The sequence below is a fragment of the Vitiosangium sp. GDMCC 1.1324 genome (assembly GCF_003044305.1).
Lineage (GTDB): Bacteria > Myxococcota > Myxococcia > Myxococcales > Myxococcaceae > Archangium.
In genome coordinates this window covers 115,343-173,013 of sequence record NZ_PZOX01000001.1, presented here as the reverse complement: position 1 = coordinate 173,013, position 57,671 = coordinate 115,343, and the positions used below count along the sequence as shown (strand labels likewise).

Below are 57,671 nucleotides of genomic sequence, written 5' to 3'. Positions count from 1 at the left end.
GCGGCACTGGCCACGGCCCCGCTAGCGGCCCCACAGAAGGAGCTGCTCGCTCAGCTCGCCCCGGCATGCGCTCGGGCAGGACAGCTCCCCGCCAACATCCTGCACGCGGTCGTGGTGCAGGGCGACGTGCCCGCACTGGCACAGCTCGTCCAGGAGAAGCCCGCCGGAGAGAACGCCGTGCTGAAGCCGAGCCGCACCGTGGGCCCCCAGGACGCGGAGAAGGCCTTCGACGGACAGGAGAGCACGGGTGTGGAGCTCACCCTGGCAACGCCCCCCACGGAGCGCTGGGAGAAGGACGGTGCGCTGAGCGCGGTGTTCGAGCCGCCCGTTCACCAACTCACGGCCCTGAGGGTGCGAGCCAAGGGCCCGGGCACCCTGCGCGCCGCCGTCCGCACCTCGGAAGGGCTGGGGATGAACGACCCGGACTCCCAGACGAGCTTCGTGCTGCCGGTGGCCTGCCGCTTCCGAGGCACCGGACAGTGGGAGACGTGCACGCTCCCCGCTTCGCTGCTGGACGTGGAGGCGCTCAGCGTGTTCCCCGACAAGGGCAAGCTCACGCTGAGCGAGGTGGCGGCGCGCGGAGCTCGGTGAGCCTCAGGCGGAGGGCAGCGAGGCCTGCTCCTGCTGCTGCTCCTTGCCCAGCTTGCCGGCGATGTCCTTGAAGGACAGGTGCCCCATCGACATCAGCAGCACGCCGAAACCGATCTGCTGCACCGTCTGGCACAGCCACAACACGTTCGCGTACGCCAGCCCGCTCCCATTCACCACCGAGGCCGGCACGAACAACGACAGCCCCACCTTCACCGCCGCCTGGAACGTCCCCAGCATGCCGGGCGCCGCGGGAATCATCACGCCCACCACCAGCACCGACATCACCACGTACGCCTGGAACAACGTCATGTTCAGGCCGAACGCCCGCGACAGCACCGCCATCCCCGCGCCGTTCAGCCCCCAGTACACCGCCGTGTAGATGAAGAAGCCCACCATCTGGCGCCGATCCGGCAACTGACGCATCGCCCCCACGAAGGTGTCCACCACGTCCGCCACCTTGTCCGCCACGCCCGGCGCCACCCGACCCACCGTGGAGCGCACCAACTGCACCGCGCGCGCCTGGTGCCGCTGCGCGAACAGCAGGAAGGCCAGTCCGCCACCAAACACCGCGAACATCAGGTTCGCGCCCAGCTTCACGTACCGGACCTCGGGCACCTCCGCCGGCACGAAGAAGAGCAGCACCCGCATCAGCACCGCGATCGACATGCCGTCGGTGATCCGCTCCAGCACCACCGACGTCATCGCCGCGCTCCGGCGGATGGAGCTGCGCTGGGCGATGAGGAAGGGCCGCGCGAATTCGCCCAGCCGGAACGGCAGCACCAGCAGCATCATGAAGCCGATGCCCGACGCCTCGTTCAGCTTGCGGAACGGCACCCGCTCCATCCCCGACAGCAAGCACCCCCATCGAAGCGTCCTCGCCACGTGGATGAGCGTCAGGATGACCAGGTACGGCACCACCCACAGGTAGTTGGCCGACTTCAGGCTCGCCATCTGGGAGGCCCAGTCCGCGTTCCGGAAGGCCCACCACGAGAAGACGGCGGTGACAAGCAGGCTGGCAATCAACTTGACGGCACGGTTCACGGGGGCCCCTATATCGTCACCTCTGCCCGGACTCCAGTGGTTCCCCTGCCAGCAAGCGGGCCGGCGAACTGGACATCAGCCGGGTGAACGCTCGCTCGCCCACCCTCGCGCGCAGCTCCCCCAGCGCCTTCCCCACCCACTCCCGCGCCCCCACCGGCCCGTGGAGATCCGTCGCCCCGATGGCGTACAGCCCCTCCTCCAGGAAGGCCCTCGCCAGCTTCTTCGCCGTCCCTCCGTACCGCCCCGTCAGCGCTCCCACATCCAACTGCAGCAGGGCCCCGGTGCGCACCGCCTCCGCCGCCCGGCCCGGACGTTCAAACTCCAGACACCGCTCCGGGTGTGCCAGCACCGGCGTCACCCCCTTGAGTCGGATGCGGAACAGGATGTCCGTCAGCACCGGCACCGGCGACGTGTAGGGCAGCTCCACCAGCACGTATCGCCCCGCCCCGAGCAGCCTCGCCTCCGGCGTGCCCAGCCCTCGCACGAAGGCCTCGTCCAGGAAGTTCTCCGCGTTCGTCCCCAGTGTCAGCGCCACTCTCTCGCGAGCCAGGGCCTCGCGCAGCTCCGCCAGCTTCGCCTCCACCGTCTCCCGCGAATGCGAGGGGTACTCGGGCCGTGCATGGGGGCTGGGCGCCACCGTGGTGAAGCCCAGGTCCACCAGCGCCCGCGCCATCTCCAGCGCGTCCTCCAGCGTGCGCGCCCCGTCATCCACCCCGGGCACCAGGTGGCAATGCAGGTCGCACAGCCCGCTCACGCGTCGCCGCCGCGCTCGGGGTGCTGATCGGCCGGGAGCTCATCCTCCTGCTCGTCCGACTGCCGATCCGGCACCCGGTACTCCTCCCCCAGCCAGCGCCCCAGGTCCACCATGCGGCAGCGCTTGGAGCAGAACGGAAACGCCGGGTTCTCGGCACGCGGGGCGACCGGTTTCCGGCAGATGGAACACTCTCGGACAGTCGTGGGCACGCCGTACTCATAAGCCTTGCGCCCCGCTCGGGCCAGCGCGTTTACAGTCCCCACGTGGCCCCTTCTCCCGGCGAAGAATATTCGTTGCTGCGCAGTGACAGGCTCTCGCGCGACTTCGTCTCCGTGGGCGCCGAGGACACCGTTGCCCAGGCCCTCGAGAAGATCCGCGGCACCCCCGGCACCAATGAGATCTTCTACTGCTACGCCTGCGACCCGGCCGGCCGCCTGGTGGGCGTGGTGCCCATCCGCAAGCTCATCCGCGCCGCCCCCGACGAGCGCATCTCCTCGCTCATGTTCACCCGCGTGGTGAAGCTGCCCGCGAACGCGCCGGACTCGCTGGTGGAGGACTTCTTCGTCACCTACCGCTTCCTCGCCTTCCCCGTGGTGGACACCGAGGGCCTCATCGTCGGCGTGGTGGAGGTGGGCAACTTCTTCGACACCTTCTCCGACACCCTCTACGACGAGGTGGAGGGACGCGTGCGCGACGAGGTGTTCCGCTTCGTCGGCCTCCCCGAGGACGAGATGAAGGAGACGCGCCCGCTCCACATGGCCCTGCGGCGCTTCCCCTGGCTGCTCGTCAACATCGGCGGGGGCTTCCTCGCCGCTACCGTGTCCCGCCTCTTCGAGCAGACCGTGGAGCGGCTCGTCGTCGTCGCCGCCTTCATCCCCATGGTGCTCGTCCTCTCCGAGAGCCTCGGGGTGCAGACCACCGCCGTGGCCTCGTCCATGCTCGCGGACCAGCGCGTGGACGCGCCCCAGATGCGCCGCGAGGTGCTCGGCACCTGTCTGGCCGGGGTGATGGCCGCCGTGGTGGTGGCCTTCCTCGGACGCATCTACTCCCCCCACCTCGCCTTCCCCTTCGTCCTCTTCGTCGCCATCACCGTCTCCACCTCGCTCGCCGCCAGCCTCGGCGCGGTGCTCCCCTTCCTCTTCCACCGCTTCCGCGTGGACCCCCACCTGGCCTCGGCCCCCCTCGTGCTCGCCATCTCCGACAACGTCACCCTCTTCACCTACTTCACCCTCGTCACGTACCTCGTCGCCTGAGTTTCCCCGGGCTTTGACGCGTGCGCGCGTGAGGCGTACCGTCCTCCTTCCACCCTTGACCGGAGGGCCACGCCATGGCCACTGCGATCCAGGCCCCCGCGGCGCCGAACGCGGGGCGCCCGAACAGGTCCCGGCGCCTCGTGGTCGAGGCACTCGGATGTGGACTGCTGGTGGTGGCCCTCGAGGGGGCACACCATGGCGCCGACCATCTGGGCGTGAGCACCACCGACGGCCGGCTCTTCATGTCCCTGGCGGCCGGCGCCGTCCTGGCGTGCCTCACGCTGGTGCTCCAGCCCCTCTCCGGTGCGCACTTCAACCCGGCCCTCACCTTCGCCGATGCGCTCGAGGACGGCACGCCCTGGCGCGACGTGCCCCGCTATGTGCTCGCCCAGCTCTTCGGAGGACTGGCGGGACGCCTGGTGGCGCACCTCATGTGCGGCGAGCCCCTGCTCATCGCCACGCGCGCTCCCGCGGCCAGCTCGGCGCAGTTCCTCACGGAGCTTGTCTCCACCTTCGGGTTGCTCATCGTGGCGCGCGGCTGCGTGCGCACCCGGCCGTCCGCCACGCCGCTCGCCGTCGCCGGCTATGTGGCCGCCACCGTGTGGTTCACCGACTCGCGCTCCCTGGCCAACCCGGCGCTGATCCTCGCTCGCGCGGTCAGCTCCCGCGTGGGCGCCGTGCATCCGCTCGACGTCGAGTCGCTCCTCGCCGCCCAGTTCCTGGGCGCGGCGCTCGCGGTGTGCCTCTTCCGCTGGCTCCTGGTGCCAGAGTCGAAGCCCCCACGGCCCTGGACGGTCGTCTTCCACTGCGCCCAGGAAGGTGTCGCCGAGCAGGCCGCGGCCCTCTTCAACGGCATGGCGTCCGCCGAGCGGGTCCGGGCGATCGCTCAGCCTCCCCCCTCCGACGAAGCGCGCAGCATGGCGGAGCCCTCCGGGGACGAGGCTCACACCCTCGTGCTGCGACTGGTGCCGGAAGGCGCATCACCCGCCGATGCACTGCTCGGTGAGCTCCTGAGCCTGCCCGCGCACGAGACCCACTCCCCGGAGGGGAAACGCCGGCTCCGAGCCGCACTGAGGGGTCCCCTCCAGCGTTTCCTTCGAGACCGTGGCTGGCTGCGACTGTACGCCGTCGGGGATGCCGTCACCGAGGGACCTCGGGAGACGACCTGAGCGCGGGGCTCACACCGCGATGGACTCGGGCGCGGTGACGGGCTCGGCCGGCTCGTCCAGGACGCGCTCCGGCACCTGCGCGAGCGCATCCCGGAGCACCTCCATCCCCGCTCCGGCCCGGCACGCCCGCTCACTCAGCACCCGCCTCCAGCCTCGCGCTCCCGGCTGACCGGCGAAGAGCCCCAGGATGTGGCGCGTGATGCGCGACAGGTGCATGCCGTGCGACAGCATGTCCTCGACATACGGCAGCAGGGCATCCACCACCTGACGCCGGGTGGGCGCCGGGCGCTCCTCGCCGAATACCCGAGCGTCCGCCAGGGCGAGCATGTAGGGGTTCTGGTACGCCTCGCGGCCGATCATGACGCCGTCAGCCCACTCCAGGTGCGCGAGCGTCTCCCCCAGGGACTTCACACCTCCGTTGAGCACGACGGTCAGGTGGGGATAGTCCGTCTTGAGCTGCCGCACGACCTCGTAGCGCAATGGAGGAATCTCGCGGTTCTCCTTGGGGCTGAGCCCCTGCAGCAAGGCCTTGCGCGCGTGCACGATGAAGGTGTCACAGCCCGCCCCGTGGATCGTCCGCACGAAGTGCGTCAGCAGCTCGTACGAGTCGAGATCGTCGATGCCGAGCCGGTGCTTGACCGTGACGGGCAGGCGGGTCGCGCCGCGCATCGCCTCGACACAGCGGGCCACGAGGTCCGGCTTCGCCATCAGGCACGCGCCGAACATGCCGTTCTGCACCCGATCCGAGGGGCAGCCGACGTTCAGGTTCACCTCGTCATATCCCCACTGCTCCGCGATACGGGCGCACTCGGCGAGCTGCTCCGGATCACTCCCCCCGAGCTGCAGCGCGATCGGGTGCTCCTCCTTGGAGAAGTCGAGGTGCCGGGCCTTGTCCCCGTGCAGGATGGCACCGATGGTGACCATCTCGGTGTAGAGCCGCGTGCGCCTGGAGATGAGGCGCAGGAAGTAGCGGTCGTGGCGATCCGTCCAGTCCATCATGGGCGCGACGGAGAGACGGTGGCTCGGCACGGCGGGGGTAGGCAGGCGGGCAATCATCTGAAGCAATCCATGCCGGGGTTCGGGCGTCCGTGCAAGAAGGCACGAGCCGTCCCGGCCCGGCAGGGTGGAGGGCCGGACACGGACACCCAGGCATTCCTCCTGAAACCCGGGTGCCCACCCACCCCCATCCTGGATCCCGGCAGGCCATCGCCAGGCCGTTCAGCGCACGGGCGTTCGAGCTCCTCCCCGAGGAGCCTCCAACGAGGCGAAGAGGATCGTTGCTTGCCGCGCACGGATCCTTATCCTCCGCCGCCACCATGTCTGCCGCCTTCGACCCCAGCGCCGCCGCGGCCCCCGGCTCCGGCATCTTCGGCCTCCCCCACTCCCCCGACGAGGCCCACGTCGTCCTCATCCCTATCCCCTTCGAGGCCACCACCAGCTACGGCGGTGGCACCTCGGAGGGCCCCTCCGCCATCCTCGAAGCCAGCCGGCAGGTCGACCTCTTCGACGTGGAGACCGGCCGCCCCTACGAGCGCGGCATCTCCATGCTCCCCGAGCCCGAGCAGTGGCGCGCCTGGAACACCCGCGCCAAGGAGCGCGCCGCCCCCATCATCGAGGCCGGCGGTGTCGATCCCTCCAACCCCGAGCTCCAGGCCGCCTCCACCGAGGTCAACCAGCTCTGCGAGCAGCTCCATGACGCCGTCTACCGCACGGCCAAGGAGTGGCTCGACAAGGGCAAGCGCGTGGCCGCCGTCGGCGGCGATCACTCCATCTCCTTCGGCATCATCCGCGCCCATGCCGAGAAGTACCCGGGGCTCGGCGTCCTCCATCTGGATGCCCACGCGGACCTGCGCGTCGCCTACGAGGGCTTCACCTGGTCCCACGCCTCCATCATGTACAACGTGGCCGAGCGCATCCCGGGCGTGAAGTCGCTCGTCCAGGTCGCCATCCGCGACATGAGCGAGGACGAGCACCGCTACATCGAGTCCTCCAACGGCCGCGTCCGCGCCTTCTTCGACTCGGACATCAACCACAAGCGCTTCGACGGCATCCCCTGGAACCGCCAGGTGGATGAGATCGTCAAGGGCCTCCCCCAGCACGTCTACCTGTCCTTCGACATCGACGGGTTGGATCCCGTGCTGTGCCCCCACACGGGCACGCCCGTCCCCGGTGGGCTCTCCTTCCCCGAGGCCGTCGCGCTCATCTCCGGCGTCGTCCGCTCCGGCCGCACCATCGTCGGGTTCGACCTCACCGAGGTGGCGCCGGATCCCGAGGGCGGCGAGTGGGATGGGAACGTGGGCGCCCGGCTGCTCTACAAGATGATCGGCTGGATGCTGAAGTCCGAGCAGCGCAAGTAGCGCCTCAGCCCCGGGGCAGGATCACACTGAACGTCGTGCCCTGCCCCTTCTTCGACTCCACCGACAGCCCGCCGCCATGCAGCCGCGACAGCTCCGACGCGATGTAGAGCCCCAGCGCGCCTCCCGGCCCTCCCGCCCGGAAGGGATCGAAGATGTGCTGCTGCTCCTCGTCCGAGAGGCCCGGCCCCCGATCCTTCACCCGTACCGTCACCATCGAGGGCGTGGACTCCATCTCCACCCGCACCTCGCCTCCGTGCTGCCCCGCCTGGCCCAGCAGCTTGTCCAGCACCCGGTGCATCCGCTCCGGATCCAGCCGCAGCTCCACCGGACCGGCCGGCAGCGCCAGCGTCCACTCCACCTCGGGCAGCCGCTGCTTCCACGTGTCCAGCGCCTGGCGCACGTGTGCCCCCAGGTCCTCCACCCCCAGGCGCAGCGTCACCGCCCGCGCCGCCAGGTGTGCCGCCTCCTGGAAGTCCCGCGTCAGGCCCTCCAGCGTCTTCAGGTGCGCCCCGAGCGACTCCAACATCCCCCGGTCCGCCATCCCCTCCATCCGCAGCCGCACCACCTCGGCGCGCGCCGCCGACAGCGGCCCCTCGAAGCCCCGCGCCACCCAGTCGCCCAGCGCCTCCGCCACCGACGCGCCCTCCAGCGGCTTGGGCCGCGGCGCCGCCGTCAGCGCATTGCGGATCAGCGCCTCGAAGTCGGTGATCTCAAAAGGCTTGTGCAGAAAGGCGTGGGCTTCTGGCGCACCATGTGGGAGCACGGCGCTCAACAGGATGATGGGCACGTGGCCGAGAACCTCATCGCCGCGCAGCCTGCGGCACAGGTCCAGCCCGCTCAGGCGCGGCATCATGTGGTCCGTGACCACCAGGTTCGGCCGGCGAGCCCGCGCGAGATTCCACGCTTCCTCGCCATCACGGGCCTGGATCACATCGTGCCCCAGGTCCTCGACCACCTGACTCAGCACCTCGAGCACTGCGGGCTCATCGTCCGCTACGAGGACGAGACTCATGGGCTTATTCCATTCAACCCGGTACGTGAACGTCCAGTGGCATCCACGGGAATGTCGTGGCTGTTGCGGAGTTCCCGACATTCAAGGCGTCACGCACCCGACATTGCAACTGCGCAAACGGAGGACTTGACGTGAAGACCCAGGCACCCAGGTGGGGATTGATGCTCGCGGCGTTGCTGGCGTTCACCAGCGGCACCAGCGCCCGCGCCGACATGGCCAGGCGGCGCAATGAGATCGTCGAGGTGGTCCAGAAGGTCTCCCCCGCCGTCGTCTTCATCGGCACCGAGCAGGAGGCGGAGTCGCCCTTCCGCGGCCGCCGCTCCATCATGGAGGACTTCTTCGGCACGCCCCCCCAGACCCAACGCACGCAGAGCCTGGGCAGTGGCGTCATCGTCGACCCCAGCGGCGTCATCATCACCAATGATCACGTCATTCGCGGTGCCTCGGCCATCCACATCATCCTGGCCGACGGGCGCGAGCTGGAGGCGGACGTCATCGGCAGCGACGCCAACAACGACGTGGCCGTGCTCAAGGTGAGCTCCAAGCAGCCACTGCCGGCGGCGAAGTTGGGGACCAGCTCGGACCTGATGATCGGCGAGACGGTGGTCGCCATCGGCAGCCCCTTCGGCCTGAGCAAGACGGTGACGTCGGGCGTGGTGAGCGCCACCGGCCGCACCTTCAAGGCGGACGGACGCACCTACAACGACTTCATCCAGACGGACGCGGCCATCAACCCGGGCAACTCGGGTGGGCCGCTGCTCAACGTGGACGGCGACGTCATCGGCATCAACACCGCCATCTTCGCCAGCGCCCAGGGCATCGGCTTCGCCATCCCCGCGGACAAGGTGCGCCGCATCATGGAGGAGCTCACCCGCTTCGGAAAGGTGCGCCCGGCCTGGGTGGGCATCGAGGTGCAGGAGCTGTCGTCTCGGCTCGCCCGGCAGCTCGGGTGGGACCGCACCTACGGCGTCGTCGTCAGCGACGTGGAGCCGGGCAGCCCCGCCGAGCAGGCCGGCGTGCGCCGCGGCGACGTGCTGGCCGAGATGGGCGGCTCGCGCATCTCCGACGCCGAGGACTACGTCACCCGCGCCCGCGGCTACCCCGCCCGCGCCGCCTTCCCGCTCGTCATCTTCCGCGAGGGCGGTCAACGCGCCGTCCAGGTGACGCCCGTCGAGTTCCCACCCCAGCTCGTGGAGGCGCTCCTGTGGAACCGGCTGGGACTGAGGGTCAAGCCGACCCGTGGCGCCATGGCCGTCCAATCGGTGCGCCCCGGGTCCGCGGCCGATGAGGTGGGGCTGGAGCCCGGGGACCTCATCCTGCGCCTCAACAACCAGCCCGTGGCCGAGCCCGCCTCCTTCCAGGAAGCGCTCCTGTCCGCCCGAGGGACACGCAGCGTGTTGCTGCTCGTGCGGCGCGGGCGCTACGGGTACCACGTCACCCTTCCTTTCTAAGAAAGGGGCTCTAGCGGTCGTCGGGCCGGGGCCTCTAGCATGGGGCTCCAATGAGTCAGGTTCGTTACCATCCGCTCGGACCCCTCCTGTCGGGTGAGGGCTCTCGCGCCTTCCTCGGGCTGGCGCTCGAGGCGGGTGCCGCTCCCCGTCCGGTGGTGCTGGTGTGGGCGCCTCCCGAGGTCGCCAGGGACTCGGAGCTCTCTGCCCAGCTCGAGCGCGAGACGCAGCGCGCCGCCGTGCTGGAGCACCCCAACATCCTGCGCGTCCACGGGATGGTGTCCCTGGATGCCGGGCTCGCCCGCGTCACCGAGTTCGCCGATGGGGAGTCGCTGCGCCGCGTGCTGGAGGTCCGCCCGCGCATCCCCCCCGCCTTCGCCGCGCTGATCGTCTCGGACGTGGCCATGGGCGTCCACTACGCGCACATGGCTGGCAACGACGACGGCACCCCGCTCGTCCACGGAGACCTGCGCCCGGAGACGGTGATGGTCTCCTTCAACGGCGTGTGCAAGGTGACGGGCTATGGGGCCCTGAACGTCGCCCCGCGCGAGCGCAATGGCCGGCGCGTGCGCAACCGCCGCAACTACAGCGCCCCCGAGCAGCTCATGGGCGGCCGCGAGGCCGTCACCGCCCGCACCGACGTGTTCCTCCTGGGCCTGCTACTGCATGAGTGCCTCACGGGGCGCATGCCCTTCCAGGATGCGCCGGACTCCGACCAGGCCGTCCTCACCCGGCAGCTCCCGCCCCTGCCCGCCGACATCCCGCGCCCGCTCGCCGAGGTAGTGCGCCGCGCCGCCGCCAAGCGCGCCAACGAGCGCTATGCCACCGTCCTCGAGTTCCGCGAGGCCGTGGTGGCCGCCATCGAGGGGCTCCCCTCCGCCGAAACCTTCTCCGAGTTCCTCGCCCAGCTCTTCCCGGTCGACCGCGACGCCCGCGCCACCCGGCGCCAGATGCTGGAGATCGGCCTGGCGGACATGACCCGCCGCGCCTCGCTCTCAGGACTGCCGGCCGCGCAGCCCACCTCCGCGCCCGTCGCCGAGCCTCCACCTCCCGCCACGCCCACGCGTCCCTCGGGCAGTGTCCGCCCCCTCACCCCGCTCGTGGCGATTGACACCATCGAGGAGGAAGTCGCCTTCAAGGACATCCCCTTCGACGAGGATGATGCGAACGCCGTCGACTCGGTCCTGGAGATCACCGGCCGCCATACCCTCCCCGGTGTGGCCCGCCCCCTGGCCGCTCGAGAGGAGCCCCGCGCACCGTCCCTGAGCGAGGAGCCCGTGACACCGCCGCTCGGACCGGAGGCCCGTCCAGCGCCCGTCCGCGAGGAGCCGCCCCGGAAACGCGCCGAGGTGGACGACGACGAGCCCGTGCCTCCGAAGCGACGCTCGCGCGTCCCGCTCCTCGTCGGAACACTGGCCGTGGCGGCCGCCGCCGGTGGCTTCTTCCTGTGGAAGGGGCGCCAGCAGGCCGACCCGGCCACCGCATCCAACGCGGCTCCTCCCGTCGCGCTCTCGGCTCCGGCGAAGACCCAGGGGCCTGCCCTGGCCGCCCCCGGAGACACGGGTGCCACCTCCCCGGCCTCCGCGCAGCCCGTACAGGGAGAGGCGGGGACCACGGCGACGCTCGCCACCGCGCCGTCCACGCTGGCGGGAGACGCGGGCACACCCTCGGCCCAGGGCGCGGCTCCGGCCGTGGCCGTCGCGGGTGGACCCACTCCGTCCGGGCCAGCAGGCTCGGTGGTGCCCGCCTCGGGCTCGGCCCCCGCGGTCCCTTCCGCCTCCGAGAGCACACAGACGCCCGAGCCCCAGAGCGCCGCGGTGACCACCCGGCTCCAGCTCTTCGTCATGCCACCGGTGGAGGTGTCGCTCGATGGCAAGCGGCTCGGACGTACGCCCCTGGCGGTGCCGCTCGCGCCCGGCCCGTACACGCTGGAGCTGAGAAACCCGGCCAAGGGCGTGCGGACCACCCGCGCCATCACCGTCCGCCCCCAGGGGACGACGAAGCAGCGCATCCTCCTGGGTAAGGGCATCGTCCAGGTACGAGCACCGGCGGGCTCCCGCATCTTCCTCAACGGACGCAAGGCGGGACCGAAGCTCTCTCTGTACGAGGGCGAGCACCAGCTCGTCGTCACCACCGGCAAGGCCCGCTGGGAGAAGTCCTTCCGGCTGGAGGCACGCCAGCGGGTGACGTTCGACGTGGCCTACGAGAATCCGTGAAGCAGGAGGGGGGAGAAGATGCACGCAAGACTCGCGATGGTGTGCCTGGGCGCGCTGCTGGCGGCGACGTCCGCGCGGGCCCAGGAGCCGCAAAGGCCCGCGACGGAGAACCAGGAAGAGTCCGCTGCGCCCCCGGGCAGCCGCCTGCAGGGCCCGGGTGACATCGACGCGCGAGTGATGCTCAACGCGGACGTCATCCTGGCGTTCATCAACGTGGGCGTGGGCGTCGACGTGGGGGTGCTGAAGGCCGGCCCTGGCGTGCTCGCGGTCGGCGGTGAGTTCGAGACCGGTGCCTGTGTCAGCCCGTGCATCGCGCTCAACCTGGCCACCGGGTATGCCTTCAGCCACCTGTTCTATTCACCCAACGCCCGCGTCAGCTACCACCTGCTCCCGGGCAACTCGCCTGGTCTCCAGAAGCTGGACCTGTACGGGCTGGTGCTCGGGGGCGTCACCGTCACCACCACCCGCGTAACCGGCACCGACGCCGGCTCCGGCACGGACTTCGACTACCAGGGCAGCGACGTGGGCCCCTCCCTGGGCCTGGGCGCCGGCGGCAAGTACTTCTTCCGGGACAATCTCTTCGTCGGCGCCGAAGGCCGCCTGCGCTATTCGGCCGGCGAGTACACCTACACCGCCCGGGCTGGCCGTGTGACGCTCTCCGACAGCCAGTCCACCTGGAGCCTGAGCGGCTTCAACGTGCAGCTCTTCGTCGGCCTGCGCCTGTGAGCGGCCTCGGGCCGCGGCGGCTCACGCTCCCTTGCGGCGCCGGATCATCGCCTCGTACGAGCGGCCCACGCTCTGCGAGAGGATGAGCAGTTCGCCCACGTCAGGCGGGGTGAGCTGGCCGGGCCCGTTGTCCACGTACAGCATGTGCACCAGCTTCCCGCGCACCAGCAGCGGGAGGATGACGGCCGTCGTCGGGTAGTCCCCGCCCAGCAGCTTGTAGAAGAGGCCCGACGCCGCCTCCCGGCGCACCGGCCCCACGTAGTGCGAGCGCGTGTCGCGCACCAGGCGGAAGGTGCTCGGCCCCTGCAGGCCAATGCCGATGCGCTTCACCGCGGACTCGCGGACCCCCTGCCCCATGCCGCGCCAGCCCGTCACCAGGCTGCCCTGCACGCTCAGCAGCAGGGTGCGCTTCCACTTGCTCATCGCGAAGCGCAGCACCGTGGTGGCCACCTGCTCGCGGTCCGAGCTGCGCGACAGCTCGGCCTGCGCCTCGGCGAAGGTGAGCGGAGTGGACAGTGGCTCCGGCGCCACCCGGACCACCGGTACCTGCGGACGAGGACGTACGGGAGCCACCGCGGGAGGTGGCGCCACGGGAGGAATCCGCGGCGGAGGCGCCGGTGGCACGGCGGGCACCTCGGGCTCGAGGATGATGGGGGCCTCCTCCAGGAGCTGTTCCTCGGGCAGGAGCAGCTCGGCGTGGGACACAGGGGGGGGCGCCACGGGAGGCGGAGCCACGGGAGGCACCGGCACCTCGGGCACGTACCCCTCCACGATCGGGGCCGGAACCTCCTCCTCCGCCACCATCTCCACGAGATCCAGCACCGGCTCCGCGCCCACGGGCGTGCCCCCTCCGGTGAGGGCCTGGGCGTAGAGCGATTGGAACTCCTCCTCGCTCATCAGGTCCTCGCCCTTCGTGGCCGCCTTCTCCGCCTCCTGCTGCGCGCGCGTGGGCCGCACGGCGTTCATGTCGATGGCCCGCATCGCCCGGAATGCCTTGGCGTAGCGCCGCTGGAGCTGGTTCATCCGGAACTCGGGGATGACCACCGGCACCACGCGCTTGCCCGTCTTGAAGGCCAGCGCGTCCAGCGTCTGGATGTCCTCGGGGTTGATGACCGCCACGCTCATCCGCGTGGCATCCACGCGCATCGGCAGGAAGTCCTTCTCATCCGCCTGGCTGAGGTCCACCAGCTCCAGCGCGCGTGGGTCCGGAATCATCTCGCCCGAGGCGGAGGCGACGTTGTGCTGCTTGCCCAGCACCCGCGCCAGGTCCTGCTCGGACAGCAGCCCCAGCTCGACGAGGTTCGTCCCGAGCCGCCCGCCATGGACGACCTGCGATTCGAGCGCTTCCTCCAGCGCCTCGGGGGTAATGAGGTTTTCCTGAAGGAGCAGTTCGCCCAGGCGCATGACGGCTGAGGCTTGTAGCCGTCCCCCGCCGCCTTCCGCAAGGCATGCCTGCCCGCCTCAGGACACCGGGTCCTCCGGATGATGACTGAGCGCCACCCGGTTCCCCTCGGGGTCCCGGACATACACCGTCCACTTCGTCTCGTGCTCCAGGGGTACTCCCGCCCGGGCGAAGGTCTCCACCGCCCGGGCCCGCTCGGCCGGGGAGATGCGCAAGGCCAGCAGGAAGAGGCCCGGCCGCTCGTTCCGGAAGGGGCCTGGCTCCGGCTCGCCCGTCACCTCTTCCAGGGCGAGAAAGCCCCCGCCCGGTACCCCGACCCAGACACTGCGGAGCGAGCCGTCGGGCCGGTAGTGCCTTTTGAGCTCAGACAAGCCGAGCACCTCCCGGTAGAAAGCGGTGACCTTCTCAACATCACGAACCTGGATGGCCAAGTGGTGGAAGCCCTGAACGTCCATGATCGGAATGGTATGGTGCCCACCCCCCATGGCGCGACTGCTCATCGTCGAGGACCACCCTGAACTGGCTTCCCTCATGGTCGCCGCGGCGGAGAGCCGCGGCCATGAGGCCACAGCCGTCCACACCGGCGAGGCCGCGCTCGCCCTCCTGCACCCGGCCGCCTTCCACGCCGCGGTGGTGGACCTGCTGTTGCCCGACATGCGGGGCAGCGCCGTGCTCTCCGCGCTCCGGGACCACGCCATCCCCGCCGTCGCCGTCAGCGGTGTCTTCAAGGGAGACCGCTTCGCCCGCGAGGCCACCGAGGTCCACGGCGCACGCGCCTTCTTCGAGAAGCCCTTCGAGCTGCTGCAGCTCCTGGAGGCTGTCGAGCAGCTCTGCGGCCTGACCCGCCCCCTTCCCACGGCCGGCGACGAGGCCGAGGAGGTGGTGGTCTTCGAGGACGCCGCGCTGCTGGACATGGACGACGAGCCCGTCTTCACCTCGGCCGAGGACGAGCCGGGTTTCACCGCCCATGAGGACGAGCCCGTCTTCAACCCGCCTCCGGAAGAGCACACCCCCGTCGTGCAGGGGCTCGCGGTCGTCGAAGAGGTCGAGGACCCGATGGGGGCCGAGCCCCCGCCCCCCGCCGCGACGATGGCCGAGGCCTCCGAGCAAGCGGCGATCCCGGCCACCCAGGCACCCGCCCCGAGCGAACCGGAGCCCATCGAGCTCCCGCCGGACATGGCCCACCTGGCCCCCCAGCCCAGCGTGGACGAGACCGCGACCCTCCCGCAGGACAGCGTCCCGGCCGACCAGGAGATCACCGCCGCCCGCGGGACCCCCGTCACCCTCAAGACGGAGGACCTCGAGGAGCTCGGAGCGTTGGATGAGCTCGAGTCGGCCGAGGAGGAGCCACCTGCACCGGAGGAGGCCCCCTCCGAAGAGCAGGCGATGCAGGAGGCGCTCGGAGCGCTCGAGGAGACCTCGCTCCCCGCAGCACCTTCCGAGGAGCCCGCGACACCCGAGGAGCATGCGGCATCCGAAGAGCACGCGGCGCTGGAAGCGCTCGGGTCGCTCGAGCAGGCACCCGTCCCCGAGGCCTCTTCCGAGGAGCACGCGGCACAGGATGCGCTCGGGGCGGAGCCAGCACGGACCGACTCCGCCACGGACACTCCCGAGACCCCGGAGCCCGAGCCCGGACTCGCCCTGCCCTTCGGCGAGCGCGAGAAGGTGTGGACCAAGCCGGCCCACTCTGGCGCTGGCCGCCGTCCCCCGCCTGAATGGTCGCTCTCGGGAGACCTGAAGAACACCAGCGTTCCCCGGCTGCTCAACGCCTACTACGAGGCGCGCCACAGCGGAGAGCTCAAGCTCCGGCAGGGCTCTGTCCAGAAGGTCGTCTATTTCGAGGCCGGCCGGCCGGTCTACGCGGCCTCCAACCTCGCCCACGAGCGCTTCGTCCGCTTCTGCGTGCGCCGCGGCGTGCTGCCGGAGGCGAGGCTGCAAGAGGTGGCCACACTCGCCCGCGAGCAGAACCTCCGCTCCAGTGAGGCGATGATGCGCCTGGGCATCCTGGACGCGCGGCGGCACCCGCAGCTCATCGAGGAGCAGGTGAAGGAGCTGCTCTGGTCCACCTTCTCGTGGACCGAGGGCGCCTACGGCTTCAGTCCCAAGCGCCCACCGCAGGCGGGCCTGGTGAAGCTGTCGGTGTTCCCCGGGGATCTCATCCTCGAGGGCATCCTCCGCTCCGAGCCGCTGGAGTCCCTGCGCACACGGATGTCCCGCTCGCGCCGGCTCTTTCCCACCGCGGCGCCGCCCTATGCCCTGCACGAGCTGAAGCTGAAGGGGCCGCAAGCGCTGCTGCTGGCCTACACGGACGGCAGCAAGACGGTGGAGGATCTGCTCACCCTCACGGAGCTCCCCGAGCGCGGCGTGCTCGCCACGCTCCGGGGGCTGGAGCTCATCGGCGTGCTGGAGGAGCGGCGCGACGAACCGGCCAGCCGCAGCCGCATCAGCTTCGGCCTGTAGGACGCGGCCGCCCCACCCTCACCGGCGACGGCGGCGCACGGCCGCCACCAACGCACCGAGAGCAAACAGCACCGGACCCGGACTCGAGCTGGTGCAGCCACACCCGGAATCCGGCACCTGGGGCCCGGCATCGTCGCGGATGGAGATGGGCACGTCCCGCAGCCGGGCCTCGCCCTCCATGCGACGCTCGCCCACCAGGTGCGGGCGCGCCACGTAGGTGAGCGTCCCGCCGCCATCACCCTCCAGGGACAGACCGGTCACGGAGAGAGCGCCGTCTGCCCAGGTGGCTGTCACGGGCTGGCCATTGAACTTCGCGCTGCCCTCCACGTACGTGAGCCCCTCCAGACGCTCCACGTAGCTCACATCGCTCACGCCGCACGCGGTGGTGTTGAGCAGGTCCACGGAAACGCCGACGAACCCCGTCTCCGAGGCGGCCGGTACCTCGGCGCGGCGGCGCACCTTCACGAAGGGCTCCACGGTGATGGGCAGCGTATGCTCGAGCGAGGCCACGTCCCCCGCCCCCGCGTCCGCCGTCACCCGGACCACCACGGCTCTGCCCACCAACGCGTCGAGCCCGGTGTCTTGCGTCACCAGAGACACCGTGCCACCGGACAGCGAAGCCTGCTCCAGCGGCGGACCCTCCACCTGCGACCAGGTGACAGCCGAGGTCGGACAGGCGCCCTGTGGGAAGGTCTGGGTCAGCGTGGCACGCGCGCCCTCGCCGCAGCGAGCCACCAGCACCGACTCCTCCGGCAGCGACTCCAACCCCGCGGACAGCCGCGGCAGCACCACGTCCGTCGTCGTCTCGGGGGTGCGCAGGCCCGAGCCTTCCGCCATCGAGGCCTTCAACTGGAAGTGCCCTCCCTGGCAGCCCACTCCCAACGGGAACCGCCACCCGCCGTTCATGTCCACCGTCGCCGACTGCGACGGCCCACCTCCGCCCACGGGCTCGAGCAACAGGTCGGCATGCAGACCCCGCTCCGCACCGCAGTTGAGATTCGAGGTCACCCCCACGTACAGCTCGTCGAGGGGCGGCGGGCGCGCGTCGAGTTCGAGCGAGAGCACCCCCGCGTCGAACGGCTGCATGTCGGTCTGGATCATCACCTGACGCTCCGAGGGCGGGCCGGCGGGCCCACCGGCGGACCCCAGGTGGTTGACGCTGGTGACGCGCAACTGGGTCTCGAGGCAGTGCTGCGTCTCCACCACGAGCCTCGACGCGGGAGCTGGGAAGCTCTCGATGGGCGGCCCGCCAATCCCATCCCGGAACGTGATGCCACCACCGGGCACGCCCCCGTCCACCTGCGACACGTTCCACATGGGCACCACCCCAGGGAAGGAGGGACTGCCCGCGCAGTCGTGGCTCGGAGTGTTGGGCCCGAGCACCAGCGACTGTCCGGCGCTCACGTGCTCCACACCCGTGTCCGGGCTGAAGACCGCGTTCGGCGAGCCCCAGGGCGCCACGCGCACCGTGAAGTCCTTGAAGCTGGAGAGGCCTCCCTCATCTTCCACCAGGAGCCGGACATCGAAGTCCCCGCCACCCGCCTCACAGAAGACACGCGGAGGTGTGATCACCGCGGTGCCACCATCCCCCTGAACCAGCGACGGCACATTCGCGCCCGAGAACCGGGGCTCCCATCGCTTCTGGATGGCGCAGCCCGCGGCCGTCGTGTCTCCACCGAGCACCCGCAGCGTCAAAGCAGAGGTCCCCGCGGGCACCACGCCCACGACCGTGCCGCTGGGAACCACGCCTCCATCGGGGAACACCACCGGGGGCATGGCCGGAGCCAGCGTATGCTTCACGTACACCTGGATGTCCTTGTGGGCATCGTGCTGGGCCAGACCATCCGAGGCCTGGACACGGAAGGAGCCCGCCTTCTCCTGGCTCTGGCAGACGGAGCCTGGAGTGACCGTCACCACCACGGGGTCCCCTGGTCCTCCATCGGCCGCCCCCACCTTCCACAGCGGTGTGTCCGCGCTCAGGGGAGAGGCTGTCACCAGCACCGGATCGTCATCCAGATCGTTCGCCGCGAGGGTGACCATCACGGGCGGACTGCCTTCATTGAGCACCACCGAGGCATCCATCGGCTCATCCACCACGAGCGCCCCCGGAGCGCTCACCGAGATCTCCGGGCCCGCGTCATTGGTGTAGATGAAGATGTTGCCCCCATTGTTGCGAGCCGCGGTGAAGACGCAGTAGCTCGCGCCCGTGCAAGCGACCAGCTTCAGCGGAGCCGTCGCGACTCCCGCCGGAAGAGGCCTGAATTTCCAGAGAGTCCCCGCCTGTGTGTCGGCGAGCATGGGCACCGGGCTCATCACCGCGAGCCCCGTGCCGTCCGGCCTCGACACGATGGCCATGCCGAACCCGGTTCCCGCATCACTCCCGGCCTCCACGTTCATGGACACGCTGTCCACGCCCAGTCCCGCGGGGAGTCTCTGGACCGATTGGATCGGGTTGCTGCTCCCCTGCGAGCCCTGGAGGAATCCATTCTGTGCTCCCACGACAGCGTAGGGAGACGCCGGACTCCCGGCGGCGAACACATCGATCGCCTGCACGATGCCCAGTGCATCGCTCGGGGCCTGTAGTTCGCTCACCCCGCTGCGGACCCAATAGACGCTGGAGGTGTTGAAGTGGGTACCAAGAAGCGCATGGATCGTGCTGCCCACCCGTCCCAACCCCATGGACCCGGTGATGGTGTCCGAAGTCCCCGTCTCCGAGCCGAAAGGGGCAGCATCGTAGATGCTGGTATTCGACAGATAGACATGGGGTCCGGACGAGTCGTTGGCCAGCACCACGGCTCCACCACCGGCCGTGTGCTTCACCCGCACGATGCTCTGGGCATTGACGATCTGGCCAGGACTGCCCCCACACGTGCCTCCATCTGCCCTGGAGGAGAGACGATACCCGGGCCCGTCCTTGTTGACCGAGATGAAGCAGTCGTCCGCCTGTTGGTAATAGGTACCGGCCGACTCGGCCGAGCCGCCCTGGCTGATCCTGCGCGAGAAGCCTCCATCCAGGAACAGGTAGGCCCCGGCCTCGCTCGTCCCGACGAACCCCAGCGAGAAGTTCCCAGGCGCCCAGATGTCCAGGACATCATTGGGCGTCTCCTTGATGGACAGGTCCGTGCGCCAGTCGGCATGAGCCCTGGCGGCGGCCAGCAGCACGAGGCCCGCCACCGCGCACAGGGCGGCGAGCCGCACACGCGCCCCCCACCTAGTACGCGAGCTCCGCCCGAAGATAGAGCCTGTCGGAACCATTCTGTGCCTCCTCCGGCAAGCCCGGTCCGGTGAATCCCAACAGCGTATAGCCCGCGGCCACACGCATCCTTTCGTCCACCCGGTACGCCACCTCGCCCCGTAGCGAACCCAACGATTCGTTCTCGGGTGCCACCGACCGCCCCACCGCCTCCACCGCCACCTCCAGCCCCCCTACTACTCGCACCGACGGGCGCAACGAGCCGGTGAACACCCATATCGCATCGGCGCCCCCGTTGCTCCGGCCCACATGTAACCCCGCCGCCAACGCGAACCGGTCTCCCAGACGCACGGCCGGCAGCAGTGAAATGATCTGCTGGACCCGCTCGCCGAAGACGGAGCGCTCACCGGGAACCAGTTCGCGGGTGAGGCCGTAGCGCGCCACCACCAGGAAGGGCCCCGGCCTCCACGCGAGTGCGGCATACCCCTCGAGGAGCCGGGCTTCCGCCTCCCTGCTCTGACGCTGGTAGGTGCGGCCGTAGTTCATCCGCCCGGAGATCGACAGGTCCTCGCGCAGCACGGCCTCCGCCGCGAGTGTCATCACCGCCTGGAGGCGATCCACCGGCTCCAGCGAGCCCCGCACCGGAGTGCCGCGATCGAAGCGCATCTCCACGCGACCATCGGCCCGGAAGCGCGCCAGGATGAGCTGCCCGGAGAGGCTCGCCACGTCGCGCCGCAGCGTGGTGGGCGCATCGAGCACGCCGCGCACGCCCCGCTCGTAGCGAGCACCCACGTTGAACGAGCCAAAGAGGGTCTGCTGAAAGCCCACCGCCCGCGACAACCGCACGGAGTTGGCGTCGTGCGAGGCGACATCCTCCACGAAGAGGCTCGTCCCATCCGCCAGCGCCGTGCTCGCCCCGCTCACCGCGCGGCTGGCGCCGAAGTCCGGCCCGTCCACGTCCACCGAGTAGCTGCCATAGTAGACGTCCTGCCCCCGGTGCCACGTGCCCTGCAACCAGGCCAGAGGCCCCAGCCGGGGACCCCAGCCGCCTCGTACGCCCACCACGGCGTCGTCATCGACCCTCACGTCCACGCCCGCCGAGGAGAAGGTGTCGTCCACCCGGCCCGGGCCCTCACCGCGCAGCACCAGCGCCTGCCTGTGGCCGGCCGACACACGCAGCCAGTCATTCACCACGTAGTGGCCCTGGAGGCCCGCGGACGTCCGTCCTCCTTCGAGCAGCGGCCCCTCGCCGGGCACCTCGCTGGCGCGCAGGCTGGCGTCACGCAACTCCACGCCCACGCCCCACCGGTCCCGCTCGTAACCGAACCCCAGCCCCAGCGTGCGCGCTTCCAGCGGCTCGTTCGAAAAGGGCAACCGCGGATCCGCCGAGAGCCGATCATCCCCAAGCAGCGTGAGGCGCCAGGGCCCCAACGGCTGCACGACGCGCAGGGACGCCTGGCGGAAGGACAGGGTGTCCACGTGAGTGCCATCGGAGAAGCCCGCCGTGCGCCGGCGGAAGGCCGCATCCACCGACCCCTTGCCGAAGAGGCCCGGCCCGCGCAAGCGCAACCCCAGGGCATCCCCACCGCGTGCGTCCAGCTCCTCGTTCGGCCTGAGGAAGGAGAGGCCCCCATCGTCCGAGACGCCGAACAGCAGCGCCGACGTCACCGCCAGGCCCCGACTCCTGGCCACCTCGGCCATGAGCGTGTAGCCCGCCAGGGTGGTGCGCGCGTGCCCGGAAAAGAGAAGGTAGGGAGCGCCCTGGCGCTGCTCGCGCACGGCGGACACGGACACCCGCCCCTCCTTCCATTCCGCCCACGCCTCGCCTCCAGCGGAGTCGGCCGGGGAAGCCGATTGCAGCACGGCGTACTGCACGGTGAGGACAGGCTCGGGCGCGGCCGTCAGCGGCTCCGTGCGCAGCAACGGCTCGCCAGCGATGAAGGACAGCGGGCGCGCGAGGAGGACACGGCCCGCCGTGTAGTCAATCTCGTAGTCCCGGCCTCGAATGAGATGGCGCTCGGCGAGCGGTAGCCCGGTGACTCCGTCTCGCAGCTCCACACGCAGCAGCTCCGAGCCCTCCGCCACCGGCGCCGAGCCCAGGTAGTAGAGGCTTCCGCCCGTACCACGCAGCTCCTCGTACGCGGGCAGCGCGGAGAGCGTTCGCGTCGGGTCCGCCAGCCCTCCGGCGAAGGCCTTCACGCCCGCACGCACCCGTCCCAGCTCCGCCGCCAACTCCGCGAAGGGGCCGAACAACGGCCGGTGGTAACGGCCCACCTCGCCCTCCGACTGATAGGCCCGGTACGTCCCCAGGCCTACCCGGCCAAGCTGCTCATGGCGCACCTCCAGCCGCAGACGGCCCTCGGCGGGGTTGGGCGTGAGGCCCACGGATTCGTCACCCCACTCGGGGATGGCGAAGTCCGGATCCGGTGCCCGGTCCAACCGCGGAATGCGAGGACGCAGCCAGTCGGCCGCCGGGCGCCCGCGCAGGCTGTCCACGTCGACATCCCGGAGGTCCAACTCGCCGATCAGGGAGAAGGCCCCCAGGCGCGCCTCGCCATGGGCCGCACCGCGCCCTCGCAGCCGGAAATCTCCCGTGAACGGAGAGATCGTGGCCTCCACGTCCAACAACCCCACCGCGAGGGCCCGGGATACCGCCTCCAGCTGCACCGTTACCGTCTGGGCTGGCTCCCTGGGCGGCTGCACCTCCAAGGCCACCACGTTGCGGCCCGGGACGAGGACCAACGGCACCAGCGCGGAGCCCTCGGGTCCCACCGTCACCTCGCCCTGAGGCGAGCGCACGCGCGTGCCCGCGGGGAACTCGGCACTCAAGGACGAGGAACCACTGGCCGGAGGCTCGCCCTTGCTTCCCGGCAGCCGCAGCACGCCGACGGGCTCGGGCTCGCGAGGGATGACGAGCAGACCGCCGTCACGTGACACCACGTCGATGCGCTGGCGGAAGAGGCGCAGGGTGCCCGCGGCTCCGAAGACGACCACGGACAGCACGTTCTCCCCGGGCGCGAGCCGGACACGCGCACGCCAGTCGCCGCGCTCGTCCACCTCCGCCGGGACGGTGCCCACCCGCACCTCATCACCCGGTGAAGCGTGCCCGGCCACGAGGAACTCGACGCCGCCCGGCACCACCGCCGCCGCGGGCGGCGTCTTGTCATACGCGAGCGACAGGGAAGGCAGGGGCTCGGCCCGGGTACGCACCGCGAAGTCCTGGAGCACCACGGCGGCCCACGGCACCTCCACCGTGACGGCCGCGGGGCGGGCCTCGCTGTCGGGCGGCAGCGTGCGCGGATCCAACCGCAGCCGTTGCCGGCCGGGCCGCAGGTGCACTCCGCCCGTCACGTCGGGGCTTCGCGCGTCCACTCCGGCGAAGTGGTAGCGGCCCGAGGCATCCGTGCGCACCTCGCGGCCGGTCGCCAACACCAGGCGGATATCCGCCAGGCCCGGCTCCTCGGGAGCACACCGCCCATCCCCGTCCAGGTCCTGGCACACGCGCCCGGCGATGGCCGCCGCCAGCTCCGGTGACTCCGCCCGCGCCAGCTGCGCCCGCGCGACGCCCGGCAACAGGCAGAGCAACAACGCCCAGGCGGCCCGCCTCAAGGCCGCACCTCGGCGAGCGCTGTCACACCGGTGCGCACGTCCGCCACCGACACGCTCACGGGCCCCTCATGTTTCACGAGGAAGGTGCCATATCCGTCCTTCAGCTCCACGGCACTCCGCTGACCGGCCGACAGCCATACGTGCGCCTCGCGGCCCACCAACACCCGGCCCGACGCGTCCTCCATCCAGAACGTGACGCGCGGGCCCTCCACCTTCAACCGCACGTTCACCGGCACGGAAGGCGCCAACCGCACCGACTGCTCCGCCATGACCGGAGCAAGGGGCTGCTCCCGCGGGAACACCGGCCCGCCCTCGCCCAGCACGTACACCGTCTGACGGAGCCCCGGCCACTGGCCATGCACCACCTCGACCCGGCCCGGGCGAACGGGTCCAAACACCACCGCACCATCCTCGCCCGTCATCCGCTCCTCGCCGCCGACGCGCAGCGGCTGTCCCGGCACCGGCAGCTCAGCCAGGTCCGTGACGCCCGCGTGCAACGTGCCCTGGTCCACCCAGACGCGCAGCCGCGCGGGCTCCGTGCCGGCCGGGCCATACGCGAGCGCTTTCACCACCGTCTCGCCAACAAGCCCCTGGGGCGGCAGCGTCCAGGCACTGGTGAAAACACCCGGAGCCTCCTCACGTGGCGGGCTGAACGTGCCCACCGGAGCGCTCGAAACCACCAGGGCTCCCGGCCTCGGCCTCCCGAAGGCATCCCAGGACTTCACGGTGACGGTCACCGTCGAACCGAGATGCACCATCGGCTCAGGAAGAGACAGGGAGGTGCGCGCGACCGGCCCCTGCACCAGTTGCAGCGACAATTCCTCGCGCGAGCTGGTCCCGCGCTCCGGCCAGGTGGCCACCAACCGCTCCGGTTCCGCGGGCAGGGTGCGCGGCGCAGTGTAGGTCCACTCGAGCAGCCCGCCCTCGGCGCGCGTCGGCCCGCGCAAGGTGCCGTAACGGGCCGAGGCCGTTACCCGCGCGTCATGCACGGGCCGGCCAAAGGGATCGCTGGTGGCGCACAGCATGCGTGCCCGGGACGTGCCATCCACCGGGAGCCGCTGCGGGTGGAGGACGCACGCCAGCCCGTCCGTGGGTGGCAACGCGAGGTCCATCCGGGAGCGCCGCACATTGCCCGCCGCGTCCACCGCACGCGCCTGCCCGACGCTGTGACCGGGAGGGACGATGACCGGCAGCCGGAAGCGTCCGTCCGGCGCCGCCTTCACCGGCCCGAAAGTCGTCCCGGCGATGGTGACGGAGATCTCCGCGTCCGGCTCGGTGCGGCCCGGCAACTCCACCGAGGCGGCGAGCGGCACCAGCACCTTGCCATAGGCGCCGTGGATGGACTGCGGATGGGGCCACGCCGAGAGGGCCACCAGGATCGCCACCTCTGGGTAGCGCGTGTCCGGCAGCACGTACCGGGCCTGCCAGGTGCCAGGCCCGGTGCGCACGAGCCCCTCCACCCGGCCTACGTTGGCCCGCAGCACGGGCGGAGCCCCGGTGTCATCCGGTGTGCCATCCGGCTGGAGCATCCGCACCGTGAGCCGCGCCTCCTTGTCCCGCCCCTTCACCGGCGCGGGCGGATCCAACGTGAGCGACACCTGCGTCGCCGGTGGACCCAACACGTACCGGGCCTCGGCCCGAGACCCCACGCCCTCGGCGGCTACCTTCACCTCGCGTGCTCCCGGCTCCGGGACGACGAGGAACGTCCGCAGAGGGGGCTGCTCGGGACCTGGCTGCAACCGAGCCCCGCTCGCCGACACGGAGAGCCCCTCCGCTGGCACGAGCGCACCCGTGGCGTCCCGCCGCACCAGAGCAATGGAGAAGCCCTCGGGTGGGACGGCCGCGGACGGCCCCAGGATCTCGAGCGTGTCCGCTGAGGCCGCCGAAGCGACGAGCAGCAGCACTGGCAGGAAATGGTTCAGAGTGTCGGTAATTTATCAGCGTCCGTGCCGTGCCCGAAATCCTATCGCCGCGATGCGACACGGCCCCGCGCCCGGGCGTCCCTCTCCCGGAGCAACAACGAGGCGAAGATCCACACCCCGAAGAGGGACACCGAGCCGCCCCCCGCGCTGCAACCCGCGCGAGACTCCTCCGGGGCCGCGTCCGGCACCGCCCCAACCTCCACACCGGACCCCTCCGCCGGCGACTCCACCGTCCCCGGCCCGCCCGTCTCCGAGCCAGCACCAGATGGGAGCTGCCCCTCGTACCCGCTGGGCACGAAGTAGTGCGCGAAGCCACCCTTGTCGGAACCGGTGCTCTGGGGCTCGGCGGGCACGAACTGGCCGTAGCGGACCTCCGTGCCCGGCAACGGCTCTTCCGACTGCCCGCCGCACGAGAGCTCTCCGTAGAGGCGCACCCGGAAGGCGCTGCCGGGCGCGCCTTCCGCCTGGGCGGACAGGTTGCGCCGGCCCTGGAGAGGCACGGCCCGGGCCACGCTCGTGACGTCATGCCCGAGCTCATCCGGCCCCACCTGGAGGCCCGCTCCGAGCCACACCCATCCCGCGGTGGCGGGCGTCCCCTCGAAACCGTTGTCCACGCACAGCACACCGGTGCCCGTGCTCTCGACCTCGGTGGAGACCACATCCGACTCACCAGTGGAACGGCTCACCAGCAGCGTGCCCAACAGCGGCCGCGAGCCGGGCGAGGCGCACACGGCGGCGGGATCCTTGGAGGTGGGCATCGACGAGCAATCATCCGGCAGGCGGAACACGAAGGCGTACACATTGGAACTGCCGTTCTGCCGCGCCGTCCACACCACCCGCACCAGGCCATCCGAGCCCACGCTGATGTCGCTGAGCACCTCACTGCCAGGCGTCTCGGTGAGCCGGTAGTACGTCTGCGTGCGCAGGTCATACAGCATGAGATCGAAGTTGGGCGTCGCGCTGGACGCATCCCACCGCTCGAAGGCGATGAGCGGGCCACTGATATTGGGATTGGTGTCCGCGCCCGGAAGCGTGAGCCGATGGACCTCGCCCCCGCTCACCGGCTGCCAGGCGATGTCCGAGTCCGCCCCGCTCTCGGTGCCCTGGGTCACGTACACCACCACCTCACCGTTGGTGTCGGGCAGGGTTTCCTCACCCTGCGTCCCGGTGAGCTGGGAGACCTGGTAGCCGCCGTCGACGGCGCGGGCCGACCAGATGTCGCACCCTGTGTTGCCAGTGGCGCACTTCGTCCACACCACCGTCTGACCGTCCGCGCTGACCCCGGGAGTCTGATCCAGGCTCGTATCCTCGGACAGCCGGGTGAGCGCGGTCGTGTCCATGCGGTAGGCGAAGATCTCCGGCGGCACCGAGGCAGCGGTGTAACCCTGCTCCTGCCACGCCACCGTCTGCCCTCCGACCGTGGCCGCGTGCCGGTTCGCGCCGGAACGCGGGGCGAGCTCTTCCGCGGCCCCTCCCGCGCGCGCGTTGAAGCGGAAGATGCGGCTGGAGCTCGTGGCGCGGGTGAAGACCACCATGTCGCCGTTGACGTCGGAGACGGAGTCGTATGCCCCCGCGTTGGGGATGGCCTGATCCACACCCGAGACGAGGTCGTGATAGCGAATCTCACTGGTGCTGAGGCTGCTCCGGCTGGTGTAGGCCACCAGCGCCCCGCTCACGTGAGGCTCCGTCTGGTCTCCAGGACCATCGTTGATGACGAGGGACGTGCCTCGCAGGGGAGCACCCGTGTTCTGACCCAGGGCCAGCACAGGCACCAGGCACGCGAGGGTGGTGAGCGTCCGCATCATCGTGGCTGACCTCCGGTTGCACCACAGGCGAAAGACCCGACCCTGTGACAAAGGGCGATCCCGGGCTCAGCCCCCCAAGCGCGAACCAGCGCCAGCTCCCACGGCAACCACGGCCGGCCGTACTTCAGGCCCCACGGCTTTGCGCACCCAGGCTTTCACCCGGGATTGCCCTTGTACTGGGACGACTCTCAGACCTTGAGAGATGCAAATTACAGGCCTGATTAGTAGGCGTCAAGGCGCTCGTCTGTCAGCCTGCCATTATTGGCCCTGCGGACGTGGGTCATCCCATATCCCTGGGTCCACTGTGACCTTTTTCGGAGGAGTGGTGTCCACGGTGAGGGCGCGTTGCTCCTCCTGGCGTAAACCCCCTACGGACAAGGCATGGACCTGGACGGCATTCGCGCCTTCCTTGAGAGGCACGATCTGAGAGAAACGACCCTCCTCGTCGGTGGGGATGATTCGACCCCCCACGTCCACGTGAGCGCCAGGGTCCGTCTGACCGGAGACGACGACCTGACGCCGGGGGCGGGCGGGCCAGTTCACCTTGAGGAGGAGACTGGTGGGGATGGGGGTGGGATCCGAAGGTCCTCGGCCGGGGCGGACGATGGACTGCTGGCCGGCGCGGACGATGACGACCTTGCGCAGACCGCTGAAGGAGGCCTCGCCCGAGAGGGTGGCCAGGGCGACGGTGCCCGCGCCGTTGTTGCTCAAGGTGAAGGTACCGCCCTCGGTGCGGGCCACGGCGTCACTGCCAGCGGCCATCACCTCGAGGGTCTGCCCCGCGTCGGGTTTGACGCGAACCGTCGTCATACCGTTGCCGAGCAGGAGGCGGGAGAGCGAGTCGGTGAGGTCCTCCACGGACACCTCGGTCCCTGCCTCCATGCGGACCTCCACGGCCTCGCCGCCAATGAGAACCGCGTAGGAGCCCTCCAGGGTGCGCACCGCGTCCGAGGGCCGCAGGGACTCGCCGGCACTGGCCGTGCGCCATGCCCCACCTCGGCGTACCTCCACCGTGCCGCGAATCTCCTCCAACTTCAGGTGCACCGGACGCTTGACCGGAGGAGTCGCGGGGGGAGGGGCCTCCACTACCCGGGGCGGCGGAGGCGGAGACGGAGGGACTGGAGGCTGGTGCAGAAAAAGGAAATAGCCCAACGGCAGCGCGGCCAGGATGACGACGAGGCCAAGCAGGAAGGGAGCGCTGCGCCGACGGGAGCGGGGGGCGTCCATACGGCCCCGAAACTACCTCAGCCGGGCCCCGCGCCTCACGCCTTCGGCAACCACACGGTGAAACAGGTGCCCTGCCCCACTTCCGTGCGCAGGTCGATGGTGCCCCCCGCCTCGCTGACCACCCGCCAGGCGACCGACAGGCCCAGGCCCACGTTGGACCAGACGTCCTTGGTGGTGAAGAAGGGCTCGAAGACGCGTGAGCGATGCTCGGGGGCGATACCCTTGCCGGTGTCCTCCACCTCGAGGAAGCCGCGCCCGTCCCGCTCGCCGGTGCGAAGGGTGAGCCGCTTCGCCTGCGTCTTCAGCATCGCGGTGCGCGCATTGGACACCAGGGCCAGCACCACCTGGGACAGGTGACCCGGGTCCCCCCTCACGCGCACGGGCGGGGAGCCCAGCTCGGTGGCGAGCACAATCCCCTCCCCCTTGATTTGATTCTCCGTGAGCGAGAGCGCGTCGCGGATGACGGCGTTGAGGTCCACGGGCCGCAACTCGGGCTTCGCACGCTGCTGGGAGAAGCGCAGCAGGTTCTGGGTGATCTCCTTGCAGCGCTTGGCGCTCAGCTCGATCTTCCGCAGCGTGTCGAAGTCGGGATCCTTCTCGTCGCGCTCGAGCATCAGGAGCTGGGTGTTACCCAGGATGCCGGCCAGGGGGTTGTTGATCTCATGGGCCACGCCGGCACCGAGCTGGCCCACGGCCGCGAGCTTCTGGGCCTCGAGCAGTTGGACCTGAGCGGCCTTCAGCTCGGCGGTAGCCTCCTCCACCCGGGCCTTGAGCTCATCATTCCAGCGCAACATCCGGACGCGGGCGGCCTCGAGTTCGGAGCCCATGCGGTTGAAGGTGGAAGCCAGGTCGCTGAGCTCGTCGTCGCCCTCCACCTTGACGCGCTGGCTCAACTCACCACGGCCAAAGGCCTCGGCACCGGCCACCACCTCGGACAGGCGGCGGTTGAGCCGGCGGGTGTAGAGCGCCCCCAGGCCGAGCAGCACCAGGAAGGCTCCCCCGATGGACACCAACACCGTCCGGCGCATGGCATGCACCGGGGCCAGCGCGACGTCCTCGTCCACGGCCACCACCACCTCGAAGCCAGGCACCTTGGGCACCCGTGCGGCGCTCGCCCGCATGGCCGGAGCATCCACCCGGAAGCTGCGCACCGGCGCGTCATCCGAGGCGAGCCGGGTGGCCAGCGCGGCCCCCACCGGTTGCAGGCGGCGCTCCGGCAGGGAGCTGGCCAGGATGCGTCCGGCCGAGGAATCCACCAGTTCGATGCGTCCCGGGTTGCCCCCGGCGCGCCGCTCCAACAACGCCTGCAGATCAGAGAAGACGACCTCGGCGAGCGCGTAGGGAGCGTCCTCCCCGTCTGCCAGCTTCACCGCCACCGCCACTGCCGCCTGCCCACTGGGAGCGTGTGCGTAGACACGACCCAGAGCGGCCTGCCCCTTGTTGCCCCGACGCAGCGTCTCCACGGGCACAGCCCGGGCGAGCGCTGTCGTCGCGGTGGGATCGAACCCCGGGTGGTCACTCTCTCCCGAGGCCTGGAAGACGGGCGCTCCCCGCGGCTTGCCCTGCGCGTCGAGGTGCAGCACCGCGCTGACGGAGGGAGACTGCCCATAGAGGAGCTGCAGCCCACCCTGGAACTCCTCGGGGGTGATGCTCTCCCAGTTGAAGAGCTCCGCCGAGCGCGCGAGCGCATCCACCGTCTTCATGAGCTCCATGGACACGCTCTCGGCGGTGGCCTCCGCGACGACGCGCTGCTCGGAGACGATGCGCTCGGCCAGCTCCGCCTCGGCGCGCGACAGCAGCAGGAAGCCCACCGCCGCCAGGGGAAGCACCGTTGCGGCAAGCATGAAGAGGATGAGCTGCTGGTAGAGCCTCATCCAGTGGCCGTCCGGATGACCGCGAGCTCGCGGTCACTGCGCAGGTAGACGGAGCCCTGGATGGCCTTGGCGCGCTTCTTCATGTCCGCGGCCCGCCGGGCAAGCTCGGCATGGTCGTTGGACACTCCATCGCTCAGCACCGCCACCACGGACACGCTCATGATGGGGAACTTGCGCTTCTCCCCGTAGCGGTCGTCCGTCTCGATGTAACCCCGCTCCCGGTCCTGCTTGTCGTAGTAGAGTGGGATGATGCGATCGAAGGCCTCGATGGCACGCTGGCAGATGCGGTCCACGCTCTCGGGAGCGGTGACGAAGACGAAGTCATCGCCCGCCACGTGCCCGAGGAAATCGCCGGGCAGCCCTTCCTGGCCGAACACTTCCCTCAGCAGATCACCCGTCTGGCGGATGACGCCATCGGCCTTCGCGAAGCCGTAGTAGTCGTTGTAGGCCTTGAGGTTGTCCAGGTCGAGGTAGCAGAAAGCGAAGGGCCTGCGCTCGACGAGCCGGCGCTGCACCTCGCGCTCGATGGCGCCCGAGCCGGGAAGCTGCGTGGTGGGCGAGGCGCCCAGTTCCTGCTCCTTCCGGCGCAGCACCGTCTCCACGCGAGCGCCCAGCTCCAACGCATCGAAGGGCTTGGTGAGGTAGTCGTCGGCACCGAGCTTGAGGGCACGCACCTTGGCGCTCGTCTCGGAGTGGGCGGAGATGAAGATGACGGAGATGTAGCCGCTGGCGCGCTCGGCTTTGAGCTCCTCGAGGAAGTGGTAGCCGTCACCATCGGGGAGTTGCACGTCCAGCAGCAGCACGTCCGGGCGGCGCTCGCGCAGGGCACGCTGTGCCTCCTCCAGGGTGGAGGACACCTGCACCTCGTAGCCGAGGCTCACCAGCACCTCGCGGCAGATGGCGACCACCTTCTCGTCGTCGTCCACCACCAGCACGCGCCCGTGGTACTGGCCGGCGCGGCCTCGCACCAGGGAGTCCACGGTGGCCAGCAGCCGGTCGGACTGCAGCGGCATGGACAGGAAGGCATCCGCCCCGGCACGGAAGGCCCGTTGGCGCTCGTCGAAGGCGGAGAAGAGGAGCAGCGGCGTCTGGCGCGTCTCCGGATCATGCCGGAGGATCTCCGCCAACCGCAGACCGTCGATGACGGGCAGCCGGGCGTCCACCAGCAGGGCGTCCGGATGGAGGGCACGCGCCTGGGTCAAACCCTCCTCGGCGCTGGGGGCCAGGCGCACCTCGTAGCCACGCGCGCGCAACAGGGCCTTGGTGATGTAGCCAATGTCCGGCTCGGCCTCGACGAGCACCAACGCCCCCCGCCGCTCGGGATTGCGCTTCTGGGTGAAGTCCAGACCGTCCGGCCGCAGGTACTCCGCGGGAGGCTCCACGGGGAGCACCACCACGAAGCGCACGCCATCCTGACAGGGCTCGCACCAGATGTAGCCAGCGTGGGCCTCCACGATGTTGCGGCAGATGGCCAGCCCCAGCCCGGTGCCGCGCACGGTGCGGTTGGCCTTGGTGCGCGCCTGCTCGAAGCGGTCGAAGATGCGCTCCAGGTTCTCCTCGGCGATGGGCTCGCCACTGTTCCAGCACGTGAGCGCCACGTAACCCGGCACCGCCGAGGTGGCCTTGATGTCGAGCCGCACCTCGCCGCCCTCGGGAGTGAACTTGGCGGCGTTGGTGAGCAGGTTGTTGAGCACCTGGGTCAGGCGGTTGGGGTCCGCCAGCGCCCGGAGCCCGTGCTGAGGCAGGCCGGCGGACACCTTGATGCGCCGCTCCATGAAGGCGGGGCCGTACTTCTCCACCGCCCGGCGTACCAACTCGTCCACGTACGCCCACTCGAAGTTCATCCGCAGCCGGCCCTTGGCGAACTTGGCCAGGTCCAGCAGGTCATCCACGATGGCGTTGAGCTTCTCCGTCGAGTCGCGCGCCAGCATCAGGTAGCGGCGCTGCTTCTCGTTCATGTCGCTAGACAGGAAATTGAGCACCAGGTCCAGAGAACCGGAGATGGAGGTGAGCGGCGTGCGCAGCTCATGGCTCACCATGTGGACGAACTCGTCCTTGCGCTCCTCGAGTTGCTTCTGCTCGGTGACGTCGCGCAGCACCACGCACACGCCACGCAGCACCCCGCGCGAGTCGTTCACCGGAGTGACGGTGGTGTGGATGGTGAGCTCATCGAGCTTCAGCTCCTCACGCAAGACCTGGGCGCCGCCGTACTCCCAGCCGCGCACCAGCTCGAAGGGATCGAACCCGAGCTTCTCACGCAGCCGCTTGCTGGCGTCCGGGGTGGTGGGGCCATCTCCTAGCATCAACAGGCGGCGCGCGGCCGGGTTGAGCACGACGATCTCATTCTTCTCGTCGGTGAGGATGACACCATCGGCCATGGACTCGACCATGCGGTCGATGCGCTGGCGCGAGGCTTCCTCGGAAGCGCGCAGGGACTGGATGGCATCCGCCGTCTGGTTGGCGAGCGTGTCCAGCAGCGCGCCATCCTCCTCGGAGTAGACATGAGGGCGCTGGGAGAAGAGCGACAGCAACCCCACCGGGCGGCCTCCGGCGGTGAGGGCGACGGTGAGCTGGCTGGCCCACGTGGCCGGGGCGGCGGCATCCTGGGAGGTGGTACCGGTGACGTGCGTGATGACGCGATCCTCGGGCAGCACCAGCCCCGAGCGCTGGCCCCACGAGACCAGCATGGCCTCCTTCACGCCCAACAGCGACTGCTCCCCGACGACGGTGCCCTGGCAGCGCAGGCGCAGGGTGGCGGTGCGATCCCAACCGACCGCGATGAGCGCCGCGCCACAGTCGTAGGGAAGCACGCGCGATACCGCGGTGAGGACACGGTCGATGATGGCGTCGTAGCCGAGCGGCTCGTTCGCACTGGCCCGGCTCACTTCGTAGAGGACGCCGAGCGCTTCCACCCGCTGATGGAGCTGGCGCAGCAGCCGCTCCTTGTCCCGCCGCAGCTGGGTGTACTCCACCGCGTTCTTCACGGTGATGACGAGGTCGTTCAAATCCCAGGGCTTGGTGATGTAGCGGTACACTTGGCCCTGGTTGATGGCCGCGATGATGTCCTCGGGGTCGGTGTAGCCGGTGAGGAGCAGCGCGGTGACGTCGATGCCTTCGGAGCGCGCGGCTGCCACCAGCTCGATGCCCGTCATCTCCGGCATGCGCTGGTCGGTGATCAACACGTCCACACGGTGCTGCCGCAGAAGCCCCAGTGCCTCTCGGCCGGAGTGGGCCGACAGCACGTGGTAGCGCTTCTGGAACATGCGCACGAGGAGGTCGATGACGTCGGGCTCGTCGTCGACCAACAGGAGGGTGTGTCGGGGCTCGGACAAGGTGTCCGGAAGTCTACGCGCAGACGACGAGGGACCCCAGACCCTGTTCGGAACCCGAGGACCCACACGGATTGTGCGTGCTCAGCCTTGAACGAATTGACTCTATACGTATGTTCAGGGAGCATGACGGTACTGAAAGCCTGTTGCGCCGGTGGACAGCCCACCAGGCGAGGGAGCGAGGCATGGAAGAGCTGACCGAACGCCAGCGGGAAATCCTGGCCTTCATCGTCAAGGAGACGGAGTCGCGGGGCTTCCCACCGACCATCCGGGAGATTGGCGAGGAGATGGATATCCGCTCGACCAACGGGGTGAACGATCACCTCAAGGCACTTGAGCGCAAGGGGTACCTCAACCGGGGCGAGCAGCAGAGCCGCTCCCTGGTGCCGACCAAGCGGGCTCGGCTGCTGCTGGGCCTGGGCGTGAAGAAGGAATCGGGGATGGTGGAGGTTCCGCTGCTGGGCAAGGTGGCGGCGGGCGCTCCCCTGCTCGCGCAGGAGAACGTGGAGGACTCGGTCCGGATCGACAGCTTCCTGCTGGGCGGTCAGGGGCGCGAGGTCTTCGCACTGCGTGTGAAGGGCAACTCGATGATCGAAGATGGCATCTTCGACGGGGACTACCTCTTCGTCCGCAAGACTCCGCAGGCCCAGGCCGGGGACATCGTGGTGGCGCTCATCGAGGACGAGGCCACGGTGAAGCGGTACTACCCCGAGGGGGAGCGCATCCGCTTCCAGCCCGCCAACTCCACCATGCAGCCCATCTTCGTGAGCAAGGCGGAGTTCCGCTCGACGATGATTCTGGGCCAGGTGGTGGGTGTGTACCGCAAGCTGCCAGGTGGAAAGAGCTGACCCCAATCCACTGCGCATCGATGCGCAGTGGATTGCCCCCCATCTGTTTCACTGCGCATCGATGCGCAGTGAATTACCCCCCGCCTGTTTCACTGCGCATCGATGCGCAGTGGATTGCTCCAGACGGCCACACCGCACCATTTCGCCTAGAGCGCACAAATTCGCCAGGGCGGGGTGCGTTCAAGCGGGCTCAAGGGCACTTCTTGAGCTTCACCCCGCTGCTGGCGATCCGCTCACACACCGTGCGCACGGTGGCCTCGTCCTTCAGCTCCCGCGCGAGCGCCGCGGTGCGCAGCTGCAGTGACAGCTCCTTCGACTGGTCCGGCTCGGCGCTGAGGTTGATGAGGATGCGCAAGGCGTCCGGCTTGCGCCCGAACGTGGAGAGCAGATCGGCCAGTTCGGTGAGCTCATGCACGTCGGAGCCGGAGACGGTCTCGAGGGCGTGTCCCAGCTCCTCCTCGGCGGCCTGACGTTCGTTGCGCCCGAAGTGGATGCGAGCCATGGCCACGTGGACGATGGAGCGGTCCTTGATGCGCAGGGACTCGCGGTAGGCCGCGAGGGCATCCGCCGGTTTGTCCAACTTCGTGTAGATCTCCCCGACGAGCTCCCAGAGCGTGGGGTCCTTGGGAGAGTTGCCGGCGGCCTCGCGGTAGGACGTGGCAGCGGGAACAAGCTGACCGGCACGCACCTGCTCGTCGCCGAGCGCTGTGAGCAACTCGGGGGTCCGCACGCCCTTGCCTGTCCAGTCTCCCAGGAGCAGGAGCGCGTCCGCATGGCGTCCGTCACCCGTGAGCACATCGACGGCACGCAGGACGAGAGGGGACTTGCTGGCGTCCGGACAGGCCTCGGCGGCGAGGACGAAGTGCTTCACGGCGGCGTCCTTCTCACCCCGCTTGACGTGAATCTCCGCGAGCTGCTCGAGCGCGTTGAAGTCCTTGGGATTGAGGGCGAGGGCCTTGCGCAAGGCACTCTGGGCCTCATCGAGCCGGCCGAGCTGGGCATGGATGAAGCCCAACCGGCTCCAGTTGGTGGAGCGCTTGGAATCGCGCTTGAGGGCGAGGTCGAATTGGGCCGCGGCATCGTTGAGGCGGCCCATGGACAGATAGACCTCTCCGATGGCCGCGGGCAGGCGGGGGTCATCCGGAGAGAGTTCCTTCATGGTGTTGTAGGAGGCCAGGGCCTCATCGAATTTGCCCGCGAGGTACTCGGTGTTGCCCTTGAGGTAGTACCCCTCTGCCTGCTCCTTGGGGCCAGGCATCGAAGAGCGATCCTCGCAACCAGCGGCGAGGAGGACGAGCAGGGGCAGGACACGCCAGCGCGAGTGCATGTGCGAAAGCTCCGGGCTCAAAAGTGCCAGGCAATGCCGAGGTTGAGGTCGAGGTTGAGACCACTGCCCAAGCCCCCATCGGTGAGACCGAGCATGGCCTGGGCAATGTTGGTGGAGGCCTCGAGTTGCACGCCGAGGTGACCGGCGATGAGGTACTCGAAGCCGATGAAGCCGATGACCGTGGGAAGCGGGCCGGTCTGCCGGAAGATGCCGTATTCGCCGAAGGACAACTGCACGCCGAGGCCCAGTCCCCAGTAGGGGCGAGCGGAGCCTTCGGCATTGTGGTAGTGGCGCAGGCCGAGCACGCTGGGCAGGACGCTGAGGCCGCCTTTTCGCCCCTCCTCCGTGGAGGTGACGTAGGTGAAGCCCACCTGCCCGAAGACGACCCACTCTGGATGGAAGTGGAAGCCGATCTCCACGTCGCCGCCAGGGTTGAACGAGGAGATATTGGAGATGAGGCTGTTGTTGAACCGCAAGCCGACAAGGAACGACCCTACCCCGGGGACGCGCGGAGACCCGGAGCGGGCGCTCGAGACAGCGCGCTTAGAGGGATCCGGAATAAGCGCGGCGAGGAGTTGATCCGCGATCGCCACGGCAGCGCGAGGCAGGGCATCTTCGGCGGCCACCTCGATGCGAGGACGGCCCAGGGCCCGTCCGCTCTCGGCATCCACGAGGTTGGTGGTGAGCAGGTAGCGCGAGCCGAAGCCATCGAGCCGACCGGTGATGATGTAGCGTGCCTTGGAGGAGCCGGGGGTACCGGGAGCCGCCTGGTCGCAGGAGCCGTCCGAACAGGCTCCAGCGACGCGCACGGCCTCATGATCCGAAGCGGTGGACACCGCGAGACGGGGAGACTCGGCGAGCCGGCTCACGATGAGCGCCGTCACACCTGGGGCCTGGTTCTGCGCCTCCTCGTTGGAGTCCAGGGGCAGGAGGGTAATGACCAGAACCGGCTCAGGAGCCTCCGCCGAGGGTGTCGAGGCCTTGGGTGCCTCGGAGGCCCGGGCAACCGGGACGAGCAGGAGGGTGAGGAGTAGCGGCAGAAGACGGCTCACGGGGCCAACACTCTAGTACCAGACGGCCGACCGTGGGGTGTGGAGCGAAGCCACGAGGCGTACACCTGCTCGCATGGCTCGCCACCAGGCGCCCTCTGTGGGGACCCGGGACTCACGAGGACGGCAACGGGCCCAGATAGTCGAGCGGGTCCACGGGCTTGCCATCGACACGCACCTCGAAGTGGAGCTGCGGACCGCTCGTCTTGCCGGATTCACCCACGGTGGCAATCACCTGGCCGCGCCGCACCTTCTGGCCGGTACGCACACGCAGGTCTCGATTGTGCGCGTAGAGCGTGATGAGCCGCTCCGAGTGCTGGATGATGATGATGAGGCCGTAGCCGCGCTGCTCGCCCGCGTACAGCACTTCCCCTTCCTGCGCGGTCTTCACCGGAGTCCCCACCGGCACGGCGAGGTCGATACCGTCATGGGGTTCGCGCCCCTTCTTTCCGAAGCGGGCGTAGAGCACGCCGCGCAGGGGCCAATCCAGCATCCCCTTCGTCTCCGGCACGGGCCGAGAAGGCGCTGGCGGGGTCACGGGCCGAGGCACCGGGCGTGACGGAACCGAGACGACGGCCGGGGGCCGGGAGGAGCCCGGAGTCTTGGGCGGGGGAGGTTTTGTGCCCGGGACCGGCCGTTCCTTCTCCGATTCCGGCGAGAGAGAGGATTCGGTGGCCATGGGCACCGGCTGCTCGAATCCGGGGATGAGCAACTCCTGCCCCACGGAGAGGGTACGCGGGTCATCGATGCCGTTGGCTTCGGACAGCTCTTCAACGGTGATGCCGTAGGTGCGGGCGATCCGGTACATCGTCTCGCCTGGAGCCACCTTGTGCCGGACGGAGACGAGCTCCGGCTCCGGGTGGGGCTCGCGCAACTCTCCGAGCTCCACGGGGGGCACTTCGGAGGCCGGAGCCAGAGCGGAAGGGGGAGCGGACTTCGGCACCAGCGCGCAGCCGGTGGTGCCGAGAAGCGCGAGCAGCACGAACAACGCTGGCCGCGCCTGGCTGGCTCCCGCCACCGCCAACCTCAGTCGCCTCCCCTGCCCACATCGAAACGTGGGAAGCCCTCGAGGTTCCAGCCCATCAGCGCCGTCATGGCGGGGACGTCGGTGAGCTCGAAGTTGAGCGGCGTCACCGAGATGCGGCGCTCCAGATGCACGGTGTTGCAGTCGCTGCCGGGGATGTCCTGGTGCTCGTAGGAGCTACCGCCAATCCAGTAGTACTTGCGGCCGCGCGGATCCTCCTTCTCCACCACGTCGTAGCCATAGGAGTGCCGGCCCAGCCGGGTGACAGCGTAGCCCGTGGGCTCGCCCCTGGGCACGTTGACGCTGAGCAGCATCCGCGGCGGAAGCCGCGGCTGGGCGAGCGCCGCCGATACCAGCGACCGGGCGAAGCGCGAGGCATGCTGGAAGTCGAACGGCGCGCGCGACACCAGGCTGAACGCAATCGACGGGATGCCCAGCAGCGCTGCCTCGCGGGCAGCCGCCACCGTTCCCGAATAGTTGACGTCGTCGGCCAGGTTGGCCCCGTGGTTGATGCCGGACACCATGATGCGTGGGCGATCATCCTTCATGAGGTGGTGGATCGCCAGATACGAGCTGTCCGCCGGGGTGCCGTCCACGGCGAACCAGCGCTCACGCACCTCGGTGATGCGCAGGGGGCGGTGCAGCGAGAGGGCGTGCGAGGCCGCGCTCTGCTCGCGGTCCGGAGCCACCACCCACACCTCCCCCAAAGGGCTCACTGCGTCCACCAGGGCACGCAGTCCCTCGGAGAAGTAGCCGTCGTCGTTGGATACCAGGATGCGGGGTTTCTTGTCGGCCACGTCTCCCTCGTTTCTCATTACTTCGCCTGCAGGAGGCCCTTGATCGCCTTCTTGCCGCCGTAGCGCGCGGCGGAACCCAGTTCCTCCTCGATGCGCAGCAGCTGATTGTACTTGGCGATGCGATCCGAACGCGAGGCCGAGCCCGTCTTGATCTGCCCGCAGTCGAGCGCCACGGCCAGATCCGCGATGGTGGTGTCCTCGGTCTCGCCCGAGCGGTGGCTCATCACCGAGGTGTAGCCGGCCTTGTGGGCCATGCGCACCGCCTCGAACGTCTCCGTGAGGCTGCCGATCTGGTTCACCTTCACCAGGATGGAGTTGGCCACGCCACTCTCGATGCCGCGACCCAGACGCTCCACGTTGGTGACGAAGAGGTCATCACCCACGAGCTGGAGCTTGTTCCCGAGCGCGTCGGTGAGGCGCTTCCAGCCCTCCCAATCGTCCTCGGCCATGCCGTCCTCGATGGAGACGATGGGGTAGCGCGACACGAGCTGCTGGTAGTAGTCCAGCATGCCGGCCGAATCGAACTCCTTGCCCTCGCCCTTGAGGCGGTACTTCTTCGTGCCCTTGTCGAAGAACTCGCTGGCGGCCACGTCCAGCGCGAGGAAGATCTGCTCCCCGGCCTTGTAGCCCGCCGCGGAGACGGCCTCCATGATGAGCTTGAGGGCCTCCTCGTTGGCCGGCAGGTCCGGGGCGTAGCCGCCCTCGTCGCCCACACCGGTGGCCAGCTTGCGGCCCTTGAGGATCTTCTTCAGCGCATGGAAGATCTCCGCGCCCCAGCGCAGGCCCTCAGAGAACGAGGGAGCGCCCGCGGGCACCACCATGAACTCCTGCACGTCCACGCGGGTATCGGCGTGGGCACCACCGTTGAGGATGTTCATCAGCGGCACCGGCAGGGTACGCGCCTGCGCGCCGCCCACGTAGCGGTAGAGGGGCAGGCCGAAGGCATCCGCCGCCGCGCGCGCCGTGGCCATGGAGACAGCGAGGATGGCATTGGCGCCCAGCTTGCTCTTGGTGGGCGTGCCATCCATCTCGATCATCTGCATGTCCACGGCGTACTGGTCCGTCGCGTCCATGCCCACGAGCTCAGGGGCAATCGTCTCCATGATGTTGGTGACGGCCTTGCGCACGCCCTTGCCCAGGTAGCGGTTCTTGTCCCCATCCCGCAGCTCGAGCGCCTCGTGCTCACCGGTGGACGCACCGGATGGCACCGCCGCACGGCCCTTGGCCCCGCCAGCGAGGAACACCTCGGCCTCCACGGTGGGGTTGCCGCGAGAGTCGAGCACTTCACGCGCTACGATTTGAGCGATCTCTGTCATAGGCGCGCGGTTCTAGAAGACCCCTCCGGCCCTCGCAAGCTTGCTCGACAGTGGGACTGCTACACTGTCGACCCCCGAATCCACACCCACCCCTCCATGCCACCGCGCCGCCCCGTCCCCCCTACCCCTGAACTGACCCCTCACCTGCGCGGCCGAGGCGCGCTCCTGGGGCTCTCCGTGGGGGATGCGCTCGGAGTCCCCTTGAAGGCAAGGCCCCTGGTCGCCCCCCCCTTCCCCCAGCTCGCGGACGGGCCCCACCGGAAGCTCAAGGGCGGAGGCCCCTTCGAACTAAGACGGGGCCAGGTAGGCGAGAGCGGGCAGATGGCGAGCTGCCTGGGCGTGGGCCTGCGCGAACTGGGGACGTACGACGCGGATGACATGCTGCGGCGCTACCTCGCCTGGCAGGGGCACGCCGTCGGCATGAGCGAGCACACCCAGGAGGTGCTGACCGAAATGCTCGAGTCCGGCCTCCCCAAGGCGACGGCCGGGCGGCGCGTGTGGATGCGCGGACAGAGGCGCGCGGCCGGTAACGGCAGTCTCGCGCGCACGGCCCCCATCGGCGTCTTCTTCCACGAGGACCCCCAGGCACAGGTGCAGGCCTCGCTCGCGGACTCCGCGCTCACCCACTTCGACCCACGCTGCCAGCTGGCGTGCGCCACCCTCAACAGCACCATCGCGCACGCCCTCAACGGGGGTGATTCGTTGCGAAAGGAGGACCTCCTCACGGCTGCGATGAGCGGGTTGACCGTGGCCAGCGCCACCCTGGGCCGCTCGGCCGCCGACTTCGTCCAGGAGGTCTCAGCCGCCGCCGTCTTCCTCAAGGAAGACCTGGCCGCGGCACGGCAGGACGACCCGATGCTCTACTGGCCGGACCTGCACATGCACCGGAAGCAGGACCATGTGCGGGTGGCCTTCCGGTTGGCCTTCTGGGAACTGCTGCACGCCCCCACCTTCGAGGCCGGGCTGGTGGACGTCATCAACCGGGGCGGGGACGCGGATGTGAACGGGGCCGTCACCGGAGCGCTCCTGGGCGCATTCCACGGTGAGGACGCCATTCCGTCCGAATGGCGGCAGGGGGTGCTGGACTCACCAGGCCCGAGCGCGGGGCTGCTCTGGAGCCGTTACCACCCCCGGCACCTGCTGCTACTGGCACCGGAATGAGGCGCTACTACCTGGCTCGGAAAGCACGAGGCCCGCATGGAGCCGTCCCCTGAAGGGGACGTCCACGGCGGGCCTCAAGGACAGGGAGCGTCCGCTCAGCCGAGCATGTCGATGACGATGACTCCGCGCTGCGGCTTCTCGTCATCTTCGGTGTCCGACCGGCGCCGGGGGCGCTCCTCAGGCATCGGCAGCGGAATCTCCAGTGCGGGGCGCTCCCGCTCTTCCCGGTTCCGCTCCCGGCGCTTGATTTCTTCGATGATGAAGGCGTCGAGCATGGGTTCGGTTTCTCCCTCAGCCTACGTACCCCGATGTACGCCCGCCATCCCGCTCCTGGTTTCCTGCCACCCCATCGGCTTCTGAGTCCATCAGATGCAAAGTAAGGGCCCTGGTTCCTTTCTGAGTACGTGCCAGCAACCTCGCATGCTCGCCCGTCTACCACCCGACAACCAAACCTGGCGGAAATGTCCAGAAGACGAAGTGGTCTCAAAACCCCGGACGCCAAGAACGTTGACTGGATTCTAATCGAGCCAGCGTTCCCCGCAAGCCGTCCAACTCGTAGGAGTCCGCAGTACATCCGGAGTGACGGCTCTGTCAGGACCTTGCCCGGTCTCCCGCCTGCCCCCCGGTCGTACCGGGGGTGCATGCCGCGGAGCGTCGAGGAGCTAGGGGCTCTCGGCGCGGCGCTTGAAGGCCTCCAACATCTTGGGCAGGGACTGGTCCACCAGCCCGTTGATGATGGCCTTGGGGACCAGCGGGCCCAGGGCCATCTCCACGGTGTAGGTGGCCTTGGTGCGGTTGTCGCCCTCGGGCTCGAGCACCCAGCTGCCCTTGTTGTCCTTCATCACCTCGCCCTCGACGAAGGACCATGACATCCGCTTGGGCCGCTCCTCCCTGACGAGGATGGTGTAGCGGATCGTCTTCACCACGTTGACCTCGTAGTGGACCTTGACCTCGTTGCCCTTGCGGTCCGAGGTCCAGACCTTCTTCACCTCGGGGAGGAAATCCCCGTAGCGGTCGTAGTTGATGATGATGTCGAAGACCTTGTCCGGGGGGGCGTTGATGACGATGGAGCGAGTGGCGCCAGCCATGGTGCGTATCTCCGCGGTGGGGGATTTCTAGAAGTTGTAACCCGGCTTCTGGTCGAAACGGTGCCGGGATTGGACAAAACGCACCGTGCCGGTCTTGCTGCGCATCACCACCGAGTGCGTCTCGCAGCCACTGCCGAAGAAGCGCACGCCCCGCAGGAAGTCTCCCGTGGTGACGCCGGTGGCGGCGAACATCACCTCGCCGCCGGCCAGTTCCTCGGCCGTGTAGATCTTCGAGATGTCGGAGATGCCCATGCGGTGGGCGCGCGCGATCTCGTCGTTGTTGCGGGGCACCAGCCGGCCCTGCATGTCACCGCCCACCGAGCGGATGGCCGCGGCGGCAATGACGCCCTCGGGGGCGCCGCCAATGCCCATCAGCACATCCACGCCCGTGTCCTCGAAGCAGGTGGCGATGCCGCCGGCCACGTCACCGTCCTCGATGAGACGGATGCGCGCTCCCGCGGCCCGCACCTCCTTGATGAGGTCCGTGTGCCGCTCACGGTCGAGGATGATCACCGTCAGGTCCGCCACATAGACCTTCATCTTCTCCGCGATGGCGTGGAGGTTCTCGGTGGGGGTACGGCGCAGGTCGATGGCGCCCTTGGCGCGCGGACCCACGGCGATCTTCTCCATGTAGGTGTCCGGCGCGTTGAGCAGCCTGCCCTTACCCGCCATGGCCACCACGGAGATGCCTCCCGGGCGGCCGTAGGCACACAGGTTGGTGCCCTCGAGGGGATCCAACGCGATGTCCACTTCCGGATCCTCCGGATTGCGGCGGCCCACCTTCTCGCCGATGTAGAGCATGGGGGCCTCGTCGCGCTCGCCCTCGCCGATGACCACCGTGCCGTTGATCTGCAGCGCATCGAACGCCTTGCGCATGGCGTCCACGGCGACCTGATCCGACTCGTTCTTGTTGCCGCGGCCCATGAGCCGGGCGGAGGCGATGGCCGCCATCTCAGTGACGCGCACGGCCTCCATTGCCAGGTTGCGATCCATTATCGGTATCTCCTTGGAAAGGAACTGAAGAAGTGAAAACTCAGGGCGCCTCGTGCAACAGGCGCACGACCGCGTCCGGCAGGCGGGTGAGCTTCCCGTCGCGGCCCACACAGGCATGGACGGTGCGCCCTGTACACAGGAGCGTGTCCGGGCTCCCCTCACGGAAGATTTCGTAGGTGAAGGTCAGCGTCACCCGTTTCACCTCGCTCACCTGCGTGCGCACGAGCAGCACGTCCTCATACCGAGCGGGCGACTTGTAGGAGGCGGTTGCCTCCACCACGGGCAGCATGAGTCCCTCGCGCTCCAGCTCGCGGTAGCTGCCGCCACGCGAGCGGAAATACTCGCTGCGGGCGAACTCGAAGTAGCGGAAATAATTGGCGTAATACACGACCCCCATCTGGTCCGTGTCGCCGTAGATCACTCGAAGTCGTGCCTCGACCATGGGCGCGGCGACCGTAACAGGGCAATGTCCGACCGGAAAGCATTGGTGCTAGAGAGTTGGTTGCTTCTGAGCACGAGGCGTGGAGGATCCAGGCCATGTTCCGCCGCCTCCGCGCCCTCCCCCTCCTCGTGCTGGTTACCGCCCTGCCCGCCCTGGCAAAGCCGCCCCGGCTGACGCTCTTCATCACCGTGGACGCGCTGGGCTCGGATCTGCTGCTGCGCAACCGGCCGCGACTCAAAGGAGGGCTGCGGCAACTCATCGACTCGAGTGCCTTCTACCCATACGCGCGGTATGGCTACGCCAAGCCACGCACCGCACCGGGCCATGCCACGCTGGCCACCGGCGCCAATCCCTGGCGCCACGGCATCGTCGACAACCGGATCATCGACCGGGCCACGGGCAAGCCAGAGCGCGTCTTCCCGGACCCGACGCACCCGGTGCTAGAGGCGCCCCTCTCCAACGAGGACGTGAGCCCGGCCAACCTCATGGCGGAGACGGTGGCCGACAAGCTGCGGCTGACCACGCAGGAGCAGGGCAAGGCCATCGCGCTGTCGGGCAAGGCGCGCTCGGCCATTCCGCTGGCCGGCAGGCTCGGACAGGCCTACTGGTTCGATGAGACGGTGGGGAAGTTCGTCACGGGCACCTGGTACACCAAGGAGTTGCCCGGCTGGTTGAAGTCCTTCAACGCGGCCAATCCGCCGGAGGCGTGGTTCGGCAAGGCATGGGAGCCATTGCTGCCACGCACCGAGTACGTGGGCGAGGATGACCGGGCGTACGAGGGCGAGTACTACGGGCTGGGGCGCACCTTCCCGCATCCGCTCACCGGAGGCCTCCCCTCCCCCGGCCCCCAGGCGTACACCGCCTTCGCCATCTCCCCGCTGTCGATGGACCTGGTGGTGAAGGCCGCCAGGGCCGCCATCGAAGGCGAGAGCCTGGGCAAGGACGAAGTGCCGGACATGCTCGCGGTGAGCTTCAGCGCCACGGACCGCGTCTTCCACCAGTACGGCCCCAACTCGTGGGAGATGCAGGACACGCTGTACCGGCTGGACAAGGCGGTAGGCGACCTGGTGGCCCTGGCCGAGCGCGCGGCGGGGGGACGAGCCAACCTCCTCGTGGTGCTCTCGGCGGACCACGGCGGCGCGGCAGTGCCCGAGCACTGGGCCGCCGAGGGAATGGATGCGCAGCGGGTGGACCCGACGGCCCTCTCCAAGGGACTGACCGAGGCGCTGCGAGCGCAGTTCGGCGGGGACATCCTCGCCACCGTCGAGGAGTTGGACGTCTATCTGGGAGGCAAGTCGCTGGAGGGCGGCAAGGTGGACGGGGCGGCGGTGCGACGGGCCGCGGCAGCCTGGCTGTTGAAGCAGCCGGCCATCACCCTGGCGGTGGCGCGTGACGACCTGTACACGATGCCGGACGTGGCGGGGATGGTGATGCCCTTGCGGCGCGGCTACTTCCCAGGGCGCAGCGGCGACGTGCTCTTCGTGGTGAAGCCCTTCCACGTCATCAGCGCCGATCCCGCTGGCACCAACCACGGCACCCCGTACGCGTACGACCAACTGGTGCCCTTCATCCTGGCGGGCAAGGGGGTGAAGCCAGGAACGTACACTCAGGAGATCAGCACCACGGACGTGGCGCCGACCGTGGCGGCGGCGCTGGAGATGAACCTCCCCGCGTCCGCCGAGGGAGAGCCTCGCTATGAGGCCCTCGGCTCCAGCCGCTGAGCAGCCGGGCTACCGCGCCTGGACGATCTCCAGGGACAAATCCATGGCGCGCGCCGAGTGCGTGAGCGCCCCCATGGACACGAAGTCCACGCCGAGCTTCGCCAGGCGTGGCAGGCGCTCCAGGGTGATTCCACCGGAGACCTCGAGCGGGATGCGGCCAGCGGTCAGCTCCACCGCGCGGCGGATCTGCTCGTCGTCCATGTTGTCGAGCATCACCACGTCCGCCCCCTCCTCGAGCGCCTCGGCGAGCTGATCGAGATTTGTGACCTCGATCTCGATCTTCACCAACTGGGGCGCGTTGGCGCGGGCCCGGCGGAGCGCCTCACGGACGGAGCCACCCACGGCCGCGATGTGGTTGTCCTTGATGAGGACACCATCGAAGAGGCCGAAACGGTGGTTGAAGGCGCCACCGGCCTTCACGGCCTGTTTGGACAGCGAGCGCATTCCGGGTGAGGTCTTCCGCGTATCGAGAATTCGCAGCTTCGTGCCGCGCACCGCGGCCATGACCTGCTGCGCCATGGTGGCCATGCCCGAGGTGCGCTGGACGATGTTGAGCGCAGTGCGCTCGGCGGTGAGGAGAGCCCGCATGCGGCCGTGCACCCGAGCCACCAGCGCCTTGGGCTGGATCTCCTGCCCATCGCGCGCGAGGAGCTCGACCTTGGAGGCCGGATCCACGCGCTCGAAGACACGGGCGAAGGCGTCCAGCCCGGCGAGCACGAGCCGCTCCTTGGCGAGCAGCTCGGCGGAGCCCTGAGCGTCCACGGGGACAAGGGCATCGGTGGTGATGTCACCCGCCGCCCCGAGATCTTCCTCGAGGGCAAGCGAGATGAGGCGATCCAGAAAGGCATCCATTCGAGTCGCGTCTCCGATGGGTCAGCGTCGGGCCTTGGCTACACGGGAAGCCGCCGACTTCTTCCGGACGGAGACCTTGCGAGCCGCCGGCTTCACCTTCGCCTTGGCTGGGGCTCGGCCAGGCACTTTGGCCTTCGCCACGGCCTTCTTCACCGCCACCTTCTTCGCTGGAGTCTTCTTGGCCGCGGCCTTCTTCACCGAGGCCTTGCTGACGGAAGCGGCCTTCTTCGCCGGAGTCTTCTTGGTCGCGGCCTTCTTCGCCTGTGCGGCCTTCCTGGCGGGCGCCTTTGCGGGGGCTACCTTCCTGGCCGCGGCCTTCTTCGCCTTCGCCGGTGCCTTGCGGGCGGGAGCAGTCTTCTTGACCGCGGCCTTCTTCGCCGGTGCCTTCTTGCTGGCGGGGGCCGCCTTCCTGACCGCGGCCTTCTTCTCCGGAGCGGCCGTCTTTGCCGGAGCCGTCTTCACCACCGGTGCCTTGGCAGGAGTGGCGTCGACCTCGGGCGCGGCCTTGCTCTTCACCGCCCCCTTGGCTCTGTCACCCTTGCGCTCGGGCTTCGCTCGAGCCTGCTCCTGCTTGATCTCGACAACCTCCGCCTCGACGGGACCTGCCTCGACCTCGACGACTTCCCCTTCAACGGGACCCGCCTCGGCCAGAACGACCTGGCCCTCGGGAGCCCCCGGCTCGGCCTTGACGACTTCACCCTCGGCGTCTGCCTTGGCTTCCTGGGCCTGCGCGTCAGCGGGTGGAGCGGCCTCCGGAGCGAGCCGGGTCAGGCTGTCCTGCAGCTTGGAGATGCGCGCCGCCAGCTCCTCGACGCGAGCGCGGTCCTTCTCCACCACGTCCGGCGGCGCCTTCGCGACGAAGTTGGGGTTGTCGAGCTTGCGCTTGATTCCGCCCAGTTCCTGCTCGGAGCGGGTGATCTCCTTGTGCAGGCGCTCACGCTCGGCATCCACGTCGATGAGACCCGCGAGCGGAACGAAGACCTCCATCTGCGGACCCACGAAGGCCGCGGACTGCGCCGGCTTGGGACCCGGCGCCGAGATGCGTAGCTCGCCCAGTCCGGCCAACGGCACCAGGTAGCTGCGCCACCGTTCGAGCAGCTCGCGCGTGCGCGCGTCCGGGCTCTGCACGTACGCGGTGATGCGGGCCGAGGGCGGCAGGTTGCTCTCGCCTCGAATGTTGCGCAGACCCTCGATGGCCGCGATGACCGGTCCCATCTCCGCCTCGGCGGCGGCGTCCTCGAGTGACGCATCCGGTTCGGGGTACGAGGAGATCATGATGGACTCGACCGGCCGCGACATGGGCAGCTTCTGCCAGATCTCCTCGGTGATGAACGGCATGAACGGGTGGAGCAACCGCAGGATGCGGTCCAGGCTGAAGACGAGCACCGCGCGGGTGTTGTCCCGAGCCCTGGCGTCCTCGCCGTAGAGCGAGCTCTTGGCCAGCTCGATGTACCAGTCGCAGAACTCGGCCCAGAGGAACTGGTAGAGCGTGGAGGCGGCCTCGCCGAAGTTATAGGCCTCCAGCGCGTTCCGGGTCTCCACCGTGGCGCGCTGCAGCCGCGAGAGGATCCACCGGTCCGCCAGGGTGAGCTCGCGCTCCTTGATGGGCCGCTCGTCCAGCTTGAAGTCGCCCATGTTCATCAGGGCGAAGCGGCTGGCGTTCCACAGCTTGTTGGCGAAGGCCTTGTAGCCGGCCACCCGGTCCAGCGAGAGCTTGATGTCACGGCCCTGCTGGGTGAGTGAGGCCAGGGTGAAGCGCAGCGCGTCCGCACCGTGGGCGGGCATGCCCTGGGGGAACTTGTTGCGCAGGTTCTTATTGAGCTGCTCGGCCGGAGCGCCCAGGACGATGTCGAGGGGATCGATCACGTTCCCCTTCGTCTTGGACATCTTCTCGCCCTTCTCGTCACGCACCATCGCGTGCAGGTACACGGTGCGGAAGGGCACATCCTTCATGAAGTGCAGGCCGAACATCATCATCCGGGCGACCCAGAAGAAGAGGATGTCGTGGCCCGTCTCCATGACGGAGTTCGGGTAGAAGGTCTTCAGCTCGGGCATCTGCTCGGGCCAACCCAGGGTGCTGAAAGGCCACAGGCCCGAGGAGAACCACGTGTCGAGCACGTCCGGGTCCTGCTCGAGGTGCGAGCCGCCGCACCGGGGGCACTTCTCCGGAGGCGTGCGCGAGACAATGGGCTCGGCGCGCGAGAAGTCGATGCCCCCCGTCGCTTCCAGGCGCGGGCTGCAGTCCGCGCAGTACCAGGCCGGAATCTGGTGGCCCCACCACAGCTGGCGGCTGATGGTCCAGTCGTGGATGTTGCGCATCCAGTGGAAGTACGTGTTCGTCCACGATTCCGGGATGATCTTCGTGCGGCCCTGCTCCACCGCCTCGATGGCGGGCTTCGCGAGTGGCTCGATCTTCACGAACCACTGCGGAGACAAGCGAGGCTCCACCACGGTGGCGCACCGCTGGCAGCCACCGACGGACAGCTTGTGCGGATCCTCCTTCTCCAGCAAGCCCTGCGCCGAGAGGTCCTCGAGGATCTTCTTGCGCGCGGCGAACCGGTCCATGCCCGCGTACGCACCGCCCTCCTTGTTGATGCGCGCGGACTCGTCCAGCACGTTGAGCATGGGCAGCTGGTGCCGCAGGCCCGTCTGGTAGTCGTTGAAGTCATGGGCCGGCGTCACCTTCACCACGCCGGTACCAAACGCCGGATCCACCAGCTGCGCGTCGGCAATGATGGGGATCTCCCGGCCGGTGAGCGGCAACACCACCGTCTGACCGGCGAGCCCCTTGTAGCGCTCGTCCTCGGGGTGGATGGCCACGGCGGTGTCGCCGAGCATCGTCTCCGGACGGGTGGTAGCGACGGTGAGCTTCCGGTCGCTGCCCTTCACCGGGTACTGGATGTGCCAGAGCGAGCCCTGCTTCTCCTCGTGCTCGACCTCCAGGTCGCTGAGCGCGGTGTGGCACGAGGGGCACCAGTTGATGAGCTTCTGGGCCCGGTAGATGAGGCCCTCCTCGTACAGCCGCACGAAGACCTCGCGCACGGCGGCCGAAACGCCAGGGTCCATGGTGAAGCGCTCGCGGCTCCAGTCCAGGCTGGCGCCGAGCACCTTCTGCTGCTCGTTGATGCGCTGACCGTACTTGTGCTTCCACTCCCAGACGCGCTCGAGGAATTTCTCGCGGCCCAGGTCATGGCGGGACTTCTTCTCCTTCTCCTTGAGCTCGCGCTCCACCACCATCTGCGTGGCGATGCCGGCGTGGTCCGTGCCCGGCACCCACAGGGTGTTGAAGCCGCTCATGCGCTTCCACCGGATGAGGATGTCCTGGATGGTGGCGGTGAGCGCGTGGCCCAGGTGCAGGCTGCCCGTCACGTTGGGCGGAGGCAGCACGATGCTGAAGGCCGGCTTGTCGGAGGTGGGCTCGGCGCGGAAGTAGTTCCGCTCCGTCCAGGATGCATACCAACGGGCCTCGACCTCCTTGGGGTCATAGGCCTTTGGAAGTTCAGTCGTATCGCTCATGGAAAAAGAGAACCGGCCCACGCGGGCCGGTGGAAGGACCGGCCCGACGGGGGCCGGTCGGGTGTGGAAGCCAGTGACGACGATTCGAGCTCAGTGTTTCGTCTCGCGATCCTTGATCAACCGCTCCAGCTCCTCGCGGATGATCGTCTCGGCCAGCTGGGGAACGACCTCCCAGGCGATCTTCTCGATGACCTCGCGCGAAGCCCTCGACAGCGCCTCGCGCAGCTGCGCCTCGCCCCCATCGGCGGCGGGAGCGGGCCGGGCCACCACGGCTGCAGGCGCCGGGGTGGGGACTGGCGTCGGCGCGACAGGCTCGTCGAGTGACAGATCCTCCAGGCCCCCCGGCTCCTCGATGGGAGCCGGCTGCACCGCGGGGGAGGAACCAAGGCCGAATGGATCCTTACCGCGAGCGGAGACCGCGGGCGTCGACCCGGGCAGAGGTGTGGCGCCTGGCGGACGAGGCAGACCACCCGCCGCGCCCGGCGCCGGAGCTGCTCCCGGCCCTGGAGGGATACCCGGACGCGCCATACCCGGAGCACCCGGCCCCGGCGGCATGCCCGGCCCTGGAGGAACGCCCGGCCGCGCCATACCCGGCGGAGGAACACCCCCCGGCCCCGGCGGAGGCAGCCCCCCTGGTCCTGGCATGCCCGGCCGCGCCATACCCGGCGGAGGAACACCGCCCGGCCCTGGAGGGATACCCGGACGCGCCATACCCGGAGCACCCGGCCCCGGCGGCATGCCCGGTCCCGGAGGAACGCCCGGCCGCGCCATGCCCGGCGGAGGAACACCCCCCGGCCCCGGCGGAACACCCGGCCGCGCCATGCCCGGTGCACCCGGCCCCGGCGGAACGCCCGGACGAGCCATGCCCGGCGGAGGAACACCCCCCGGCCCCGGCGGAACACCCGGCCGCGCCATGCCCGGTGCACCCGGCCCCGGCGGGACTCCAGGTCCCGGAGGACGCGGCACGCCAGGACCCGCGGTGGGAGGACGCGGCTGCGCGGGGGCAGCGGCAACGGCCCCGACCGTCACCTGCGTGGCGGCGGAGGCAGGCAGGGTGTTGGACTTCTGCCCCACCAGCGTCTTCACCTTGTCCAGGAGCACCTGGCTCTCGAAGGGCTTGGTGATGTGGTCGTCCGCCCTGGCCGCACGAGCACGGGCCTCGTCGAAGGCCTCGAAGGTACCAGCCAGCAACAGCACGGGGATGTTCTGGGTGGCCGGATCGTTCTTGAGCGCCTCGCAGACCTCGTAGCCGTTCTTGCCCGGCATCATCACATCCGCGAGCACCACGTCCGGCCGCAGCTCGCGCGACCGGTTGATGGCGTCCAGCCCGTTGTCGACCGCGGTGACCTGAAAGTCCTCGGTCGCGAAGATCATCCCGATCACCTTGCGGATGGTGAGCGAGTCATCGGCGACCAGCAGATTCTTGGGCATCGGTTCAGGCCTCGGGGGATCCAACCCCCTAGAATTCGGTGAGAAATCGGGACGCTGAGTCCCACTATCAAGCCGGGCAGCTTACGGTTCGACACCCGGGCCTTCAAGAAAACAAGCGGCAGCTCAAGAAAACATGCGCCGCAGGTCCAGAAAGAGCACGGGGGCCTGCAATCCGGGCGCGGTGAACTCCCCTGGCTCCCCGGCGGGCTCGAAGCGCGGATGGACACCCAGCACGCGCGAGGCGCACAGACCCAGGCCCCGCCCCTCCACCTCGGCGAGCACCAGGAAGGACTCCGCGCAGGCGCTGGCGCCCCCCAGCAGGGCCGGGGCCGAGTAGAGGGGCCAGAGCGCCTGCCCATGGGGCATGACGCCCGCCACCGCCCCACTCTTCCCCGGCAGGGCGCTGAAGGCGGGCCCCCGCATCACCACCTGGGAAATCAGGGTCAGCGGCAGGCCGAACAACCGCCCCTGCGATTCGAAAACGAGCGAGCGTTCGGGCGGGGACCCGGCGAAGTGCACGGGGTGCTCGGGCGGAGGGCTCACGGTGCCCGGCTCGTGAGGCAGCGCCTCGGGGTTGAGCTCCAGGTAGAGCCGGTCCTTGTGCAACACCGCACTGCGGCTGAGCGCAGCCAGTGTGTCTCCCAGTCCCGAGGGCAACAGGAAATGGGGAGCCGAGGCCACGTCCACCACCTCCACAATCGAGCGGACACGCACGGCGAGTGTGGGGCTGACATCGAACACCACGACCATGCCCGGCCCCTGCTCCGGCGAGCCACCGAGCAGCACGGATAGATCCGTCACCTCCAGCACGCCACGCAGGCTGGTCTCGTCGGGTCCTGGCGCGGCGACCTCCATGACGGAGGTGGCCTCGACGGAGAAGCGCGTGTCCCCCGCTTCCATCAGGAGACAGAGCCGGCGTCCGCTTTCGTAGGGAGGCACCGGGGCAGGCTAGCAGCGACGGGGCCTTGGTGCTAAGCCCATTGCGATGGCGCGCCTCCTCCTCGTCGACGACGAAAAGATGGCCCGGACCTTGTACGGGGACTACCTGCGTGGCGTGGGCCACGAGGTCACCGCCGTGGCCACCATCGCGGAGGTCAAGGAGGCGCTGGCCTTCGGCCGCTACGACGTCGTGGTGACGGACCTCATCCTCCCCAAGGGGGACGGCATGGAGGTGCTGCAACACACCAAGGAGCACTACCCGGGCATCGAGGTGGTGGTCATCACCGGCCTGGACAAGGTGGATCCGGCGGTGCGCGCCATCAAGAGCGGGGCCGCCGAGTACCTCGTCAAGCCGGTGGCGCCAGAGGTGCTCCAGCACGCCGTGAACCGGGCGCTCGCCACGCGCGAGTTGCTGCAGGAGAACGCCGCGCTGCGCCGATATGTCTCCCTGTTGGAAACGGGACAGCGCATCTCCACCACGCTCGATCGCAGCCGGCTGGCGGAGACCGCCTGCGCTGCCTTCCTCGCCATGGCGTCGGCCAGCGCGGTGATGCTGTTCCAGGCCGATGGCAGCGGCCGGTCGCGGCTACTGGGCTCTCAGGAGCTGGCCGGCTCCGCCCAGGAGGCCGCCCTCATCGCCTACCTCGCGCCGCGCCTTGGGGGGTCCCGGGAGGCGCGGGTGCTGGAGGGGCTGCCGGGCGCCTGTCCGCGGGCCCTCGTCGTCCCCGCGATGGATGGAGAGGATCTGCTCGGGTACGCCCTGCTCCTCTACCCGGGCTCGCCGCCCGAGGGCATCGCCGAGGCCACGAGCTTCCTCGCCCGTTGCCTGGCGCTCGCCCTGCGCAACCTGGGCCGCATCGCCGAGGTGGAGGATCTGGCCTACCTGGACGACCTCACCCACCTCTTCAACACCCGCTACCTGCACCTGGTGCTGGACAGGGAGGTGAAGAGCGCCCAGCAGACACACGGTGTCTTCAGCCTGCTCTTCCTGGATCTGGACTACTTCAAGAGCGTCAATGACACCCACGGGCACCTGGTGGGCTCTCAGCTGCTGGTGGAGACGGCACGCGTGCTCAAGGGCTGCGTGCGAGACCGCGACGTGGCGATACGCTACGGCGGGGATGAGTACGTGGTGCTGCTGCGAGGCACGGACTCGGGTGGCGCGCTGAAGGTGGCCGAGCGCATCCGCCGTACCGTGGAGAACCACCGCTTCCTGGCGCGAGAGGGACACTCCCTGGCGCTCTCCACCTGCATCGGCGTGGCCAGCTTCCCCGAGCACGCGCAGGACAAGGCCACGCTGCTGGACCTGGCCGACCGGGCCATGTACCGGGGCAAGAAGGGCACCCGGAACGTCGTCTACGTCGCGGCCAAGGACCTGGAGGCCACGCCCCCGGGGCGCCACAGCCAGCCCACCGGGAGCTGAGCCGGGCTCAGCGCCGCAGCGAGCCCACCGTGAGCCGCTTGTCCAGGCCGAGCTCGGGGGACGCGCCGCTCTCGCCTTCGCCCACCGCCTCCACGGCCTCGTGCGAGGCACCCGAGATGATCAGTTGGAACTTCTGCGACATCACCTTGATGTGCTCGGCCTGGGAGGGATCCAACCGGGCGATGAGCTCCCAGAAGAGCGCGGCGTGCTCGCGCTCCTCATCCATGACGTGCCGGAGAATGGCCTTGGCCTCCTCATTGTCCGTGGCATCGATGTGGGCGGCGTAGAGGTTGATGGCGTCCAGCTCCGCCTCCATGTCCAACCGGATGGCACGGGCCAGCTCCGAGTCCGTCAGCTTCCTGGGCACCATCGAGTGGAACGGATTGGTCTGAGGCATGGAGGGCTCTCCAGAGGACGTACGGCCAGTATGAGCGGACCGCGTAGCGGCCAGAAGCATCCGCGTCACGGGGCCCGCGGGTCAACGGAATCCGGCGCCTCGCGTTGCGGCCGGGGCGGTGGCTCGGTCATGCTGATGAACCATGGACATCCCGGTCCCGCTCGCGCACCTGCTCCAGGCCCTGGAGGCGGGTGATCTGCTGGCGGCGAAGGCTGCCGCCGCGGAGCTGCAACGCACCAGCGCGGGCACCACCCAGCTCGCCGCCGAGGTACTCCACGAGTTGCGCCAACCACTGTTGGGCGTGAAGGCCTATACGCAGCTGCTCTCCGAGGAGATCGGCATGCGCGGCCCGCTGAGGCAGATGCTGGCCCAGGTGGAGCGGATGGAGCAGATCATCTCCGACTTCACCCGGCTGGCCAGCGAGCGCCCCGCGCCCCAGCAACCCGTGTCGCTGGTGACACATGTGCAGGCGGCGGCGCGCTCCTTCAGTCTCAACCCGGACTCGTCCCGCGTCACGCTCCAGGTGGAAGCCCCCGAGGACTTCACCCTCCAGGGCAATGGACGGCTGCTGGAGCAGCTCACCCTCAACCTGCTCAACAACGCACGCGACGCGGTGTCGGGGCCGGGCCGGGTGAAGGTGGTGCTGGCACGCGAGGGGACATCCCCGGTGATGTATGTGGCGGACTGGGGCCCGGGCGTCCCCGAGGCCGTGCGTCACCGTCTCTTCGAGCCCTATGTGACGGGCAGCAAGCGCGGCACCGGACTGGGGCTCGCGGTCTGCAGGCGCATCGCTCAGGAGCACCACGCAAAGCTGGAGCTCGTCCCGGCCTCGCTGCTGCCGGATCAACCGCCGCCCACCACCGTCTTCCGCATCCTCTTCCCCGCTCCGGGCCCCCTCCCGGCGGTACCCTCGGCACGCGCCTCCACCCCTTCTGTCCCCGATCCGGCCACGACGCGCCGCCGCCTGCTGGTCGTGGATGACGAAGACATCATCCGCAGCGTCTTCAAGGATCTGATGAGCCGGGAGTGCGAGGTGCTCGAGGCCGCCAACGCCGAGGAGGCGCTCTCGCATCTGAAGCGGGAACCGGTGGACCTCATCGTCACGGACAAGAACCTGCCGGGCCTCTCGGGTCTGGAGCTGGCCCAACAGGCGCGCCGGCTCGATCCCAGCTCGCGCGTCATCCTCATGACGGGTTACCCCTCGCTGGTGACCGCGCAACAGGCGCTCGAACTGGGGCTGCTCGACTACCTGCTCAAGCCCTTCGACGACATCCGCGAGGTGCGCGCGAAGCTGCGCGAGGCCCTCACCAGCGCCGTCCCCGTCCGGCGGGGTCTGCGCCCCGGTAGCCGCCGCGTGGACGTGCTCGATGACAGCCCCGCCTCGGCGAGGCACCTCACCGAGGCACTCGCGTCGCTGGGGCTGGAGGCACGGGTGTTGAGCACCGCTCCCGAGGAGCCCGCGGCGGAGCCACCGGCGGCCGTGGTGGTGAGCTGGGACTTCGGCCCCGCCTATGGGCGCCAGGCGCTGGAGCTGGCGCGGAAGCTGGGCCAGGGGGCGCCGTTCGTCGTGCTCGCCGAGTACCTCTCCCAGGAGACGATGCTGGAGGCGCTGCGCGCCGGCGCTTCCGGATGCCTGCCGCGAGAGCTGCAGGCACGCGAGCTCAGCCATGAGCTGTCGCGCCTCCTGATGCAACCGCCCTCCGCACGTCCCTGAAAACACCACGGCCCCGAGCGCCTCCAAGAGGGAGACACCCGGGGCCGCCGTGCGACCATCAGCCCGCGATGGGGCGGAGGCTCAGTACTCCAGATCGTCGCCGCCGTAGTCCGGGGCGCCGCCGCCGGCCGCACCGGCCTTGGCCTTCTTCTTCGGGCGCTCGGCCACCATGGCCTCGGTGGTCAGCAGCAGCGAGGCGACCGAGGCCGCGTTCTGCAGCGCGGTGCGCTCCACCTTCGTCGGGTCGATGACGCCCGCCTTCTCCAGGTCCTCGAACACCTCGGTGCGGGCGTTGAAGCCGTACGCCCCCTGGCCCTCGCGAACCTTGTTGATGATGACGGGGCCCTCGAGGCCCGCGTTGGAGGCGATCTTCCGCAGCGGCTCCTGCAGGGCCTTCTTGATGATCTCCACACCGAAGTCCTGCTCACCGCCCAGCTTCAGCTTCTCCAGCGCGGCCAGCGTGCGCAGGTAGGCCACGCCGCCGCCCGGGACGATGCCCTCCTCGACGGCCGCGCGCGTGGCGTGCAGCGCGTCCTCGACGCGAGCCTTCTTCTCCTTCATCTCGGTCTCGGTCGCGGCACCCACGTGGATGACCGCCACGCCGCCGACCAGCTTCGCCAGCCGCTCCTGCAGCTTCTCGCGATCGTAGTCGCTGGTGGTCGTCTCGATCTGCGAGCGGATGAGCTTGATGCGGCCCTCGATGGCGTCCTTCTTGCCCGCGCCATCGACGATGGTGGTGTTGTCCTTGTCGATGGTGATGCGCTTGGCGCGGCCCAGGTCGTTGAGGGTGAGGGTCTCGAACTTGTAGCCGAGCTCCTCGCTCACCACGATGCCACCCGTCAGCGTGGCGATGTCCTGCAGCATCTCCTTGCGGCGATCACCGAAGCCCGGCGCCTTCACCGCCGCCACGTTCAGCACGCCGCGGATCTTGTTCACCACCAGGGTGGCCAGGGCTTCGCCCTCCACGTCCTCGGCGATGATCAGCAGCGGCTTGCCAGAGCGCGCCACCTGCTCGAGCAGGGGGATGAGGTCCTGCATCGCCGAGATCTTCTTCTCGGTGATGAGGATGTAGGGGTCGTCGAGGACGGCCTCCATGCGCTCACGGTTGGTGACGAAGTACGGCGACGCGTAGCCACGGTCGAACTGCATGCCCTCGACCACGTCCAGCGTCGTCTCGAGGCCCTTGGCCTCCTCCACCGTGATGACGCCCTCCTTGCCCACCTTCTCCATGGCGTCGGCGATGATGTTGCCGATCGTCTCGTCGCCGTTGGCGGAGATGGTGCCCACCTGGGCAATGGCCTTCTTGTCGGAGGTGGGCTTGGACAGCTTCTTCAGCTCCGCCACCACCGTCTCCACGGCCTTGTCGATGCCGCGCTTGAGATCCATCGGGCTGTGGCCGGCGGCCACCAGCTTCAGGCCCTCCTCATAGATGGCCCGGGCCAGCACGGTGGCGGTGGTGGTGCCGTCACCCGCCTTGTCCGAGGTCTTGGACGCCACTTCCTTCACCATCTGGGCGCCCATGTTCTCGAACTTGTTCTCGAGATCGATCTCCTTGGCGACCGTCACACCGTCCTTGGTCACCGTGGGCGAACCGAACGACTTCTCGATGACCACGTTGCGGCCCTTGGGACCCAGCGTCACCGCCACCGCGTCCGAGAGGATCCGCACACCGCGCAGAATGGCCTCGCGCGCCGACTGGTGGAAGAAGATCTCCTTCGCTGCCATCGTAACCTCCTGAAAAGATTGATGAATATGCTACGCGGGCCGGAGCGCGGGGATTGGCACTCGGCCCAGGCGAGCGCCAAAATAAGAGCCGGACCCGGGTTGTCAACACGGAACGGAGGGCGTGTGGGGGAACGGACGGCCCGGATGCCGGGCGGGCTACTCGGCGAAGCGCACGAGGTTGAGAAGCTGATTGAAGTCCAGGGGCTTCTCCAGCGTCATGGCCACGCCCTTGCGCAGGCCCTTGTCCTGGACGTTGCCGTCGGCGTTGCCCGTCATGAGGATGACGGAGGTGCCGTGGTGGCGCGGGTCGGCCTTGAGCATCTCGGTGAACTGGATGCCGTCCATGTGGGGCATCCGGTAGTCGCTGATGACCAGGCCCACCTCGTGACGCTCGAGGATGTCCAGCGCCTGCAAGGCATCGGCCGCGGAATAGACGGTGTACCCGTGCTTCTCCAGGAACCGAGAGAGCAGCGTGCACAGCTCGACATCATCATCCACGACCAGAATGTTCACGGACCCT

Annotated in this window: 42 protein-coding genes, 3 pseudogenes and 1 riboswitch (1 of these 46 cut by a window edge); of the genes and pseudogenes, 13 read left to right on the top strand and 32 right to left on the bottom strand. The window is 69.2% G+C overall.

The genetic code is table 11. The features are described 5' to 3' along the window. Positions 1-591: the 3' portion of a hypothetical protein gene (locus DAT35_RS00610; protein ID WP_108064907.1), read on the top strand. 558 nt of this gene lie to the left of the window's left edge; only the last 591 of its 1,149 coding nucleotides appear in the window; its start codon lies off the left edge, out of view; the stop codon is at positions 589-591. A gap of 3 nt (positions 592-594) precedes the next feature. Here DAT35_RS00610 and DAT35_RS00605 read toward each other — a convergent pair whose 3' ends face one another. From DAT35_RS00605 to DAT35_RS00595, 3 genes are read right to left on the bottom strand one after another with little or no spacing between them, the layout of a single operon-like run. Further along, positions 595-1,632, bottom strand: a complete 1,038-nt coding sequence (locus tag DAT35_RS00605; protein ID WP_108064906.1) for a lysylphosphatidylglycerol synthase transmembrane domain-containing protein — start codon at positions 1,630-1,632, stop codon at positions 595-597. A 16-nt stretch (positions 1,633-1,648) separates the two neighbouring features. Next, complete coding sequence (locus tag DAT35_RS00600) at positions 1,649-2,386, bottom strand: tyrosine-protein phosphatase (protein WP_108064905.1); 738 nt, start codon at positions 2,384-2,386, stop codon at positions 1,649-1,651. Continuing rightward, positions 2,383-2,595, bottom strand: coding sequence for a DNA gyrase inhibitor YacG (locus DAT35_RS00595; protein WP_108064904.1), 213 nt, complete (start codon positions 2,593-2,595; stop codon positions 2,383-2,385). Before DAT35_RS00595 ends, DAT35_RS00600 begins: the two co-directional genes overlap by 4 nt. 84 nt (positions 2,596-2,679) lie before the next feature. Here DAT35_RS00595 and DAT35_RS00590 point away from each other — a divergent pair, with 84 nt between their 5' ends. Further along, complete coding sequence (locus DAT35_RS00590; protein WP_233261232.1) at positions 2,680-3,639, top strand: magnesium transporter; 960 nt, start codon at positions 2,680-2,682, stop codon at positions 3,637-3,639. Between the two features lie 74 nt (positions 3,640-3,713). Then, entirely contained in the window at positions 3,714-4,808 is a 1,095-nt protein-coding gene (locus DAT35_RS00585) for an aquaporin (protein WP_108064902.1), read from the top strand. Between the two features lie 9 nt (positions 4,809-4,817). Here DAT35_RS00585 and dusA read toward each other — a convergent pair whose 3' ends face one another. Continuing rightward, entirely contained in the window at positions 4,818-5,864 is a 1,047-nt protein-coding gene (dusA, locus tag DAT35_RS00580; RefSeq protein WP_108064901.1) for a tRNA dihydrouridine(20/20a) synthase DusA, read from the bottom strand. A gap of 260 nt (positions 5,865-6,124) precedes the next feature. Here dusA and DAT35_RS00575 point away from each other — a divergent pair, with 260 nt between their 5' ends. Further along, positions 6,125-7,165, top strand: coding sequence for an agmatinase family protein (locus DAT35_RS00575; RefSeq protein ID WP_108064900.1), 1,041 nt, complete (start codon positions 6,125-6,127; stop codon positions 7,163-7,165). A gap of 4 nt (positions 7,166-7,169) precedes the next feature. Here DAT35_RS00575 and DAT35_RS00570 read toward each other — a convergent pair whose 3' ends face one another. Then, positions 7,170-8,177 carry an ATP-binding protein gene (locus tag DAT35_RS00570; protein ID WP_108064899.1) on the bottom strand — a complete coding sequence of 336 codons (1,008 nt, stop codon included), beginning with the start codon at positions 8,175-8,177 and terminating at the stop codon, positions 7,170-7,172. Between the two features lie 161 nt (positions 8,178-8,338). Between DAT35_RS00570 and DAT35_RS00565 the strand changes: the two genes are divergently transcribed. Genes DAT35_RS00565 through DAT35_RS58735 form a run of 3 tightly spaced genes read left to right on the top strand, consistent with a single transcriptional unit; the run spans position 8,339 to position 12,567 of the window. Next, positions 8,339-9,628 carry a trypsin-like peptidase domain-containing protein gene (locus DAT35_RS00565; protein ID WP_108064898.1) on the top strand — a complete coding sequence of 430 codons (1,290 nt, stop codon included), beginning with the start codon at positions 8,339-8,341 and terminating at the stop codon, positions 9,626-9,628. A gap of 50 nt (positions 9,629-9,678) precedes the next feature. Next, the gene (locus tag DAT35_RS00560; RefSeq protein WP_108064897.1) at positions 9,679-11,841 is read left to right on the top strand and encodes a serine/threonine-protein kinase; all 2,163 of its coding nucleotides are present in this window, start codon (positions 9,679-9,681) and stop codon (positions 11,839-11,841) included. Between the two features lie 18 nt (positions 11,842-11,859). Then, complete coding sequence (locus tag DAT35_RS58735) at positions 11,860-12,567, top strand: hypothetical protein (protein ID WP_158501496.1); 708 nt, start codon at positions 11,860-11,862, stop codon at positions 12,565-12,567. A 21-nt stretch (positions 12,568-12,588) separates the two neighbouring features. Here DAT35_RS58735 and DAT35_RS00550 read toward each other — a convergent pair whose 3' ends face one another. Both DAT35_RS00550 and DAT35_RS00545 read right to left on the bottom strand, forming a co-directional pair. Continuing rightward, positions 12,589-13,971: a general secretion pathway protein GspE gene (locus DAT35_RS00550; protein ID WP_108064895.1), complete on the bottom strand. Its 1,383-nt coding sequence runs from the start codon at positions 13,969-13,971 to the stop codon at positions 12,589-12,591. A 57-nt stretch (positions 13,972-14,028) separates the two neighbouring features. After that, on the bottom strand, positions 14,029-14,424 hold the full coding sequence (locus DAT35_RS00545) for a VOC family protein (protein ID WP_199242761.1): 396 nt from the start codon (positions 14,422-14,424) through the stop codon (positions 14,029-14,031). Positions 14,425-14,452: 28 nt separating this feature from the next. On the opposite strand from DAT35_RS00545, the gene DAT35_RS60445 reads away from it, so the two are divergent. Beyond that, positions 14,453-16,429, top strand: coding sequence for a DUF4388 domain-containing protein (locus DAT35_RS60445; protein ID WP_233261231.1), 1,977 nt, complete (start codon positions 14,453-14,455; stop codon positions 16,427-16,429). A gap of 18 nt (positions 16,430-16,447) precedes the next feature. Here the strand turns inward: DAT35_RS60445 and DAT35_RS00530 are convergent, their stop codons facing one another. From DAT35_RS00530 to DAT35_RS00500, 9 genes and pseudogenes are all read right to left on the bottom strand, one after another. Beyond that, on the bottom strand, positions 16,448-19,627 hold the full coding sequence (locus DAT35_RS00530; RefSeq protein ID WP_158501495.1) for an MYXO-CTERM sorting domain-containing protein: 3,180 nt from the start codon (positions 19,625-19,627) through the stop codon (positions 16,448-16,450). A 13-nt stretch (positions 19,628-19,640) separates the two neighbouring features. Beyond that, positions 19,641-23,231: a flagellar motor protein gene (locus DAT35_RS00525; protein WP_108064892.1), complete on the bottom strand. Its 3,591-nt coding sequence runs from the start codon at positions 23,229-23,231 to the stop codon at positions 19,641-19,643. Further along, entirely contained in the window at positions 23,228-25,132 is a 1,905-nt protein-coding gene (locus DAT35_RS00520; protein WP_108065590.1) for a hypothetical protein, read from the bottom strand. The genes DAT35_RS00525 and DAT35_RS00520 overlap by 4 nt, the downstream gene beginning before the upstream one ends. 62 nt (positions 25,133-25,194) lie before the next feature. Further along, positions 25,195-26,958, bottom strand: a complete 1,764-nt coding sequence (locus tag DAT35_RS00515) for a hypothetical protein (RefSeq protein WP_108064891.1) — start codon at positions 26,956-26,958, stop codon at positions 25,195-25,197. Positions 26,959-27,057: 99 nt separating this feature from the next. Next, a riboswitch (cyclic di-GMP riboswitch) is annotated at positions 27,058-27,138 on the bottom strand. 78 nt (positions 27,139-27,216) lie between these two features. Then, entirely contained in the window at positions 27,217-28,185 is a 969-nt protein-coding gene (locus DAT35_RS00510) for a hypothetical protein (protein WP_108064890.1), read from the bottom strand. Positions 28,186-28,220: 35 nt separating this feature from the next. After that, positions 28,221-30,059, bottom strand: a complete 1,839-nt coding sequence (locus tag DAT35_RS00505) for a sensor histidine kinase (protein WP_108064889.1) — start codon at positions 30,057-30,059, stop codon at positions 28,221-28,223. Further along, positions 30,056-30,574, bottom strand: a pseudogene (locus tag DAT35_RS62280) (diguanylate cyclase domain-containing protein); the annotation flags it as partial. The gene DAT35_RS00505 and the pseudogene DAT35_RS62280, both read right to left, overlap by 4 nt. Before the next feature lie 57 nt (positions 30,575-30,631). Further along, positions 30,632-30,982: pseudogene (locus tag DAT35_RS62275) on the bottom strand (PleD family two-component system response regulator); the annotation flags it as partial. 66 nt (positions 30,983-31,048) lie between these two features. Further along, positions 31,049-33,322 (bottom strand): annotated as a pseudogene (locus DAT35_RS00500) (response regulator); the annotation flags it as partial. A gap of 251 nt (positions 33,323-33,573) precedes the next feature. Between DAT35_RS00500 and lexA the strand changes: the two are divergent. Further along, positions 33,574-34,236, top strand: a complete 663-nt coding sequence (lexA, locus tag DAT35_RS00495) for a transcriptional repressor LexA (protein WP_108064887.1) — start codon at positions 33,574-33,576, stop codon at positions 34,234-34,236. Positions 34,237-34,426: 190 nt separating this feature from the next. Here the strand turns inward: lexA and DAT35_RS00490 are convergent, their stop codons facing one another. The 5 genes from DAT35_RS00490 to eno form a co-directional block, all read right to left on the bottom strand. Further along, entirely contained in the window at positions 34,427-35,563 is a 1,137-nt protein-coding gene (locus tag DAT35_RS00490; RefSeq protein WP_108064886.1) for a lipopolysaccharide assembly protein LapB, read from the bottom strand. A 17-nt stretch (positions 35,564-35,580) separates the two neighbouring features. Beyond that, positions 35,581-36,615, bottom strand: coding sequence for a hypothetical protein (locus tag DAT35_RS00485; protein WP_108064885.1), 1,035 nt, complete (start codon positions 36,613-36,615; stop codon positions 35,581-35,583). Between the two features lie 112 nt (positions 36,616-36,727). Then, positions 36,728-37,630 carry a peptidoglycan DD-metalloendopeptidase family protein gene (locus DAT35_RS00480; RefSeq protein WP_369945064.1) on the bottom strand — a complete coding sequence of 301 codons (903 nt, stop codon included), beginning with the start codon at positions 37,628-37,630 and terminating at the stop codon, positions 36,728-36,730. 8 nt (positions 37,631-37,638) lie between these two features. Then, the gene (gene surE / locus DAT35_RS00475; RefSeq protein ID WP_369945007.1) at positions 37,639-38,451 is read right to left on the bottom strand and encodes a 5'/3'-nucleotidase SurE; all 813 of its coding nucleotides are present in this window, start codon (positions 38,449-38,451) and stop codon (positions 37,639-37,641) included. Next, positions 38,451-39,749 (bottom strand): phosphopyruvate hydratase, encoded by a 1,299-nt coding sequence (gene eno, locus DAT35_RS00470; RefSeq protein ID WP_108064883.1) that lies wholly within the window; start codon positions 39,747-39,749, stop codon positions 38,451-38,453. Before eno ends, surE begins: the two co-directional genes overlap by 1 nt. Positions 39,750-39,845: 96 nt before the next feature. On the opposite strand from eno, the gene DAT35_RS00465 reads away from it, so the two are divergent. Beyond that, positions 39,846-40,910, top strand: coding sequence for an ADP-ribosylglycohydrolase family protein (locus tag DAT35_RS00465; protein ID WP_108064882.1), 1,065 nt, complete (start codon positions 39,846-39,848; stop codon positions 40,908-40,910). A 95-nt stretch (positions 40,911-41,005) separates the two neighbouring features. Here the strand turns inward: DAT35_RS00465 and DAT35_RS00460 are convergent, their stop codons facing one another. The 4 genes from DAT35_RS00460 to DAT35_RS00445 form a co-directional block, all read right to left on the bottom strand. Then, complete coding sequence (locus tag DAT35_RS00460; RefSeq protein WP_108064881.1) at positions 41,006-41,185, bottom strand: hypothetical protein; 180 nt, start codon at positions 41,183-41,185, stop codon at positions 41,006-41,008. Positions 41,186-41,572: 387 nt separating this feature from the next. Further along, positions 41,573-41,998: a type II toxin-antitoxin system RatA family toxin gene (locus tag DAT35_RS00455; RefSeq protein WP_108064880.1), complete on the bottom strand. Its 426-nt coding sequence runs from the start codon at positions 41,996-41,998 to the stop codon at positions 41,573-41,575. Between the two features lie 27 nt (positions 41,999-42,025). Then, the gene (glpX, locus tag DAT35_RS00450; protein WP_108064879.1) at positions 42,026-42,991 is read right to left on the bottom strand and encodes a class II fructose-bisphosphatase; all 966 of its coding nucleotides are present in this window, start codon (positions 42,989-42,991) and stop codon (positions 42,026-42,028) included. Positions 42,992-43,031: 40 nt separating this feature from the next. Further along, entirely contained in the window at positions 43,032-43,433 is a 402-nt protein-coding gene (locus DAT35_RS00445; RefSeq protein WP_108064878.1) for a thioesterase family protein, read from the bottom strand. Positions 43,434-43,528: 95 nt separating this feature from the next. On the opposite strand from DAT35_RS00445, the gene DAT35_RS00440 reads away from it, so the two are divergent. Beyond that, a complete protein-coding gene (locus tag DAT35_RS00440) occupies positions 43,529-45,154 on the top strand; it encodes an alkaline phosphatase family protein (protein WP_108064877.1) in 1,626 nt (541 codons plus the stop codon). 9 nt (positions 45,155-45,163) lie between these two features. Here DAT35_RS00440 and nadC read toward each other — a convergent pair whose 3' ends face one another. The 4 genes from nadC to DAT35_RS00420 form a co-directional block, all read right to left on the bottom strand. Beyond that, a complete protein-coding gene (gene nadC / locus DAT35_RS00435; protein ID WP_108064876.1) occupies positions 45,164-46,006 on the bottom strand; it encodes a carboxylating nicotinate-nucleotide diphosphorylase in 843 nt (280 codons plus the stop codon). 21 nt (positions 46,007-46,027) lie between these two features. Beyond that, complete coding sequence (locus tag DAT35_RS00430; RefSeq protein WP_108064875.1) at positions 46,028-49,522, bottom strand: valine--tRNA ligase; 3,495 nt, start codon at positions 49,520-49,522, stop codon at positions 46,028-46,030. Between the two features lie 90 nt (positions 49,523-49,612). Then, positions 49,613-50,953, bottom strand: coding sequence for a PleD family two-component system response regulator (locus DAT35_RS00425; protein ID WP_108064874.1), 1,341 nt, complete (start codon positions 50,951-50,953; stop codon positions 49,613-49,615). A gap of 123 nt (positions 50,954-51,076) precedes the next feature. Continuing rightward, positions 51,077-51,892 (bottom strand): chemotaxis protein CheW, encoded by an 816-nt coding sequence (locus DAT35_RS00420; protein WP_108064873.1) that lies wholly within the window; start codon positions 51,890-51,892, stop codon positions 51,077-51,079. Positions 51,893-51,938: 46 nt separating this feature from the next. Between DAT35_RS00420 and DAT35_RS00415 the strand changes: the two genes are divergently transcribed. After that, positions 51,939-53,315 (top strand): diguanylate cyclase, encoded by a 1,377-nt coding sequence (locus tag DAT35_RS00415; protein WP_108064872.1) that lies wholly within the window; start codon positions 51,939-51,941, stop codon positions 53,313-53,315. A gap of 7 nt (positions 53,316-53,322) precedes the next feature. On the opposite strand, the gene DAT35_RS00410 is transcribed toward DAT35_RS00415, so the two are convergent. Next, a complete protein-coding gene (locus DAT35_RS00410) occupies positions 53,323-53,712 on the bottom strand; it encodes a demethoxyubiquinone hydroxylase family protein (protein WP_108064871.1) in 390 nt (129 codons plus the stop codon). A gap of 142 nt (positions 53,713-53,854) precedes the next feature. On the opposite strand from DAT35_RS00410, the gene sinK reads away from it, so the two are divergent. Further along, the gene (gene sinK / locus DAT35_RS00405) at positions 53,855-55,426 is read left to right on the top strand and encodes a hybrid histidine protein kinase/response regulator SinK (RefSeq protein WP_108064870.1); all 1,572 of its coding nucleotides are present in this window, start codon (positions 53,855-53,857) and stop codon (positions 55,424-55,426) included. Positions 55,427-55,507: 81 nt separating this feature from the next. Here the strand turns inward: sinK and groL are convergent, their stop codons facing one another. Together groL and DAT35_RS00395 are read right to left on the bottom strand one after the other, a co-directional pair. Continuing rightward, positions 55,508-57,151 carry a chaperonin GroEL gene (gene groL / locus DAT35_RS00400; protein ID WP_108064869.1) on the bottom strand — a complete coding sequence of 548 codons (1,644 nt, stop codon included), beginning with the start codon at positions 57,149-57,151 and terminating at the stop codon, positions 55,508-55,510. Positions 57,152-57,307: 156 nt separating this feature from the next. Beyond that, positions 57,308-57,664, bottom strand: coding sequence for a response regulator (locus DAT35_RS00395; protein WP_108064868.1), 357 nt, complete (start codon positions 57,662-57,664; stop codon positions 57,308-57,310). Between the last annotated feature and the right edge of the window lie 7 nt (positions 57,665-57,671).

What these genes read in the sequence shown, in the direction of transcription:
- DAT35_RS00560 (WP_108064897.1), top strand. Translation starts at nt 9,679, where the DNA reads ATGAGTCAGGTTCGTTACCATCCGCTCGGACCCCTCCTGTCGGGTGAG.
- DAT35_RS00550 (WP_108064895.1), bottom strand. Translation starts at nt 13,971, where the DNA reads ATGCGCCTGGGCGAACTGCTCCTTCAGGAAAACCTCATTACCCCCGAG.
- DAT35_RS00460 (WP_108064881.1), bottom strand. Translation starts at nt 41,185, where the DNA reads ATGCTCGACGCCTTCATCATCGAAGAAATCAAGCGCCGGGAGCGGAAC.
- DAT35_RS00490 (WP_108064886.1), bottom strand. Translation starts at nt 35,563, where the DNA reads ATGCACTCGCGCTGGCGTGTCCTGCCCCTGCTCGTCCTCCTCGCCGCT.
- DAT35_RS60445 (WP_233261231.1), top strand. Translation starts at nt 14,453, where the DNA reads ATGGCGCGACTGCTCATCGTCGAGGACCACCCTGAACTGGCTTCCCTC.
- DAT35_RS00410 (WP_108064871.1), bottom strand. Translation starts at nt 53,712, where the DNA reads ATGCCTCAGACCAATCCGTTCCACTCGATGGTGCCCAGGAAGCTGACG.
- dusA (WP_108064901.1), bottom strand. Translation starts at nt 5,864, where the DNA reads ATGATTGCCCGCCTGCCTACCCCCGCCGTGCCGAGCCACCGTCTCTCC.
- glpX (WP_108064879.1), bottom strand. Translation starts at nt 42,991, where the DNA reads ATGGATCGCAACCTGGCAATGGAGGCCGTGCGCGTCACTGAGATGGCG.
- DAT35_RS00440 (WP_108064877.1), top strand. Translation starts at nt 43,529, where the DNA reads ATGTTCCGCCGCCTCCGCGCCCTCCCCCTCCTCGTGCTGGTTACCGCC.
- DAT35_RS00425 (WP_108064874.1), bottom strand. Translation starts at nt 50,953, where the DNA reads ATGCCCAAGAATCTGCTGGTCGCCGATGACTCGCTCACCATCCGCAAG.
- DAT35_RS00510 (WP_108064890.1), bottom strand. Translation starts at nt 28,185, where the DNA reads ATGGACGCCCCCCGCTCCCGTCGGCGCAGCGCTCCCTTCCTGCTTGGC.
- DAT35_RS00505 (WP_108064889.1), bottom strand. Translation starts at nt 30,059, where the DNA reads ATGAGGCTCTACCAGCAGCTCATCCTCTTCATGCTTGCCGCAACGGTG.
- DAT35_RS00565 (WP_108064898.1), top strand. Translation starts at nt 8,339, where the DNA reads ATGCTCGCGGCGTTGCTGGCGTTCACCAGCGGCACCAGCGCCCGCGCC.
- DAT35_RS00415 (WP_108064872.1), top strand. Translation starts at nt 51,939, where the DNA reads ATGGCGCGCCTCCTCCTCGTCGACGACGAAAAGATGGCCCGGACCTTG.
- DAT35_RS00545 (WP_199242761.1), bottom strand. Translation starts at nt 14,424, where the DNA reads ATGGACGTTCAGGGCTTCCACCACTTGGCCATCCAGGTTCGTGATGTT.
- nadC (WP_108064876.1), bottom strand. Translation starts at nt 46,006, where the DNA reads ATGGATGCCTTTCTGGATCGCCTCATCTCGCTTGCCCTCGAGGAAGAT.
- DAT35_RS00585 (WP_108064902.1), top strand. Translation starts at nt 3,714, where the DNA reads ATGGCCACTGCGATCCAGGCCCCCGCGGCGCCGAACGCGGGGCGCCCG.
- DAT35_RS58735 (WP_158501496.1), top strand. Translation starts at nt 11,860, where the DNA reads ATGCACGCAAGACTCGCGATGGTGTGCCTGGGCGCGCTGCTGGCGGCG.
- DAT35_RS00465 (WP_108064882.1), top strand. Translation starts at nt 39,846, where the DNA reads ATGCCACCGCGCCGCCCCGTCCCCCCTACCCCTGAACTGACCCCTCAC.
- DAT35_RS00515 (WP_108064891.1), bottom strand. Translation starts at nt 26,958, where the DNA reads ATGATGCGGACGCTCACCACCCTCGCGTGCCTGGTGCCTGTGCTGGCC.
- DAT35_RS00445 (WP_108064878.1), bottom strand. Translation starts at nt 43,433, where the DNA reads ATGGTCGAGGCACGACTTCGAGTGATCTACGGCGACACGGACCAGATG.
- eno (WP_108064883.1), bottom strand. Translation starts at nt 39,749, where the DNA reads ATGACAGAGATCGCTCAAATCGTAGCGCGTGAAGTGCTCGACTCTCGC.
- DAT35_RS00570 (WP_108064899.1), bottom strand. Translation starts at nt 8,177, where the DNA reads ATGAGTCTCGTCCTCGTAGCGGACGATGAGCCCGCAGTGCTCGAGGTG.
- surE (WP_369945007.1), bottom strand. Translation starts at nt 38,451, where the DNA reads ATGAGAAACGAGGGAGACGTGGCCGACAAGAAACCCCGCATCCTGGTA.
- lexA (WP_108064887.1), top strand. Translation starts at nt 33,574, where the DNA reads ATGGAAGAGCTGACCGAACGCCAGCGGGAAATCCTGGCCTTCATCGTC.
- groL (WP_108064869.1), bottom strand. Translation starts at nt 57,151, where the DNA reads ATGGCAGCGAAGGAGATCTTCTTCCACCAGTCGGCGCGCGAGGCCATT.
- DAT35_RS00455 (WP_108064880.1), bottom strand. Translation starts at nt 41,998, where the DNA reads ATGGCTGGCGCCACTCGCTCCATCGTCATCAACGCCCCCCCGGACAAG.
- sinK (WP_108064870.1), top strand. Translation starts at nt 53,855, where the DNA reads ATGGACATCCCGGTCCCGCTCGCGCACCTGCTCCAGGCCCTGGAGGCG.
- DAT35_RS00430 (WP_108064875.1), bottom strand. Translation starts at nt 49,522, where the DNA reads ATGAGCGATACGACTGAACTTCCAAAGGCCTATGACCCCAAGGAGGTC.
- DAT35_RS00575 (WP_108064900.1), top strand. Translation starts at nt 6,125, where the DNA reads ATGTCTGCCGCCTTCGACCCCAGCGCCGCCGCGGCCCCCGGCTCCGGC.